This is a genomic window from Maricaulis salignorans (assembly GCF_900103475.1).
In the GTDB taxonomy this organism is placed as follows: Bacteria; Pseudomonadota; Alphaproteobacteria; order Caulobacterales; family Maricaulaceae; genus Maricaulis; species Maricaulis salignorans.
The window spans coordinates 55,538-111,904 of sequence record NZ_FNHG01000009.1 but is presented as its reverse complement, the minus strand read 5'-3'; the positions used below and the strand labels follow the sequence as shown (position 1 = coordinate 111,904).

General features: G+C 63.8%; 49 protein-coding genes, 1 other RNA gene and 1 pseudogene (1 of these 51 running past the window's edge). 40 read left to right on the top strand and 11 right to left on the bottom strand.

Annotated elements, in window-relative coordinates:
- Positions 1-386: 386 nt before the first annotated feature.
- The 5 genes from BLT42_RS08885 to BLT42_RS08865 form a co-directional block, all read right to left on the bottom strand.
- Positions 387-800 (bottom strand): DUF4112 domain-containing protein, encoded by a 414-nt coding sequence (locus tag BLT42_RS08885; protein WP_233342406.1) that lies wholly within the window; start codon positions 798-800, stop codon positions 387-389.
- Positions 801-817: 17 nt separating this feature from the next.
- Complete coding sequence (locus BLT42_RS08880) at positions 818-976, bottom strand: YqaE/Pmp3 family membrane protein (protein WP_091769865.1); 159 nt, start codon at positions 974-976, stop codon at positions 818-820.
- A 64-nt stretch (positions 977-1,040) separates the two neighbouring features.
- Entirely contained in the window at positions 1,041-2,183 is a 1,143-nt protein-coding gene (locus BLT42_RS08875) for a PepSY-associated TM helix domain-containing protein (protein WP_091769863.1), read from the bottom strand.
- Positions 2,184-2,445: 262 nt separating this feature from the next.
- Entirely contained in the window at positions 2,446-2,967 is a 522-nt protein-coding gene (locus tag BLT42_RS08870; protein WP_091769861.1) for a type 1 glutamine amidotransferase family protein, read from the bottom strand.
- A 338-nt stretch (positions 2,968-3,305) separates the two neighbouring features.
- Complete coding sequence (locus tag BLT42_RS08865; RefSeq protein WP_091769859.1) at positions 3,306-4,598, bottom strand: MFS transporter; 1,293 nt, start codon at positions 4,596-4,598, stop codon at positions 3,306-3,308.
- Between the two features lie 217 nt (positions 4,599-4,815).
- Between BLT42_RS08865 and BLT42_RS08860 the strand changes: the two genes are divergently transcribed.
- Entirely contained in the window at positions 4,816-6,642 is a 1,827-nt protein-coding gene (locus BLT42_RS08860; protein ID WP_176780307.1) for an ATP-binding protein, read from the top strand.
- Between the two features lie 17 nt (positions 6,643-6,659).
- Here the strand turns inward: BLT42_RS08860 and BLT42_RS08855 are convergent, their stop codons facing one another.
- Positions 6,660-8,210 carry an acetolactate synthase large subunit gene (locus tag BLT42_RS08855; protein WP_091769855.1) on the bottom strand — a complete coding sequence of 517 codons (1,551 nt, stop codon included), beginning with the start codon at positions 8,208-8,210 and terminating at the stop codon, positions 6,660-6,662.
- Positions 8,211-8,235: 25 nt separating this feature from the next.
- Positions 8,236-9,384 carry an alpha-hydroxy acid oxidase gene (locus BLT42_RS08850; RefSeq protein WP_091769894.1) on the bottom strand — a complete coding sequence of 383 codons (1,149 nt, stop codon included), beginning with the start codon at positions 9,382-9,384 and terminating at the stop codon, positions 8,236-8,238.
- Between the two features lie 219 nt (positions 9,385-9,603).
- On the opposite strand from BLT42_RS08850, the gene BLT42_RS08845 reads away from it, so the two are divergent.
- The 8 genes from BLT42_RS08845 to ettA all read left to right on the top strand — a co-directional run bounded on the left by BLT42_RS08845 (position 9,604) and on the right by ettA (position 16,797).
- Entirely contained in the window at positions 9,604-10,503 is a 900-nt protein-coding gene (locus BLT42_RS08845; protein WP_091769853.1) for a S1/P1 nuclease, read from the top strand.
- Between the two features lie 127 nt (positions 10,504-10,630).
- On the top strand, positions 10,631-11,653 hold the full coding sequence (locus BLT42_RS08840; protein WP_143024094.1) for an SDH family Clp fold serine proteinase: 1,023 nt from the start codon (positions 10,631-10,633) through the stop codon (positions 11,651-11,653).
- A gap of 81 nt (positions 11,654-11,734) precedes the next feature.
- Entirely contained in the window at positions 11,735-12,205 is a 471-nt protein-coding gene (locus BLT42_RS08835) for a GAF domain-containing protein (protein WP_091769892.1), read from the top strand.
- A 265-nt stretch (positions 12,206-12,470) separates the two neighbouring features.
- The gene (locus BLT42_RS08830; protein WP_233342407.1) at positions 12,471-13,109 is read left to right on the top strand and encodes a TetR/AcrR family transcriptional regulator; all 639 of its coding nucleotides are present in this window, start codon (positions 12,471-12,473) and stop codon (positions 13,107-13,109) included.
- Positions 13,106-13,831, top strand: a complete 726-nt coding sequence (locus BLT42_RS08825; protein WP_091769847.1) for a M48 family metallopeptidase — start codon at positions 13,106-13,108, stop codon at positions 13,829-13,831. The genes BLT42_RS08830 and BLT42_RS08825 overlap by 4 nt, the downstream gene beginning before the upstream one ends.
- A gap of 128 nt (positions 13,832-13,959) precedes the next feature.
- Positions 13,960-14,376, top strand: coding sequence for a hypothetical protein (locus BLT42_RS08820; protein ID WP_233342405.1), 417 nt, complete (start codon positions 13,960-13,962; stop codon positions 14,374-14,376).
- A gap of 120 nt (positions 14,377-14,496) precedes the next feature.
- A complete protein-coding gene (gene trxC, locus BLT42_RS08815) occupies positions 14,497-14,937 on the top strand; it encodes a thioredoxin TrxC (RefSeq protein ID WP_091769843.1) in 441 nt (146 codons plus the stop codon).
- Positions 14,938-15,129: 192 nt separating this feature from the next.
- Complete coding sequence (gene ettA / locus BLT42_RS08810; RefSeq protein WP_091769841.1) at positions 15,130-16,797, top strand: energy-dependent translational throttle protein EttA; 1,668 nt, start codon at positions 15,130-15,132, stop codon at positions 16,795-16,797.
- Positions 16,798-16,924: 127 nt separating this feature from the next.
- Here ettA and BLT42_RS08805 read toward each other — a convergent pair whose 3' ends face one another.
- The gene (locus BLT42_RS08805; protein ID WP_091769839.1) at positions 16,925-18,250 is read right to left on the bottom strand and encodes a S41 family peptidase; all 1,326 of its coding nucleotides are present in this window, start codon (positions 18,248-18,250) and stop codon (positions 16,925-16,927) included.
- A 92-nt stretch (positions 18,251-18,342) separates the two neighbouring features.
- Here BLT42_RS08805 and BLT42_RS08800 point away from each other — a divergent pair, with 92 nt between their 5' ends.
- The gene (locus BLT42_RS08800) at positions 18,343-18,840 is read left to right on the top strand and encodes a MarR family winged helix-turn-helix transcriptional regulator (RefSeq protein WP_091769837.1); all 498 of its coding nucleotides are present in this window, start codon (positions 18,343-18,345) and stop codon (positions 18,838-18,840) included.
- On the opposite strand, the gene BLT42_RS08795 is transcribed toward BLT42_RS08800, so the two are convergent.
- A complete protein-coding gene (locus BLT42_RS08795) occupies positions 18,837-20,105 on the bottom strand; it encodes a D-amino acid dehydrogenase (RefSeq protein ID WP_176780306.1) in 1,269 nt (422 codons plus the stop codon). The two genes, BLT42_RS08800 and BLT42_RS08795, sit on opposite strands and share 4 nt — an antisense overlap.
- 95 nt (positions 20,106-20,200) lie before the next feature.
- On the opposite strand from BLT42_RS08795, the gene BLT42_RS08790 reads away from it, so the two are divergent.
- The 3 genes from BLT42_RS08790 (at position 20,201) to rimK (ending at position 23,504) form a co-directional block, all read left to right on the top strand.
- Positions 20,201-21,142, top strand: a complete 942-nt coding sequence (locus BLT42_RS08790; protein WP_091769833.1) for an ArsR/SmtB family transcription factor — start codon at positions 20,201-20,203, stop codon at positions 21,140-21,142.
- A 153-nt stretch (positions 21,143-21,295) separates the two neighbouring features.
- The gene (locus tag BLT42_RS08785; protein WP_091769831.1) at positions 21,296-21,928 is read left to right on the top strand and encodes a transposase; all 633 of its coding nucleotides are present in this window, start codon (positions 21,296-21,298) and stop codon (positions 21,926-21,928) included.
- Between the two features lie 151 nt (positions 21,929-22,079).
- Positions 22,080-23,504, top strand: a complete 1,425-nt coding sequence (gene rimK / locus BLT42_RS08780; RefSeq protein WP_091769829.1) for a 30S ribosomal protein S6--L-glutamate ligase — start codon at positions 22,080-22,082, stop codon at positions 23,502-23,504.
- A 103-nt stretch (positions 23,505-23,607) separates the two neighbouring features.
- Here rimK and BLT42_RS08775 read toward each other — a convergent pair whose 3' ends face one another.
- Together BLT42_RS08775 and BLT42_RS08770 are read right to left on the bottom strand one after the other, a co-directional pair.
- Positions 23,608-24,132 (bottom strand): fasciclin domain-containing protein, encoded by a 525-nt coding sequence (locus tag BLT42_RS08775; RefSeq protein WP_091769827.1) that lies wholly within the window; start codon positions 24,130-24,132, stop codon positions 23,608-23,610.
- Positions 24,133-25,041: 909 nt separating this feature from the next.
- Positions 25,042-28,602, bottom strand: coding sequence for a hydantoinase B/oxoprolinase family protein (locus tag BLT42_RS08770; RefSeq protein WP_091769825.1), 3,561 nt, complete (start codon positions 28,600-28,602; stop codon positions 25,042-25,044).
- A 167-nt stretch (positions 28,603-28,769) separates the two neighbouring features.
- On the opposite strand from BLT42_RS08770, the gene BLT42_RS08765 reads away from it, so the two are divergent.
- The 27 genes and pseudogenes from BLT42_RS08765 to recN all read left to right on the top strand — a co-directional run.
- The gene (locus BLT42_RS08765; protein ID WP_091769823.1) at positions 28,770-29,489 is read left to right on the top strand and encodes a molecular chaperone DjiA; all 720 of its coding nucleotides are present in this window, start codon (positions 28,770-28,772) and stop codon (positions 29,487-29,489) included.
- Positions 29,490-29,544: 55 nt separating this feature from the next.
- Complete coding sequence (locus BLT42_RS08760) at positions 29,545-29,832, top strand: hypothetical protein (protein WP_091769820.1); 288 nt, start codon at positions 29,545-29,547, stop codon at positions 29,830-29,832.
- Between the two features lie 118 nt (positions 29,833-29,950).
- Positions 29,951-30,865 (top strand): DMT family transporter, encoded by a 915-nt coding sequence (locus BLT42_RS08755; RefSeq protein WP_091769818.1) that lies wholly within the window; start codon positions 29,951-29,953, stop codon positions 30,863-30,865.
- Positions 30,865-31,332: pseudogene (locus BLT42_RS08750) on the top strand (N-acetylmuramoyl-L-alanine amidase); the annotation flags it as partial. The gene BLT42_RS08755 and the pseudogene BLT42_RS08750, both read left to right, overlap by 1 nt.
- A 58-nt stretch (positions 31,333-31,390) precedes the next feature.
- A complete protein-coding gene (locus BLT42_RS08745) occupies positions 31,391-32,563 on the top strand; it encodes an iron-containing alcohol dehydrogenase (RefSeq protein ID WP_091769814.1) in 1,173 nt (390 codons plus the stop codon).
- 412 nt (positions 32,564-32,975) lie between these two features.
- Entirely contained in the window at positions 32,976-33,353 is a 378-nt protein-coding gene (locus BLT42_RS08740; protein WP_091769812.1) for a hypothetical protein, read from the top strand.
- Between the two features lie 88 nt (positions 33,354-33,441).
- Positions 33,442-33,835: RNase P RNA component class A (gene rnpB, locus BLT42_RS08735), an RNA gene on the top strand.
- Positions 33,836-34,041: 206 nt separating this feature from the next.
- Positions 34,042-34,503 (top strand): division/cell wall cluster transcriptional repressor MraZ, encoded by a 462-nt coding sequence (locus BLT42_RS08730; RefSeq protein ID WP_091769810.1) that lies wholly within the window; start codon positions 34,042-34,044, stop codon positions 34,501-34,503.
- Positions 34,500-35,504: a 16S rRNA (cytosine(1402)-N(4))-methyltransferase RsmH gene (gene rsmH / locus BLT42_RS08725; protein WP_091769808.1), complete on the top strand. Its 1,005-nt coding sequence runs from the start codon at positions 34,500-34,502 to the stop codon at positions 35,502-35,504. Before BLT42_RS08730 ends, rsmH begins: the two co-directional genes overlap by 4 nt.
- Positions 35,501-35,884 (top strand): cell division protein FtsL, encoded by a 384-nt coding sequence (gene ftsL, locus BLT42_RS08720; RefSeq protein WP_091769806.1) that lies wholly within the window; start codon positions 35,501-35,503, stop codon positions 35,882-35,884. The genes rsmH and ftsL overlap by 4 nt, the downstream gene beginning before the upstream one ends.
- A 62-nt stretch (positions 35,885-35,946) precedes the next feature.
- The gene (locus BLT42_RS08715) at positions 35,947-37,638 is read left to right on the top strand and encodes a peptidoglycan D,D-transpeptidase FtsI family protein (RefSeq protein WP_176780305.1); all 1,692 of its coding nucleotides are present in this window, start codon (positions 35,947-35,949) and stop codon (positions 37,636-37,638) included.
- Complete coding sequence (locus tag BLT42_RS08710; RefSeq protein ID WP_091769802.1) at positions 37,635-39,107, top strand: UDP-N-acetylmuramoyl-L-alanyl-D-glutamate--2,6-diaminopimelate ligase; 1,473 nt, start codon at positions 37,635-37,637, stop codon at positions 39,105-39,107. The genes BLT42_RS08715 and BLT42_RS08710 overlap by 4 nt, the downstream gene beginning before the upstream one ends.
- Positions 39,100-40,512 carry a UDP-N-acetylmuramoyl-tripeptide--D-alanyl-D-alanine ligase gene (locus BLT42_RS08705; protein ID WP_091769800.1) on the top strand — a complete coding sequence of 471 codons (1,413 nt, stop codon included), beginning with the start codon at positions 39,100-39,102 and terminating at the stop codon, positions 40,510-40,512. Before BLT42_RS08710 ends, BLT42_RS08705 begins: the two co-directional genes overlap by 8 nt.
- Before the next feature lie 7 nt (positions 40,513-40,519).
- Positions 40,520-41,623, top strand: a complete 1,104-nt coding sequence (gene mraY, locus BLT42_RS08700; protein ID WP_091769798.1) for a phospho-N-acetylmuramoyl-pentapeptide-transferase — start codon at positions 40,520-40,522, stop codon at positions 41,621-41,623.
- A 3-nt stretch (positions 41,624-41,626) separates the two neighbouring features.
- Positions 41,627-43,051: a UDP-N-acetylmuramoyl-L-alanine--D-glutamate ligase gene (gene murD, locus BLT42_RS08695; RefSeq protein ID WP_091769796.1), complete on the top strand. Its 1,425-nt coding sequence runs from the start codon at positions 41,627-41,629 to the stop codon at positions 43,049-43,051.
- Positions 43,048-44,175 (top strand): putative lipid II flippase FtsW, encoded by a 1,128-nt coding sequence (gene ftsW / locus BLT42_RS08690; protein ID WP_091769890.1) that lies wholly within the window; start codon positions 43,048-43,050, stop codon positions 44,173-44,175. The genes murD and ftsW overlap by 4 nt, the downstream gene beginning before the upstream one ends.
- On the top strand, positions 44,172-45,278 hold the full coding sequence (gene murG / locus BLT42_RS08685; RefSeq protein ID WP_091769795.1) for an undecaprenyldiphospho-muramoylpentapeptide beta-N-acetylglucosaminyltransferase: 1,107 nt from the start codon (positions 44,172-44,174) through the stop codon (positions 45,276-45,278). Before ftsW ends, murG begins: the two co-directional genes overlap by 4 nt.
- Positions 45,275-46,681 (top strand): UDP-N-acetylmuramate--L-alanine ligase, encoded by a 1,407-nt coding sequence (gene murC / locus BLT42_RS08680; protein WP_091769793.1) that lies wholly within the window; start codon positions 45,275-45,277, stop codon positions 46,679-46,681. The genes murG and murC overlap by 4 nt, the downstream gene beginning before the upstream one ends.
- The gene (gene murB / locus BLT42_RS08675) at positions 46,639-47,610 is read left to right on the top strand and encodes a UDP-N-acetylmuramate dehydrogenase (RefSeq protein WP_176780304.1); all 972 of its coding nucleotides are present in this window, start codon (positions 46,639-46,641) and stop codon (positions 47,608-47,610) included. Before murC ends, murB begins: the two co-directional genes overlap by 43 nt.
- On the top strand, positions 47,607-48,521 hold the full coding sequence (locus BLT42_RS08670; RefSeq protein WP_091769789.1) for a D-alanine--D-alanine ligase: 915 nt from the start codon (positions 47,607-47,609) through the stop codon (positions 48,519-48,521). Before murB ends, BLT42_RS08670 begins: the two co-directional genes overlap by 4 nt.
- A gap of 119 nt (positions 48,522-48,640) precedes the next feature.
- Positions 48,641-49,417 carry a cell division protein FtsQ/DivIB gene (locus BLT42_RS08665; RefSeq protein WP_143024093.1) on the top strand — a complete coding sequence of 259 codons (777 nt, stop codon included), beginning with the start codon at positions 48,641-48,643 and terminating at the stop codon, positions 49,415-49,417.
- A complete protein-coding gene (ftsA, locus tag BLT42_RS08660) occupies positions 49,414-50,739 on the top strand; it encodes a cell division protein FtsA (RefSeq protein WP_091769785.1) in 1,326 nt (441 codons plus the stop codon). The genes BLT42_RS08665 and ftsA overlap by 4 nt, the downstream gene beginning before the upstream one ends.
- Positions 50,740-50,841: 102 nt before the next feature.
- Complete coding sequence (locus BLT42_RS08655; protein ID WP_091769783.1) at positions 50,842-51,240, top strand: hypothetical protein; 399 nt, start codon at positions 50,842-50,844, stop codon at positions 51,238-51,240.
- Between the two features lie 147 nt (positions 51,241-51,387).
- Positions 51,388-52,965, top strand: a complete 1,578-nt coding sequence (ftsZ, locus tag BLT42_RS08650) for a cell division protein FtsZ (protein ID WP_091769781.1) — start codon at positions 51,388-51,390, stop codon at positions 52,963-52,965.
- Between the two features lie 142 nt (positions 52,966-53,107).
- Positions 53,108-53,989: a UDP-3-O-acyl-N-acetylglucosamine deacetylase gene (gene lpxC / locus BLT42_RS08645; RefSeq protein WP_233342403.1), complete on the top strand. Its 882-nt coding sequence runs from the start codon at positions 53,108-53,110 to the stop codon at positions 53,987-53,989.
- Between the two features lie 110 nt (positions 53,990-54,099).
- Positions 54,100-54,930 (top strand): outer membrane protein assembly factor BamD, encoded by an 831-nt coding sequence (locus BLT42_RS08640; RefSeq protein ID WP_091769888.1) that lies wholly within the window; start codon positions 54,100-54,102, stop codon positions 54,928-54,930.
- A gap of 27 nt (positions 54,931-54,957) precedes the next feature.
- A protein-coding gene (gene recN / locus BLT42_RS08635) for a DNA repair protein RecN (protein ID WP_091769777.1) crosses the window boundary here: on the top strand, positions 54,958-56,367 show its 5' portion. It continues 288 nt past the right edge of the window; 1,410 of the gene's 1,698 nt are visible here — the first part of the coding sequence; it begins with the start codon at positions 54,958-54,960; its stop codon lies off the right edge, out of view.

Below are 56,367 nucleotides of genomic sequence, written 5' to 3'. Positions count from 1 at the left end.
TCATGGCCTCACCAGAGCGCGGGATGTCACCCCTCTGCCCGGACGAGCTCCACGCTCCCGATCGCCGCGAATGACTGAGCTCACGCCTCCCGTGCAACCGGAACGGCTGAAGTATGCGCGCAGGTTGGTGGGGTGGGGATAAGTTTGATGATTTATCGTCATCCGGACGAAAGCCGGGAGATCGATCGACCGGGCTCCGTGCTTGTCCCGCCTGGGTCCTGACTTGCGTCAGGATGACGTGGGATCATGGTGAGATGTCGGGGATAGGTCGCGAAGCCCGTACCGTCGCGCCCGTCATCCTCACCGGTTTCGACCGCTTCGCGGCCACGTCTGCCAACAAGAAAGAGGTTAGGGGGCTCGCGATTTCGTTCGCGGAACCCGCCCCGCTAGCGCAGCCGCTTGGCTTTCTTGCGGTCCAGAAAGCGCGCCAGCAATGCCGTGTTGCGGCGATTGGCCTTGAAGGCGACGTCGAAAATATCGCCGACGACGGGGATGGCGCCAATCACCAAGTCGAGTGAGGTGTTGATCAGCATGCGGGCGAGGACATGCAGCGGCGCTCCCAGCGCGGCGGCGCGGGCGATGAGATAGAAGGCGGGCGCCAGCATCGCCAGATCCCCGAGGCCGGGAACGAGGCCGACCAGGCCATCAATCCCGAAGCGGATCGAAGTGCCGGGAATGCGAAAACGGGTATCGAGCCAGTCGGCGAGCGATTCCAGACGTGCCAGCTCGCGCGCGCCATCCTCATTGTCACCATCCCGGTCCATGGGCTGGCCTGGACGTTCATTCCGGTCATCAGACATCAGTCAGCGTCCGCGTTCTAGCGTCTGGCAATAATCCATACGGCGTGCACGACGCCGGGAATATAGCCGAGCAGGGTGAGCAGGATATTGATCCAGAATTGCAGACCAATCCCGACCTGCAGGAAGACGCCGAGTGGCGGCAGGAGGATTGAGAGAATGACACGTATGACGTCCATGGAAACTCCGATTGGGTTGGATGGCGCGGACTATGGAACCGAAACGAGGCGAAAATTCGCCCGCTTACTGGCTGCGCCTGCGCCACGCGGGTAAGACCAGCCGCCGCCAGGCCAGGGCAAGCCCGGTCCAGGCCAGGAAGAGCGCGGCGAGGGAACCCAGGCCGGCGAGGGTCTGTCCCCACCAGCCATAGACTTCGCCGGTATGCAGGAAGCGCAGATAGATCCGGGCCCGGCGGGCGGGGGTCTGGGTCTGTGCCGTCATGACATCGGTCAGCAGGCTGCCATCGCGGTGATCGAAGGTGAGCAGGCGTTTGCGGTCATATTGCGCACCATTGCCGGTATCGATGGTCAGCTCGACCAGTGGCGTCTGTGGCGTTGCGGGCAGGGCGATGGCGATGGTCCGCCAATTGGCGTCGACCGCGCGGGCGGCATCCAGCATGCCCTGCAGGTTTGCGACCGTCTCCGGCATTGCCTGACCGGCCGCGTCGGCATCGCCGCTAACGGCCGGGCCAGCCAGCGCCGCCGGACCGTCGCCATAGGCACGTTCAACCAGGCTCGCCGCCCAGGGATAGGAAATCACGACGCCGGAAATCACCACGGCCAGCAGCGGGACCAGGGCCCAGATCCCGAAGACATGGTGCCAGTTGTAATCGCGCGCCTTGGCGCTGGGCAGATTGTCGCGAAAGAACAGATTGAGTTTGACGAAGGACCAGCGCCACGCCCTCGGCCACCACAGATAAAACCCGCTGATCAGGATGAAGAGGAAGGCGAGGTTGGCTGCGCCGGTGATCGCCTTGCCGGTCGCCCGGGACTCGCCACTCATCGCCAGATAACGATGCAGGCTGGTGACGGCGCGGAAGAAGTCGCGCGTCGGACCGGCGGCGCTTTCAATCGTCTCGCCGCTATAGGGATTGATCAGTGTGGTCCGTCCGCGGCCGGCATTGAGCTCGACCGGGCGGGCCGGATCACGGTGATAGACCAGGGACAGCCTCGCCTGACCGGCCATTTCGCCTGCCATCAGGGCCAGCTCGTCCGCCGTCATCTGATCGCCGCTCATCGCGGCGGGGCTCAGCCTGGCTTCGGACATGCCCAGTATTTGCCGCTCATAGGTCAGCAACACGCCGGTGATCGACAGCAGGACGATGATCAGGCCGGCGGTGACGCCGACGCCGAGATGGGACCAGAAAATGATGCGGCGAAAGGACAAGCTCGGCTCCGGGCGATGCGGCTATCGGAGTCTATACGTGCAGCGATCCAGATTCGGTCGCAAGCCTGCCGGGCAGAACTGCATTTGGCCGCGTCGGCCACGGCCAGGCGGCACGTTGTGTTTTGCGGCGCGGCTGGCGCGGCCGGTTTTTGGCATCGGGAGCTCCGGGGGAAATGCGGGGCTGAAACGCCGGAGGCCCGCCCCCATCCTCAGCTATGAGGGGCGGGCGGGCCTCCGGTCGAAACGAAATTGACGGCGTGTGCTAGTAGCGGCCGCCGGCGCGGCGCTTGGTTTCCGGTGCGGCACCGCCATTGGTCGCCAGCAAATGCTTGGCAATGGCTTCGACGATCTTGAGATCGCAATCCTCGTCGCTATTGACGTAGAGATTGCCGCCCAGGATGGCTGCCGCCGATTCCGGCGCGTCGATCGCGGTCGTGGTGTGATCGGACAGCAGGCTGGCGCTGCCGGCCAGGGCAATAACCGGTTTGTCGGCGGCCAGGAAAAGCTTGATCAGCGCATGAGCACTGGCATCGAGCAGCATGGCGCCTTCGAGCAGGACCAGCGCTTCATATTCGCCCGCGTCCAGCTCAGCCGTTGTTTCGGTGATGGCGAAATTCAGTTCGGACGGGCCATTATAGCCACGCAATGCGGCCTGCTGGTCGGAGACAAGGGTCAGGCGCCGATTGTGGCGGCCGAAGGTCTCGGAAGCGTCCTGCAATTGCTGGATATTGACTTTTTCGGCGGCGAAAGCGGCGATGCGGTTGGGGCGTTGGCCATGATTCATAAGTGGAACAATCTCCTCGTGACGGTTGAGTCCGGTGGGCGGAATGAGTGGAAAATCAAGGCGATCAAATAAAGAAATTGCCAGAAAAAGCAAGAGATGCAGGTGCGTTTAAAATAATCTTCGCCGGAAAGTCAGGAAATAATACCGGAGGTTATTCAAATTCGCTTCATGAATTCAGCGGGTGCTCGCCAATCTCGATTTGTCCTGCTTCGGCGTTTTTTAGTCGACCTTGAGGGTATGTTTTCAATTGCTTCGAGCAGGCGGCAGCATAACGTCTCACCGCGCGCAGCCGTATCTCCGCGACTACGGCCGGTTGCGGGGCCCCATTGCGGCGGCGGTCAAGCGTCGCGCGGGAAATCCGGATCGTCATTCTCGTCGATCATCGGGTTGAGATCGGCGGCTGACATACTCGTTGCGGCACTCGGCGCGAAATCACCCTTGTCGATATCGGGCACCTGGCGCGCTTCGGCGCGCCGATAGAGCATGGCCAGCGCGAGGATGAAGAGTCCGGCAGCGGCAAACATGAACAGGCCGCCGACGCCGATGACGCTCATCACGCCGCCCGCCAGTGCAGGCCCGAGCATTGAGCCGGTCGCCCACAGGATCAATATCCCTGACATCATATTGGCGGCCTGGCCCGGTTCCGCCCGGTCGGCCGCATGGGCGACAGCGACGCCATAGAAGGAGAGCGAACCGGCGCCCCAGACGGCGGCCAGTGTGAAGACGACGGGCAGCGGCAATTGCATGCCGAACAGTGCGAGCAGGGCGGCTGCGAGCCCGCTGGCGGCTGCGAGCACGGCGATGACGATGCGCCGGTCCATCTTGTCGGAGACCATACCGGCGGGCCATTGCGACAGGACGGCGCCGCCAATCATTGCGGCGTTGAACATGGCCGCCATTCCGGTCACCGAATCCGGTGCCAGATCGGTGACGAAAATGGCGTAAAGCTGCAATACGGCCCCGTTGACGATGCCGGCGATGAAAGCCGCGATCACGGCCGATGGCGCCGTGTCCCAGAGCCGCATGGGCCCGAAGGGCTCGGCGCTGGGCGGTGCCGGTTCGGCCCGGCGTGTCGCCGAAACCGGGATCAGGCTGGCCGTGAACAGGGCGCTGACGATCAGGAAAGCAGCGGCGCTGCCAGGGGTGGCGAGAGCGGCGAGGAAGGGGCCGGCCATGAAGCCCAGCTTCGAGGTCACCAGATAGAAGCCCAGCACCGCACCGCGGCGCGCGGCTGGCGCAGCGCCGGCAATCCAGCTCTCGCCAGAGGCGAGCAGGCCGGCCGCACTCAAGCCGATCAGAGCCTGCATCAGCATCCACCAGGCCGGGTGGGCACTGATATACAGGCCGGCCGCCGCCAGCGAGCCACCTGCCGCAAAGGCCGCGAAGGCCCGGATATGGCCGATCTGGCGGATCTCCGCCGGTGCCAGCCGGGCGCCGACGACGAAGCCGAGGGCGTAGCTGGAGGCGATGGCGCCGATCGTCCAGGTCGAGGCGCCCTGGGCAATGAGGGTCAGCGGACCGACCACCGAGATGGCACCTGTGGCCGCCTGCAAGAGCGCCAGCGCCGCAACAATCGCTGCGATATTGCGGTATTCGTCGATCAGGTTTCCGTCATCGCCGGGTGCAGTCATCGCATTAGGCTCCTTGCGCGGGTCGCTCGGGGGCACAGGCCTTCGGGGCCGGGCCGGGCAATCAGTCCCGTTTGGCACGATCCGGGGGCAGACCACAATCGCAGGCGTGAGATTGCCTCTCCCGGCGACGGGTCAGCCGGGCTTTGCGCGTATGCCAGTCATGAATAATTCAACTCATCGAAATTTAACGGCTGTTCGGGCTTTATCGACCCACGACATGGGAGAATGCGCCATTCTTTGGAAACGCCTCGACAGGATGATCGGTGTCGATGCCGAAACCGGTTTCGATCGCACGATACGGTATCGCGTCGCCCTGGCGTTTACCGCCATCATGGTCGCCACAGCGCTGATCAATGTTGCCGTTCTCGTTCTCTCGGGCGAGGGCCGTCCCGGCATGGCCGCGCTCGGGCTGACCTCTGGTCTTGTGTTTGCGGCAACAGGCCTGGTCGGCTTGAAGCTGCGCAAGCCCAACCTGACCATCGCACTCGTCCTGGCCGTCACGATCCTGACCCTGCTGGGCGCTGTCTGGGGCAATCGGGGCGGATTTCCACCAGCCATGATCTACCTGCCGGGCATCGCTCTGGGTGTCTATGTGGCCTGGGGGTTTCGGGCAGTGGCGGCGGCGGGCGCAGTTTTTGTCGTGCTGCTGGCCGCGGTCGTGTTCGCCAGCCAGCGCCTGGCCGGCACGCCGCTGGAGGTGCTGCCGCCGGAGCTGGTGGCCGTGCTGGCCATTGTCACGGGATTTGCCACGCTCTGGGTGGTCTTTCTGGGCTCGACTTTCCGTTCGGCCATGCATGCGGCCAATGCCGATCTTGAAACGGCCAATGAGCGCCTGCACAGTGCGCTGCAGGCCGCCGAAGCCGCCAATCACTCAAAGTCCGAATTTCTCGCCATGATGAGCCATGAAATCCGCACGCCGCTCAATGGCGTTCTTGGCATGACCCGGGTCTTGCAGGGCGATGGCGAACTGACAGAGCGACAGGCGCACAGCCTCGCCGTGATCAATGAGTCCGGCGAAAACCTGCTCGAATTGCTCAATGATATTCTCGACCTGTCGAAGATCGAGGCCGACGCGATCGCGATCGAGGAAATCGAACTGGATATCGTGGCGCTGGCCGCGAGTGTCACGCGGCACTGGCAATTGCAGAGCGAAGCCAAGGGGCTCAGCCTGAACTTTGCCGATCACGATATCGCTTATCCCGCTTTACTGGGCGACCCGCTGCGGATCCGGCAGATTCTCAACAACCTGCTCGGCAATGCCGTCAAATTCACCAGTGCCGGGCAGATTACCGTGGAATTGTCGCAGGCGGCGCCCGATGCCGATGGCTGTGTCGAGACCGTCTTGACGGTCATCGATAGCGGCAATGGCATTGCGGCCGACAAGCTCGCGACCATTTTCAACGCATTCAGCCAGGCTGATAGTTCGACCACCCGCAAATTTGGCGGTACCGGGCTGGGTCTGGCGATTTGCCGCAAGCTGGCCGATCGCATGGGCGGGCGGATCAGCGTTGAAAGCGAGACAGGGGTCGGTTCGCGTTTCACCTTCGCGCTGCGCTCACACCCCGGTACGGGCATGCTGCCTGTCGAGGCCGAGGCAATTGTGCCGCCATTGCGGCCGGGCCGGCCGGTCTCGATCCTCGCCGTCGATGATGTGCGCACCAATCAACTCGTCCTGGCGGCGATGCTCGGCCAGTCCGTGCTCGGCGACGCGATCACGATCGATTGCGCCAGCAGCGGCGTCGAGGCGATCGCGGCGGCGAGTGTGACCAGTTATGATGTCATCCTGATGGACATCCAGATGCCCGAAATGGATGGCTATATGGCGATCCGGCGGCTGCGCGAGGCGCCCGCGACCGCGGCGGTGCCGGTCATTGCCGTCACGGCACTGACCTCCGAGCTGGATCGCCGCAAGCTGACCGAAGCCGGATTCTGTGACTATCTCTGCAAGCCGTTCGAGGTTTCTGCGCTGCGCCAGGCCCTGGCCCGCCAGCTGCCATCGGCCCAGCCCGCAGCAGGTCAGCGTCTCGCCAGGGGCGGGCGTTAAGGGCCAGCGCCGATCGATCAGATCTCGGCGACGATGACCTGGGGGCCTCCAGCCTTCACCGCGGCGTGCAGTGCGGCATCGAATTCGCCGGCGGTGCGAGCGCAGCGGGCCGGAACCCCGAAACCTTCAGCGAGTTTGACCCAGTCCATCTTCGGATTGTCGAGCGAGAGCATTTGCTGGGCGGCCGGCCCGGGTTCGCCGGCACCGACGCGGGCCAGCTCGAAATTGAGCACAAGATAGGAGTGATTGGCAAAGACGATATTGATGATGTTCAGGTTTTCCCGGGCCTGGGTCCACAAGGCCTGCAACGTATAGGCCGCCGCCCCGTCGCCGCACAGGGCGAAGACCTGGCGGTCGGGGCAGGCCAGGGCGGCGCCGACGGCTTGCGGCATGCCGGCGCCGATTGCGCCGCCGGTCAGGCAGAGCCAGTCATGTTTGGGGCCCGCCCCGGTCCATGGGAAGACGCCCATGCCCGACGTGGTGGCGTCGTCGCACAGCACTGAATTCTCCGGCATGTGGCGCGACATGGAGATCCCGACATATCCCGGATTGAGCGGCTCGTCGGGGAAGATTTTCGGCATTTGCGAGCGTTCCGGCGCCGGCACCGGTTCGGCGGGTCCGAGACGCTCGGCCAGCGCATTCATCGCGCCAATAATATCGTCGGCCGGGCCGCCCAGGGTGAGGGTTTGCGCGCCGTCGGGCGTGAACTCGCCGCGCTCTCCGGGATAGGCAAAGAAGGCGACCGGCGCCTTGGTCCCGGCGATCAGCAGGAGATCGCAACCGGCCAGTTCCTGGATTGCCTCGCTGCCCAGATAGCTCAGCCGTTTCGGCGAGACGCGGCCATGACCGCGGGCAATGCGCGGCACGAATGTGTCCATGAAAAGCCGGGCGCCGCTGGCGGCGGCGATCCGGGCTGCGGCCTCGAGACCCTCCTCAAGGCAGGCATCATTGCCGAGAAACAGGATGGGCGATTTCGCGGCGCTCAGGGCCTTCACGGCCGCCTCGATGCTGGCATCGCTCACCGGGCGCAGTGGCGGGAGGTCGACAGTTTCGATGACATCGGGCTCCTGGTCTGACCAGGCGCAGTCGGCGGGCAGGATCAGGCTGGCGACGCCGCGCTCGGGGCCATAGGACTGACGCACGGCCTCGACCGCCAGGGTCGAGACCTCCGATGCGGTTCTCACCGTTCCGACCCAGCGCGACATCGGCGCACACACGCCGGCGACATCGCTGGTCAATGGCGCATCGAGCGCCGCATGCGCCACGGCGTGATCGCCGACAATATTGACGACCGGCGCGAAGGCGCGGCGCGCATTATGCAGATTGGCGAGGCCATTGCCGACGCCGGGCCCGAGATGCAACAGGGTGCAGGCCGGCTTGCCGGCCATCCGCGCATAACCATCGGCGGCCCCGGTTGCGACGCCTTCGAACAGACAGAGCACGGACTTCATGCCCTCGACGCGGTCGAGGGCCGCGACCATGTGCATTTCCGAAGTCCCCGGATTGGTGAAGCAGACTTCGACGCCCTGGTTGATCAGGGTGCGGACCAGGCTTTCGGCAGCAAACATGGCGGGATCTTTCGCGTGTGAGGGATCAGAGGGGCGGGCGGCGGACGAAATCGGGGCCCAGCTCGCTCAGGCGCGTCACCCCGGTCAGGGCCAGATCGCGCTCAAGGCTGGTTGTAAGGAATTCCAGGGCGCGGCCAACACCGGCTTCGCCAGCGGCACCGAGGCCGTAGAGATAGGGACGACCGATTGCGACGGCGCGCGCACCGAGCGCCAGCGCCTTGATAATATCGGTGCCGCGCCGGATGCCGCCATCGAGGATTACCTCGGCCTGGCCATCAACCGCGTGGACGATGTCGGGCAGGGCGTCAATCGTCGCGGTCGAACCGTCGAGCTGGCGGCCGCCATGATTGGAGACCCAGACCGCATCGGCGCCGATATCGATACAGCGGCGCGCATCATCGGGGCGAACAATGCCCTTGATCGCAAACGGACCGCCCCAGACCTGTTTCATCCAGCGGGCATCTTCCCAGGTGACGGTGCGATCAAACTGACGATTGATATAGCCCATAATGCCATCGCCCTCCGGATCGGCATCGGCGAAATTGGCCGGTGTGATCTTCGGCGTGGTCAGCATGTCGAATAGATAGCGTGGACTCGCCAGGATTTGCGAGACGGTCTTGGCACTGATTTTTGGCGGTACGGTGAAGGCATTGCGCAGATCGCGTTCGCGATTGCCGGCGACCGGCACATCGACGGTCAGGATCAGGCCGGTAAAGCCGGCGGCCCTGGCGCGTTCGAGCATCGTTTCGACGACGGCGCGATCCTTCCAGACATAGACCTGGAACCATTTCGGCCCGTCGGTTTCCGCCGCAATGGCCTCGATCGAGGTCGAACCCAGGGTCGAAAGGGAATAGATCAGCCCGCTGGCGTCTGCGGCGCGAGCCACGGCCGTCTCGCCGCCGCGCGGATGGAAGAGGCGCTGGGCGGCAGTCGGTGTGACGATGATCGGGGCGGCGCAGGGCGAGCCCATCACCGTGGTCGTCATGTCGATCTTTGAAATATCGACCAGCGCCTTCCAGTTCAGCGCATAGGCGTCATAGCGCGAGCAATTGGCCCGCAGCGTCACCTCGTCATCAGCACCGCCATCAATATAGTCGAACACCATGCGCGGCAGGCGCTTTTTCGCGAGCGCGCGCAGGTCATCGATATTGTGGACGGAGTGGAGACCGGTCATGGATCGAGCCTTGCCTTCACGGCGCGCGCGGTCAAGCGACGCGATGCCGCAGAGCAGCCGTCCGCAGGGATGACGGGGCGCGATACCCAACCCGAATTGAAATCACCGGTTTCAATCACCGGCAACGCCCGCATGGCATAGTGGAGAGGCGCCGCCGACTGACCTAGAGATGAGCGCAACAGGCGGCGGGCGGCCGCGCAATTTCCAGGGCGGTATTTCATGTCATTCCTGCGTGTCTTCGTGGCGGGCGGCCTTGCGGCTGCAGCGCTCAGCGTCTCCCCGGCTGCGGCCTACGGTCCGGATGGCCACCGTATCGTCTGCGATCTGGCCTATCGCTATCTCAGCGATGAGGCTCGCACCGAGGTTGACCGGCTGGTCACGCTCGATCCGGAATTCGGGCATTTCCGCGATATCTGTTCCTGGGCCGACGAGGTGCGCGGCACGACCCATGAATTCACCCGGACCTGGCATTACATCAACCAGGACCGCAATGATCCGCAGGTCGATGCCGAGGATTGCGCCGAGGATGGCTGCATCACCGAAGCGATCAGCCTGCATGCCGGCGTCTTCCTCGACCGCGCCCGCAGTGATGATGAGCGGCTTGAAGCGCTCAAATTCCTCGCCCACTGGCTCGGCGATATCCATCAGCCCATGCATGTCTCGATCGAAGGCGATCGCGGCGGCAATGATATCGATGTGCTCTGGCGCGGCGAACGCCACACCAATCTGCACCGGGTCTGGGATAGCGAAATCATTCTCGACTATATGGGCGAACAATGGGGCTGGGCGCCGGAAGCGACGCGCTGGTCCTATTTTGCCGACGAACTGGCTTCGGAAATCCCGCTCAACGGGGTGGAGGTCATCACCCCGCTCGACCCGATCGCCTGGGCACAGGAAAGCCATGACATCGTCCGCTCGCGCGATTTCGCCTATTACTGGGCTCGCGCCGGCCAGATGATCGCGCCAGGCGATGCCTATTATGAGCGCGGTCTGCGCATCAGCCGGCAGGAATTGAAACAGGGCGGTGTCCGTCTGGCCGGCCTGCTCAACGACCTGGTTGCCGAACGTCAGCTCGCCGCATTGGGCGGTGCACCGGTCGCGGCAGCGCTGGACGACTAGAAGGACCGGGGCTGGCGCAAATTCTGCCGGTGATCGCCGTCTTGTCGCTTGTCGCATCCTGTTCACAATGGTTAACATGCTTCCCGGCGAGCCCCGTTAGCGGGCATTGCAGCCTCCGGGGGGAGATGTGTTGGATTTCGCGGACCAGACCACGGTGATTGGCGCCGGTATGGCGGCACTGATTGTGGTCTTGCTGATCGTGATCGTGAGAATGCTCACATCGCGGCGCCAGCTGGCGTCCGACGAGGATCAACTCGCCAAGCTGCGCCGCAAGCGGGCTGCCGCTTACCAGGAGGCCAAGGAGGATTATCGCCGCTATCGCGCGAAATTCGAAAAGTCCAACACCCTGCTGATCGAACTCATCCATGACCTTGGCGACGGTTTTATCGGTCGCGACAGCGCGCCACAGCAAATCGTATTCGACGAGGCCTTTGAGGCGATCGCCCTGATCCGCCAGGCCAATCCGCGCTCGAAAATCGTAATCGTCCTGCATACGCTGGGCGGTTATGCGCGTCCCGCACACATGATCGCGCTGGCGATCAAGGAGCATTTGCGCAAGGCCAAACACAATTCCAGGCGCGATCCGCACGTCATTGCCTATGTGCCCTATGTCGCCATGTCCGGCGGCGCGATGATCGCGCTGGCGGCGGAAAAGGTGGCGATGGACCCGACGGCCTCGCTCGGGCCAATCGACACAATTTATGGCGGCTTCCCGACCGAGGCCTATCGCGACCTGCTTGAACAAAAAGGGCCGCTGGCGACCCAGGACGTCCTGGTCATGCTGGCCCATGAGGCGGAGAAATATGATCGCTATTCCGATCGTATTGCCCGCGAAATCGTCCATGCCAATCACAAGGCCGAGGACAAGGATCCCGATTTCCTGGCCGATTACCTCTCGTCCGGAAAACTGTCGCATAGCGAGGCGATTTCGCCGGATGCGGCGCGCAAGCTCGGGATGAATGTCGTAACCAAGATCCCGTCCGACATTTACGGGCTGGTCGATGCCCGCATCCGGATGATCCACACACGGCTGGAATATGAAGAGCGCCGCAGCGCCTCGGGCGATAACTCGTCCGGTGAGGGCGAGGAGGCCGACAAGGCGATCGAGCGGGCGATCCGCGAAAGCCTGCGTGGCGGGGTCCGCCTCTGATCCGGGCCGTTGGCTGTTATTGGGACTTGAACCGGCACGCTGCGCACCTGACTTATCCGGTGTCAGCTAGGGATGCCCCAGATGAGTGAAAAGTCCGAAATCTACGCAGATGTCCGCAAGCAGATCGCCTCGGTGATCGCCGGCGAGACCAGCGTGACGGCGCGCTATGCGACCGCAGCCTGTCTGCTGCGCGAGGCCTTCGGGGCGCGGTTTTTCTGGACCGGGTTTTATGTCGTCGACCCGCTCAAGCCGACCGAACTGGTGGTCGGTCCCTATCAAGGCACGCTGGGTTGTCTGCGCATTCCGTTTGGACGGGGCGTGTGCGGCGCGGCCGCCGCGACCGGCGAAACCCAGCTCGTCACCGATGTCCACGCCTTTCCCGGCCACATCGCCTGTGACAGCCGCTCGAATTCGGAAATTGTCGTGCCGGTGTTCGACCGCGCTGGCGCGCTGGTGGCGGTGCTCGATATCGATTCGACGGAGTTCGGTGCCTTTGACCTTGAGGACAAGGCCGGGCTCGAAGCGATTTGCGGCGATCTCCTGACCGCCTAGTTTCATCAATGTCCGCGCGACAGGACGGCAGGCGACCAGGCGAAGCCTGACGGCGCGCTGTGCCGTATCCATTTTCGGAAAATATGGGTGGCGGCCCGATCTGCTTGGGGCAAGGAGGCCGCCACCCGGCCCGCTTTTGGGGAGCGGGATTGTGTTGCGCCGTGCCGGACGGTCCGGATGCGGTGAGAATAAGTTCGTTGAAAATTAATTCAATGAAAATATTTTCAGACGCTGGTTGTGCATGAAGTGAGATCCGGGCTTGGCCGTGACGCGCAAGGAAATGAAGGATGCGACGCGGCAAAGGCTGCTCAGCGCCGGTGCCAAGGTGTTTGCCGCCGATGGTGTGCAGGGGGCACGCATCGCCGACATTGCCCGCGAAGCCGAAGTCGCGATGGGCACGCTCTACACCCATTTTCCTGACAAGGACGCGCTGTTCCGTGAGTTGATTCGCGCCGGCAAGGTGATGGTGATCGAAGGGCTGGTCCTGGCCCGCCAGTCCTCCCCCACACGCGCCGGGCGCGATCGCGCCGCGATGGAGGGCGTGGTTGCTTTCGCCCAGGTCTATGGGCCGTTCTTCCGGCTTCTGCTCTCTCGTGGCGCCGGCGACCCGATGCAGCGCGAAGTGGTTGATGCGATCGCTGACTTGCGTGTGCCTGAACTGGAGGAGGGACAGGCCGAGGGCTGGATCCGCCGTGATCTCGACCCGAGAGCCGCAGCGCGCTGCGAAGTCGGGGCCGTGTTTCACCTGCTCGACTGGTGGATTGATAATCCGGACCTGTACACGGCTGAACAAATTGTCGACCAGCTTTGCATTGTCCGGCGGTTTGGCGTTGAGGGGGCCGGAGCGCTCACTGACGGGGGCAACTTGCCGCCGTCCCCGGCTGCGGGCAGCATGGCATCATGACACAGACCGGCCGTATTCGCCTTGGTGACAAGGATATTCCCTATGCGCTGCGCCGCAGCACACGCCGCACGATCGGCTTCGTCATCAACCGTGATGGCTTGAGTGTGACGGCGCCGCAGCGCGTCAGCGTCCGCGATATCGAGGCGGCACTGCAGGAAAAGTCGCACTGGATCCTGGGCAAGCTCGCCGCTTGGGCCGAGCGGCCGCACCAGCGTGAACTCGCCTATGTGACCGGTGAAACCCTGCCCTGGCTGGGCGGTGAGCTCAAACTCCAGGTCGAGCCGCGCGGCATCCGTACGACTTTGCGCCGCGATGGTGACCGGGTCCTGGTCACCGTCGACCCGGAAGCGAGCGGCGAACTGCGTCGGCGCGCGATCGCCAGCGCCTTGATGCGGCACTACAAGCGCGAAGGTGAGCACTTCATGCGGCCGCGAGTCGAGGCCTTTGCAACCCGACTCGAGCGGCCGGTACGCAAAGTGGTGATCCGCGATCAGAAGCGCCGCTGGGGTTCGTGCGCGCCGGACGGCACCATCCGCCTCAACTGGCGCCTGATGGGCTTTCCCGAGAACCTTGTGGACTATGTCTGCGCCCATGAGGCGGCGCATCTGGTCGAGCACAATCACTCGCCGGCCTTCTGGAAGACCGTTGAACGCATCATGCCGGACTGGCGGATTCACCGTGATGAAATGCGCCGCGCGGCGGATCTGTGGACCTGGGTATAAGGCAGAAGCGGCCTCGCCCTTGCGTTGAAATCGCTGTTCATATTTGTTAACCAACTGGTTAGCTAAGGAAACTACACTGGCTGCAGGGGGATAGGCCAATGTCGGATGATTTCGCATACACACTCAGCATGGTCTCTAATGAGAGGGTGTTATCGATACAGCTTCATGGCGGTTGCCATCTCGAGGCGACGCTGGTCTCGCTGCGTACGCTTGCGGAGACCTTGTCAAATAACCCGATCGAAGGCTTGTTGATGGATTACAACAAGTATGAACTGACCTTCGAGATGGATGATTTCTCGAAAGTTGCCGACGTCTACTGCACGGAATTCCCCGACCGGTTTCCGGTCGCATTCGTCTATAAGGAAAGCCAGGTCGGGCGCGCCATCTACATGACCCGCCGGCTGGAAGAGACGGGCCGTCCCAGCCGCGCTTTCGAAACTTCGGACATGGCCCTGGCCTGGCTTGAAACCCAGCTCGTCCCGCGCGCCTTGCCGCCCGCCGGCGGCGCGGGGCAGCCGAATGACAGTCTGGGATCAGCCGGCTAGCCGCGGGCGTTTCCCCGGGCGGCGATCATGGCATTTGCGCCGCACCACACCCATATCAAACCCAGGATACACCACCCGCGCGGTTCGCGCTCGATACCCGTCTATTCCCGGTGACTTGCCATGACTGACACATTTCACATCATCTGCCCGGCCTGCCAGGCGAAGAACCGCATTCCGACGGTAAGGCGCTCCGCCAGCCCCACCTGCGGCGCGTGCAAGGCACCACTGTTTCCGGATGCACCGTTCGAGCTCGATGAAGCCAGGCTCAACAAACATCTGAAGCATGACGAAGTGCCGCTGCTGGTGGATTTCTGGGCGCCCTGGTGCGGCCCCTGCAGGACGATGGGGCCGATGTTCGCGGATGCTTCGCGGCAGATGTCACCAGCGCTACGCTTTGCCAAGCTCGATACCGAGCAGAACCAGAGTGTTGGCAGCCGCTTCCAGATCCGCGGCATTCCGCTGATGATCCTGTTTAGCAAGGGCAGGGAAGTCGCCCGGCATGCCGGCGCCATTAATGCCGACCAGATCGTCAGCTGGGTGAGGCAGAGCCTGGAGGGCTAGCTGGCAAGCGGGGGGCTATTTGCCTCGCCCCCATGGCAATCGCGGACCATCGGCCCCATCTACACACCAAGATCCAATCTGCCCGATCCTCCCCGATCTGACCTCGTGCGCTGCAGCCGCGTTGCCCAATGCGCGCCGGTCGGTTAAAGGGAGCCCAGCTTTTACCCCCTTTACCGAAGAGACCGTCCGCCCATGTCCGCCTATCAATATGTCTTCCATATGGACAAGCTGTCCAAGACCTATCCCGGTGCCTCCAAGCCGGTGTTCGAAAACATCTCGCTCCATTTCCTGCCCGACGCCAAGATCGGTGTCGTCGGCGTCAATGGTTCGGGCAAATCCACCCTGCTGAAGATCATGGCCGGTATGGATACCGAATTCGGTGGCGAAGCCTGGGCCGAAAAGGGCGTGCGCGTTGGCTATCTGGCGCAGGAGCCGCATCTCGACGACAACAAGACCGTCTGGGAAAACGTCATTGAAGGTTCGGCGGCCAAGAAGCTGATCGATGATTTCAACGCCATCTCCATGAAACTCGCCGAGGATTATTCCGACGAGCTGATGGAAGAAATGAACACGCTGCAGGAAAAGATCGACGCTGCCGATGCCTGGGACATTGATTCCAAGATCGAAATGGCGATGGACGCGCTGCGTTGTGCGCCCGCCGACTGGGGTGTCAAGGATCTCTCCGGTGGTGAACGCCGCCGCGTCGCGCTGTGCCGCCTTCTGCTGTCCGAACCACACATGCTGCTGCTCGATGAGCCGACCAACCACCTCGATGCCGAGTCGGTGGCCTGGCTGCAAAACTATCTCGAGAAATTCGCCGGCGCCGTTCTGGTCGTGACCCACGACCGTTACTTCCTCGACTCGATCACCACCTGGACGCTCGAGCTCGATCGCGGCCGCGGCGTGCCCTATGAGGGCGGCTATTCGTCCTGGCTGGAACAGAAGACCAAGCGCATGGCCCAGGAAGGCCGGGAGAAATCGGCCAAGGAGCGCGCCCTGGCCCGCGAGCTGGACTGGATCCGCTCCTCGCCGAAAGCCCGTCAGGCCAAGTCCAAGGCCCGTATCCGCTCCTATGAGGAGCTGCGCGAAAAGGCCGAACGCGCCGATGTCTCGCACGCCACAATCAATATCCCGCCTGGCCCACGCCTTGGCGGAGTTGTGGTCGAGGTCGAGGGCCTGAAAAAGGGTTATGGCGACAAGCTTCTGATCGATGGGCTGGAATTCAAGCTGCCGCCGGGCGGCGTCGTCGGCGTGATCGGCCCCAATGGTGCCGGTAAATCGACCCTGTTCCGCATGATTATCGGCCAGGAAACCCCGGATGAAGGCTCGATCCGCCTCGGCGAGACCGTCAAGCTGGGCTATGTCGACCAGTCGCGCGACAAGCTCGACCCGAAGAAGACCGTCTGGGAAGAGATTTCCGAGGGCAATGACATGCTCAATCTCGGCAATCGCGAAGTGCCGAGCCGGGCCTATGTCGGGGCTTTCAACTTCAAGGGCGGCGACCAGCAGAAAAAAGTCGGCCTGCTCTCAGGCGGTGAACGCAATCGCGTCCATCTCGCCAAAATGCTCAAAGAGGGCGGCAATCTGCTCCTGCTCGATGAGCCAACCAATGATCTCGACGTCGAAACCCTCTCGGCCCTTGAAGAAGCGCTGGAAATCTATCCCGGCTGCGCCGTGGTCATTTCCCACGACCGCTTCTTCCTCGACCGTATCGCCACCCACATTCTCGCCTTTGAAGGCGATAGCCATGTGGAATGGTTTGAAGGTTCCTTCTCCGATTATCTCGAAGACAAGAAGCGCCGCCTCGGCGCCGATGCGGATATTCCGCACCGGATCAAATTCCAGAAATTTGGTCGCTAGGCTGCGCCGAACCAATCGCAATCAATCGAGGCCCGGCACTAATGCCGGGCCTTTTTTGTATCAGGTCCGGTCCGTCTCAAACGATGCCGGGTCGACCGGCGAGCCTCGAGCCAAACCAGCCGTCGATTCAGTCTTCGCCCAGCATATTGAGGAGGGCGGTCAGCTGCTCCTCGCCGGCATGTGGCAGCAGGATGTCCGGTTGCACAGGGCTGGAGGACGCCTCGCCCGAAGCGCGCCAGAAGATGTAGAGCGGTGATCGTGCTTCGAAACCGGTTTGCGGCAAGGTGAATCGCTGGACCTGACCCGTTTGGTTGGCGGCGCCTTCGGTGGGCAGTCCGGCGATCCGGCCGATTTGAAAGTCCTGTACTATGTTCGCAAAGACAATGCCTTGCGAATAGGTGTCTGGACCGATCAGGACGATGATCTCCCCGGAAAACCGATATTCGAGACCGGCCGGCGGCTCGACCCATTGCGGGAAGGGCAGATGCACCACCTGGCCCAGTTCGGCACCGGGGATGCGGGCGATATTTTCCGGTGCGATCCGCGCTGTAATCGCCGAGGTCGGCGTGTAGCGATCCTCCGTCAGATAGGCGAGCAGCCGGTCCGAGAGCTCCCGGGCACCGCCGCCGTTTTCCCGGATGTCGATGATCAATCGCTCGCTATCCCGGGCAGCGATGCGTGCAAAGGCGTCAGTCAGAAACGTGTTGAATGTTTCAAATCGGGCGAGATCGAATGTCCGTACCGAGAGGATAGCGCTGTGGTTCCGGAACTCGACCGAGAATGCCGCACCATCTTCCCCCGGGCGGTCGGTCTGGGGGGTATAGGAATGGCTAAACCTGTTTCCCGCGATACCCTGAAGCTCGATCTGGTTGAAGCGGGTCCGGCCCGACCAGAAGGCGAGATATTCGGCAAACCGCAATTGGAGTATGCGTTCGCGCAAGCTGTCCGTTTCGCCGCGGATGTGGGGCAGGACGTTCGCGATCATGGCGTCGATATCGATGCCATCGACAGTGACGACCCGTTCGCCGGGCCGGAGCCCGCTCTCCGGTGCGATTGCCGCGCCGATCCAGGCGTGACCGTCCCGGATTTCAACCGGCGGGAAGTCTGCGTCCGGGAAGGACGGAATTGCCAGACCGGTATGGGCATCGGCATAGACCGGATTGAGCCTCGAGAGCGCCATCCACGCCTCCAGCGGACTGTATTGACCGGTCAGGCTATTGCCCAACGCCTCGACTTGCCGGTCGAGCTCGGCGGTATCCGCCGAGTGGGCCAGATCGGGGTGGGTCGACCGAAGCCAGTCCTGCCAGGCAGTCAGATCAATGCGCAATTGATCAGCGGTGAAACTCGGCTCCCGGCCCGGTGCCGGTTGCGCGACGGCACAGCCTGCCAGGCCGATTGCGAACGCCGCGCCCAGGGCGCGAATCAGTATCTGCGATGCGCGGGGTAGATTCATGGGTGCATTCCTTTCACTGGTACGTTACTGGTATCGGTTATAGCGCAATATTATTCACGTTACCAGTAACGTTGTTCTGATCGGGGCCGGCTATGAAAGACTTCCAGGATATCGCCCACGGGAAATATGCACCGGGCTTTTTCGGTTTGCTCGCGCTACGGGTCGTCGGTGACATTGAGGCCGATGGTGGCATTTTGATGCGTCGATTGGGCCTCGCCGTTCCGCCGCGGTCTGTCTCAGCCTTGTTGCTGCTGGCCGATGGCCCGCTGAGCGTGACCGAAATCGCGCAGCAGGTGGGCATGACCCATGCGGCTGTGATCAAGAATGTCAGAAAGCTGCTCGAGCTGGGCTTGGCCGAACGCGGCGAGGACGAACACGATGACCGGCGCAAACCCCTGCATTTGACGGCGGCGGGTGTCGAACGGGCCGCAGCCGTGGCGCGCTTCATGCGCGAGGCGGCAAACGTCTACCAGGCTCTGTTTGACGAGATCGGGATCGATATGTTCGAAGGCATGACTCGCATGGAGCAAGCGCTCAAACGCAAGAGTTTTGCCGCTCGCTTCAATTTGCCGGATGCGGAAACACGCTAGATCCGGCTCGCCGCAAACGGTGCCGGATCGACCGGCGGCTCCTCGCCATCAATCAGGGCGGCCAGCAATCCGGCCGATCCCATCGCCTGCGTCCAGCCCAGATGGCCGTGTCCGGTTGTCAGCCACAGGCCCCTGGCGCGGGTCTCGCCGATAAAGGGGCGGCCATCGGCGCTCATCGGCCGGAAGCCGGCCCAGGCGTTGATCTCGCCGGTCAGCAGGCGATCGGCAAATTGTGGATAGATGGCGCGCACCAGGGATTTGAGGTTTTCCACCCGTTCCGGCCGCAAGCGCCTGTCATTGCCGGCAATCTCAGCCGTGCCTGCAACCCGTAAGCGGTCACCCATCGGCGTGACGATAGCGTGCAATGCCTCGTCGCAGACGGGAATGGCGGGCCGGGTCTGGAGGTCGGACATATCAAGGGTGAGTGAGTAGCCCTTCACCGGCCGTACCGGCAGATGCAGGCCGAGCGGCTTTAGCAGCGACCAGGCCGTGTGACCGGCGGCGATAATGATGGTGTCGGCCTCGATCTCCTCGGTCTCGGTGCGCACGCCCACGACCTGGCCGCCGCGATCCATCAATTCGATGACGCGGGTCCCCCATTCGAAACTCACCCCGGCAGCCTCTGCGGCGGCGGCCAGGCCCTTGGTAAATCGGTGGGCATCCCCGGATTCATCGTCGGGATAGTGGATGGAGCCGGCGATCTCATCGGCGATCGCGGTCAGGCGCGGTTCCAGTGCCAGCGTCCCGGCGCGGTCGAGAACGCGGTAATTCAGACCCAGGGGCACGAGTCGGTCGGCCGCAAGGACCGCGGCATTGATGCCAGCCTGGTTGCGGCAAAGCTTCAGCGTTCCGGATTTGAGATTGTCGAATTCCAGTCCCAGCTCATCGCGGACGGCCTGGGTCTCGGCAAGACTATAGCGGGCGAGGCCGAAATTGGCCTCGCTGGCGGCGATATGGCGCGCACGGGTGGAATTGCGCAGGAAGCGCAGGCCCCAACCAATCAGACCGGGCAGGGGCGCCAGCCGCAATTTCATCGCGGCGTGCGGATCGAACAGCGAGGCGAGCAATTGCCAGGCGACGCCGGGCTGGTTCCACGGCTCCGGCTCCGAGGGCGTCAGTGCGCCGGCATTGGCAAAACTGGTCTCCAGGCCGGGCCCGACCAGGGCATCGAGGACGGTCACCGAATGACCATGCCGGGCAAGTGTCCAGGCGGCGCTGACCCCGGCCAGTCCGGCTCCGACAATGATGATCTCGCGGCGTCTCACATCGCTCTCCAGGGCGCGGGCTACATGCTGCCTTTGAACTTCGGCGCGATGCGGATAAAAGCAAGGGACATTCCGCACTTACGGGCAAGAAATTCATGGATGCACTGGTCACACAGCTCAAGGCAATCGCCGAACCGACGCGTTTGCGTGTGGTTTCGCTGCTGTCGCGCGGTGAATTGACCGTTTCCGAACTTGTGCATGTGCTCGGGCAGAGCCAGCCACGTGTCAGCCGGCATCTCAAGCTTTTGACTGATGCGCGCCTCGCCGAACGCCTGCCCGAAGGCGCCTATGTTTTCTATCGCCTGACCGAGACGGGTGGCGGCCGGCGCCTGGCGGAGATTCTTGGCGAGCTCTTGCCCGAGAGTGATCCGGTCCTGACGCGCGATATTGCCCGGCTTGAATCGATCAAACAGGCCCGCGCGCTCGCTGCCCAGACCTATTTCGAGAGCGTGGCGGATGACTGGGACCAGATCCGGCGTCTGCACCTGGCCGATGCTGAAGTCGAAAAAGCCATGCGCAAGCTGGCCGGGCCCGGCCCCTTCGATCTGATGATCGATGTCGGCGTTGGCACGGGCCGCGTGCTCGAGCTGTTCGCGGATCGGGTCAAACGCGGCATTGGCGTCGACATCAATCACTCCATGCTCAATGTCGCCCGGCTTAATCTGGCCAATGCCGGCCTGAATAATTGCTCGGTCCGCCATGCCGATGTCGGCGCACTACCTTTCGAGAACGCGGCCGCCGACCTCGTCACCGTGCACCAGGTCCTGCACTATCTCGACGATCCCGCCGGCGCCGTCGCCGAATGCGGCCGTCTGCTCAAACCCGGCGGCCATCTCCTGATCGTCGACTTCGCGCCGCACCAGCTGGAAACCCTGCGCGAGGATCATTATCACCGCCGTCTCGGCTTCTCCGACGAGGAAATGCAAACCTGGATCGAAGGCGCCGGCCTGAAGCTGGCGCATCAGACCTCGCTGCACCCCGATGAGCCCAGCGGCCTGCTGACGATGAAGATCTGGGTGGCTGTGCCGAGCGAATAGCGCCGGGACACGGTCCGGCGTCCAGCCGGTGCGTGTCCCGACTGAGTGCGCGCACCACCCAAGTCGGGACATGCACCTGTTTCTTTGAAACAGGACCACGTCCGGGGATTAATCCTCAGGTTGTAATTTTTCACTTTCGCGTTAAAATGCGCTATGCCCCGCAAGGCCCGCCATGTCCTGCCGCATTATCCCCACCACGTGACCCAGCGCGGCAATCGGCGCCAGCCTACCTTTTTCCAAGACTCCGATTACCGGCTCTACCTTGAGCTGATGCAGCAAGCCTGCTCGGCGCGTGGGGTGTTGTGCTGGGCTTATTGCCTGATGCCCAATCACGTCCACCTCGTGCTGGAACCACCCGAGGAGGGGGCATTGGCGGCAACGGTGGGCTGGGCGCATCAGGCCTATTGCCGCGCCATCAATCGCCGCGAAGGCTGGACTGGGTCCCTGTGGCAGGGTCGGTTTTCCTCCTGCGCGATGGATGAGACGCATGCGCTGGTAGCGGTACGCTATGTCGAGCTCAATCCGGTTCGTGCCGGGCTGCGTCGGCGGGCGCAGGAGTGGCAGTGGTCGAGTGCGGCCTCGCGCGTCTTTGGCCTCGAAAATCGCTTGCTGTGCAGGCCGCCAATACTGCGCGGGATTCGGGATTGGCAAGCCTATCTCGACACCGGTTTGACGGCAGCGCAGGAAGCGCAACTGGGCTATTTCACTCAGAGTGGCCAGCCAATGATGGATGCCGCGTCACCGGGACATGCTCCGGCTTCGCCGGTGCGTGTCCCGACTCGGTGACAGGCAATGCACAGCGGGACACGCGATGATTCCCCAAGTCGGGACACGCACCTGCCCTGCGGGACAGGACCATGTCCCGTTCTCCGCTTGGCTCCCCGCATCTTTCTGCTAAGACCGATCCGTGTTTGATCGCGACGCTTGAGAGAGACAAATGGACAAGACATTCCAGCTCGGTTGGGAAGAGTGGGCGGCATTTCCCAAGCTGGGGCTGCCGGCGGTGCGGGCCAAGGTTGATACCGGGGCGCGGACTTCGGCGCTGCATGCGGTCTCGGTCGAGCCTTTCGGGCCGCTCGACAAGCCGCAGGTTCGTTTCATCATGCACCCGGTGCCGGACAAGCCGGAGATCGAGGTTGTCTGTTCGGCGCCTGCGGTCGATCGCCGTGAAGTGACCTCCTCGAATGGCGAGCGTGAATTGCGCTGGGTGATCGAGACGCCGATGAAGATTGGCGAGCGCACCTGGCCGGTCGAGCTGACCCTGACCAATCGCGAATCCATGACCTATCGCATGCTGCTCGGACGCCAGGCGATTGGCGAGGACATGATGGTCAGCCCGGGCCAGTCCTGCGCCCAGGGCGCGCTATCCTACGAACTCTACAAGGATTTCCCGCGTCGCCGGCCGGTCAAGCGGCCGCTGCGTGTCGCCATCCTGACGCGGGAGCCGAATAACTACTCCTCCCAGCGCCTGAAGGACGCCGCCGAGACGCGCGGCCATGTCGTCGAGATGATCAATACGGCGCGCTGCACCCTGGCGCTCGATGCCGCTGATCCGCGGGTATTCTATGACGGCAAGCCGCTGCCGGCCTATGACGCCATCATTCCGCGCATCGGGGCTAGCATGACCGGCTATGGCATGGCGGTGCTGCGGCAATTCACCATGATGGGGGCCTATTGCCTCAATTCGGCCGAGGCGATCGGGGCCTCGCGCGACAAGCTCTATGCCCACCAGGTGCTGGCGCGCGAGGGCATTGCCATGCCGGTGACGGCCTTTGCCCATTCGCCGAAAGACACGAATAATCTCATCGCCCATGTCGGCGGTGCGCCGCTGGTGGTGAAACTGTTGCAGAGCACGCAGGGTCGCGGTGTCGTGCTGGCCGAGACCAAGAAGGCGGCGGAATCGGTGATCGATGCCTTCCGCGGCCTCGAGGCCAATTTCATCGTCCAGGAATTCGTCAAGGAAGCCGGCGGCGCCGATATTCGCTGCTTCATCGTCGGCGGCAAGGTGGTCGCGACCATGATGCGCCAGGGCGAGGCGGGCGAGTTCCGCTCCAATCTGCATCGCGGCGGCTCGGCGACCAAGGTCAAGGTGAGCAAGGACGAACGCCTCTCCGCGCTGCGCGCCGCCAAGGCGCTGGGGCTGTCTGTCGCCGGTGTGGATCTGCTGCGATCCTCGGTGGGGCCGAAAATCCTGGAAGTGAATTCCTCGCCCGGTCTGGAGGGCGTCGAACGCACCTCGGGCAAGGATGTCGCCGGCATGATCGTGGAATATATCGAGGACCATGTGCGCCCGATTGCCCGCAAGACGGTGCGGCGCAAGAAGGCGGTAGCGGCGAAGGCTGCGGCGGACACTGCGTCCTGATCGGCTGATGGCGGACCGGCCGGGGGGAGCGGGCCCGCTATATCAGGGCTGAAATCCGGGCAGGCCCGCCCCTGGGGGAGAGCGGCGGACCTGCCCGTTTTCATCAACCGGCCGGAATAATGACCTGGTCGACGACGTGGATGACACCATTCGAGGTCAAGATATCGGCCTGCACCACATTGGCATTGCCGACCCGGACACCATCTGTTGCATCGATGGCGAGCATCGAGCCTTGCACGGTCTCAACCGAAAGGGTCTGGCCGGCCAGCTGGTCCGAGGTCACGCGGCCGGGGACGACATGATAGGTCAGGAGGCTGGCAAGCTCGGCCTGGTTTTCCGGCAGGAGAAGGCGTTCAACTTCGCCCGCGGGCAGGGCAGCGAAGGCTGAGTCCAGCGGTGCGAAGACCGTGAACGGACCCTCGCCCTTGAGCGTGTCGACAAGACCGGCGGCCTGGACGGCAGCGACCAGCGTGCCGAACTGGCCGGCGGCAACAGCCGTGTCGACGATATCGGTCTGGGTCATGGCGGCATGGCCATGATGGTCCATCTTGGCCGAGGCCGGAGTGCCGGCGAAAGCCGGGGCAGAGAAGGCGGCGGCTGCGACGGCAGCCAGGGCAATGAGACGCATGGTTGCGCTCCCGTTCTTGAGACAAAGGGGACCGCCGGTGGCCACCGGCGGTTTTGATGACTGGGTCTCATGCATGTGACAGACGGGGTTACGCCAGCGCCGCACGAACGGATGAGTTTCTGTCGGATGTTTAATGTTGCGGGCCGGCCGGGCACTCAAGCCGTCCACGACGCCGGCCAGCCCGTCGCCTGTCACTGACTGTCATGCCTGCAGCGCCTGCCAGGACGCGTTCACGCACGGCCAGGGGCGGCGGGCCGGGTGAGGGCGGAAAATTGGGATGGGGCCGACAATGTCACAGAGAGCGCGAAATCCCTGTGATCATAACCCGCCGGGCCCTGGGGGGATAAGCCTGTTCTGAGACAAAGGCGCCAGGCACCATATTTTCGGAGGTGGCCAATTTTCCCCGACAAACCGCCACAAAGCGTCATTCCAGCGCAGGCTGGAACCCAGTTCATGGAGCGCAAAGCTTTGATGGATTGACGCTTATGGGATTCACGATGGCGTGTGAATCTGGGTTCCAGCCTGCGCTGGAATGACGATTATTTGTGCGTTTGGTGATGGATAAGTCGCGGATACACAGTCCAAACCGCACATCACCCTCCCCCGGAGGAGCGAAGCGAATTCCGGGGGAATAGTTCTTGGGTTTTATTCAAGAAATGCCCCGAGCGGCCAGACCCCGCCCTGAAAACCATGCCGGGATCCGGCCAGACTGGCAAGGATTTCAGGGATGGCTCCGCCCGGCGCGGGGCGTGACCCCGTTTTTTTGGGTTGCCCGGGACATGGTCCGGCTTCGCCGGTGCGTGTCCCGACTTGGTGAGAGGCAATGCGGAACGGGTCACGCGATGACTACCCAAGTCGGGACACGCACCTGCTTCCTTGAAGCAGGACCATGTCCCGTTGGGGCTTGGCTTAGCCCTTCCCATACCCGCCACCGCCCGGCGTCCTGACCTCAACACTATCCCCCGGCTCAACATCGATCCGGAACAGACCAGGCAGGGCTTCCGTCTCCCCGCCCGCCCGCGTCACACTCTGCTCGCCGCGCGCGGCATCGCCGCCGCCCGCCAGTCCAAACGGTGCTTCCTTGCGGCGTGAGGAGAGGAGGGCGACTTCCATCGCTTCCAGGAAGGTGAGTTTGCGGTCACTGCCATCGCCGCCGGGGAATTGGCCCGCGCCGCCGGATCCGGGGCGGATCCTGTGATGTTCGAGCCGCACCGGAAAGCGCCGTTCGAGCACTTCCGGGTCGGTCATGCGTGAATTGGTCATGTGGGTGTGGACGGCCGAGAGGCCGGCAAAGCCGTGGCCCTCATTATTGATGCCGGCACCGGCGCCGCCGCAAATGGTCTCGTAATACTGGTGGCGCGCATTGCCGAAGGTGAGGTTGTTCATCGAGCCCTGGCTGGCGGCGAGCCGGCCGGTGGCGCCGAACAGGGCGTCGACGATCAGTTGGCTGGTCTCGACATTGCCGGCGACCACGGCGGCGGGCGGTTTCGGGTTGAGCAGGCTGCCTTCCGGGATGATGAGTTCGAGCGGTTTCAGACAGCCCTCATTGAGCGGAATGGCATCGCCGACCAGACAGCGGAAGACATAGAGCACTGCGGCGCGGGCGACCGATGAAGGCGCGTTGAAATTGCTCGGCCGCTGCGGCGAGGTGCCGGTGAAATCGACTATCGCCGAGCGTTCCGCCCGATTGACGCGGATGGCGACGCGGATCTCGGCCCCGTCATCGAGCTTGACGCTGTGCTCGCCATCGCTCAGCGCATCGATCACCCGGCGCACGGCGCGTTCGGCATTGTCCTGGACATGGCACATATAGGCCTTGACCACATCGAGCCCGTTATCATCGACCAGGCGGCGCAGCTCGTCAGCACCCTTGGTGCAGGCGGCGAGCTGGGCCTTGAGGTCGGCGATATTCTGGTCCGGATTGCGCGCCGGCCAGGGCTTGGAGGCGAGCACGGCGCGGGTCTCGGCCTCGAGGAATTTTCCGCCGGCCATGATCTTGATATTGCGAAATTGCACGCCCTCTTCCTCGATTGAGGTCGAGAAGGGCGGCATGGAGCCCGGCGCGATACCGCCGACATCGGCATGGTGTCCGCGCGAGGCGACGTAGAAGATGCGCTCGCCGGTGGTCTCGTCATGGACGGGCGTGACGAGGGTGATGTCGGGCAGATGGGTGCCGCCATCATAGGGGGCATTCACCGCGACCGCATCACCGGCCGCAAGGTCCGGATGGGCCTCGGCGGCGGCGCGCACGCTGGCCGACATGGAGCCGAGATGCACCGGCATGTGCGGGGCGTTGGCGACGAGGCCGCCTTCCGCGTCGAACACGGCGCAGGAGAAATCCAGCCGCTCCTTGATATTGACCGAATGCGCCGTGCGCTCCAGCGCCAGCCCCATTTGCTCGGCGACGCTCATGAAGCGCTTGTTGAAGAGTTCCAGACGGATCGGGTCGAGCGCGGTGTCCGCAGTCTCGGCGGCGAGGGCTTCGGTGCGGGTGAGTTTCAGCGTGCCCTCAGGCAGGCGGCTCGCCGACCAGCCGGCATCGATCACGATGGTGGAATTGGGATCCATCACCAGGGCCGGTCCGGCGGCCTCCGCGCCAGCACCAAACTGGTCGAGCCGGTAGAGCGGCGTCTCGCGCCATTGGCCGCGATCGAACACCTGCACGGAAGCGATGGCCTGCGGCGCCGACGTCTCTTCACTCATCGCAATCGACCAGCCGCGTGCGCCGGGCGGATCGGCTTCGGCCTCGACCATCACGGATTCAATCATCAGCGCCGCATCGGGCGCAAAGCCGAACAGGCGTTTATGGGCCGCGGCGAAATTGGCCTGCATCGCTGCGGGCTCGTCGACGGGCACCGGCAGGCTGGTGTCGGAGCCCTGCACGCGCAGGCGCCATTCGGTGCGGGTGCGGATCTGATCGCTGGCGAAGCCTTCGGCGGTCAGGCGGGCAGTGACATCTTTGGCCAGATCGGCGGCGAGGGCGCGGGCCGTCTCGATCCCGGTCGCGAAATCCTGCTCGACGGCGGCCAGCTTGGTCTGGCGGATCTCGGCGAGACCGATGCCCAGCGCCGAGAGCAATCCGGCATAGGGGTGGATCAGGACAGAGGTCATGCCCAGCGCATCGGCGACCTTGCAGGCGTGCTGCGCCCCGGCGCCGCCAAAGGCGGCCAGTGCATAGGCGGACGGGTTGACGCCCTGACCGATGGAGATCTGCTTGATCGCCTGGGCCATGCTCTCCACGGCGACGGCGAGGAAGCCCTCGGCGGCCGCTTCCGGGCTGTCGAGCTGCATGGCATCGGCCAGTGTCTGCAGCGCGGCGCGGCTGGCCTCGACATCGAGCGGTGAGGCACCGTCCTCGCCGAAGACGAGCGGGAACCATTCGGCCTGCACCCGGCCGAGCACGATATTGGCATCGGTCACGGCGGCCGGTCCGCCGCGGCCATAGCCGGCGGGGCCGGGCATGGCGCCAGCGCTCTCCGGGCCGACGCGGGCGCGTTCGCCGTCGAAGGTGAGCAGGGAGCCGCCACCGGCGGCGACGGTGTGCACAGCCATCATCGGTGCGCGCAGGCGATGTCCGGCGACCAGGGTTTCCTGGACGCGCTCGAAGGTCTCGCCATCAAAGCGGGAGACATCGGTCGAGGTGCCACCCATGTCGAAACCGATCACCTTGGGATGCCCGGCGGCGAGGGCCGTCTTGGCCATGCCGACGACACCGCCGGCCGGGCCGGACAACACCGCGTCGCGGGCGTGGAAACCGGCCGCCGGCGCGAGCCCGCCCGATGACTGCATGAAGTAGAGCGGCGTGCCCTCCAGCCCGGCATCGACGCGGTCGACATAATCGCGCAGGACCGGGGTGAGATAGGCATCCAGAACGGTGGTCGAGGCGCGCGGCACGATCTTGACCAGCGGGCTGGCAATACTGGAGCGGATCACGGTCTTGAAACCGGCCTCGCGGGCGAGGGCTTCCAGCCGGGTCTCGTGGACGTCATTCCCATAGGCATGCATCAGCGTGATCGCGACGGAGGTGAAGCCATCGCGCCGCGCTAGGGCGAGCGTATCGCGGACCGGTGTCTCATCGAGCGGCGTCAGGACATGGCCGGCGGCATCGATGCGTTCATCGATCTCGATCACCCGGTCGTGCAGTGGTGCCGGGCGCTGGATGTCGAGGGCGAAGATGTCGGGACGGGTCTGGTCGCCGATGATCAGGAGGTCGGCAAAGCCGCGCGTCACCAGGAAGAGGGTTTTCGCGCCCTTGCGTTCGAGCAGGGCATTGGTGGCGACCGTGGTGCCCATCTTGACCGAACCGACCGCAGCGCCGGCGGCGAGACGGCGCACGCCCTCGCTGGCGGCGTCGGGATAGTCAGGGCTCTCCGACAGGAGTTTGAGCGGATGCAGGCGGCCATCAGGGCCGCGTCCGATCACATCGGTGAAGGTGCCGCCGCGATCAATCCAGAACTCCCAGTCAGACATGAAAACTCCCGTCGAAGCGCTGCCGCATATCTCTGCCTGCAGCGAGGTTTATCATGGTCTGCGCCGGCGTGAGCGGGTAAAGCTGACAAAATACGGTCAATCCGATTGCCCATCCCTGACGTATCCCGGATTGAACACCTATATGGCCGTGCAAGGGACATTCACGCATGCGTTTTTGGCACAAATTGGCAGCCCGCCTGCAGGGACGGGACAGCTTCCTCGACTGTGACGGTTGCGATGCGGGCTCTGGCCTGGCCAATGCCGAGCCGGAGCGCCGGGTCGGGGATGCTGAATTTGCCATGGCGCTGATCGGGCTGGGGGCCAAAATGGCCAAGGCTGACGGCTTTGTGACTCGTAGCGAGATCAAGGCCTTCTACGAAGTCTTCCGGCCGCCGCCCGAGGGGCGCGCGGCGCTCGACCGGGCTTTCGAGCTGGCGATGCAGACGACGCTCGGCTTTGACGGTTATGCCCGGCGCCTGGCGCGGCGCTTCCGGGCCAATCCGGCGATCCTGGAAGACGTGCTCGACGGCCTGTTCCACATCGCCAAGGCGGACGGGGCGGTGACCAGTGACGAGCTGGACTATCTCAACCAGGTGGCGGAGATATTCGGTTTTTCGCCGCTCGAATTTCGCCGTATCAGTACGGCGCATCTGGGCGCTTCCGATGATGATCCCTATATCATTCTCGGCATCGAGGCCGACATTTCCGACGCCGATCTCAAGCGCGCCTATCGCCGAATCGCGTCGCAAAACCATCCGGATCGCATGATGGCGCGCGGTGCGCCGCTGGAAACCCAGCGTTTCGCCAATGAAAAAATGGCAGTTATTAATGCTGCTTATGGTCAGATCCTTGCAGAGCGCGGGCTTAATGTCGGTGCTGCCAATTGACCTTGGCGGTTGAAATGCCAACATTGGGATGAGGGGCAGATATGGATCGAGGATTATGACAGAGAAACCTCACACCCAATCGGCATTCTTCGCGACCGGCGCTGGCCGGATTGCACGCGATGTTCTGGCGGCCATGATCGCCCTGGCCTTCATCGGTGCGGTGGTCTTCATGGCCGTCATGCTGACGGCGGTCTTCCTGATCATCGCCGGCGCAGGCCTCGTCACCTTTGGTGTTTACTGGCTGTGGACCAAGGTTCGCGGCCGCCGTGAGCGCAAGGGTCCGGAAATCCTGGTCGCGACCCGCGGCCCCGATGGCTGGACGGTGGACGGGCTCGGTTCCTGAGCCGAGCCACGGCTCTGCATTATCCGCCGCAGATTTCGTAACGTACTGACATCAAGCGTGCATGTCGCCTATACGCGTGGCCGCTTGTGCGACTGGCCGGGCCGGTCCATGAAGCGATATGCGTATTCGTGATCTCCTCGCCCTGATCGCGGTTTGTGCGGTCTGGGGCGTCAATTTTGTTGTTGCGAAATTTTCGATCACGGGCTCACCGGGATGGGTGCCCGGATTCGAGGGCTCGCCGCCGCTCTTCTTCGCCTTCCTGCGCTTTGCGCTCCTCTTCATCATCCTCTCGCCCTGGCTGATGCCGCGGCCGGGCGATATGAAGGCGATGTTTGGCATCGCCCTGACGATGGGCGCGCTGCAATACGCGCTGATGTTTCTGGGCCTGCAATGGGCGACGCCTTCGGGCATGGCGATCACGCTGCAGATGGGGGTGCCGTTTGCGACCCTGCTCTCGGTGGTGATGCTGAAGGAAAGGCTCGGCCTGCCGCGCATCACCGGCATTGTCATCGCTTTTGCCGGCATTATCCTGGTCGTCGCACGGCCCGGCATTGGCGGGCTTTCCTTCGGCCTCCTGCTCGGGATCGGCGCCGCCTTCTCGGGCGCGCTGGGGATGATTCTCGTCAAGCGCATGCCGCTGGATTCAATGCGGATGCAGTCCTGGATCGGGCTGATCTCCTGGCCACCCCTTCTGGTGCTGTCGCTGGTGTTCGAGCGCGACCAGATCAGCTCGGTCATGGCCGGCGGCTGGCCCTTTATGCTGACCGTCATCTTCACCGTCTTGCTGGTCAATGTGTTCGGCCATGGTGTGTTCTACAAAATGTTGCAGCGTTATGATGCGACCATGATTGCGCCGATCACCTTGCTGGCGCCGCTCATCGGCGTCATTTCCGGTATCGTCATCACCGGCGATGAGGCCGGTTGGCGCCTGTTTGTCGGTGGCGGGCTGGCATTGCTGGGTGTCGGTATTATCGCGCTGCGGCCCAATCGGGCCCTGCCGGAAGCGGGGCTGGCGCGGGAGAAGACCCTGTGATGCCCGATCCGATTGCCGCCCCGTCGCCCAATTTCAACGAGCGCAAATTGCCGATCTCCCTGATCGTGCTGCATTATACCGGCATGGAAAATGGTGCGGTGGCGCTGGAGCGGATGCGCGATCCGGCGGCCGAGGTCAGTGCGCATTATATGGTCGAGGAGGATGGCCGCATCTTCCAGCTTGTCGATGAGGACAAGCGCGCCTGGCATGCCGGGGTCAGTTGCTGGCGCGGCGAGACCGACATCAATTCCAGTTCCATCGGGGTCGAGATCGTCAATGGCGGGCATGATTTCGGCCTGCCCGATTTCCCGGCTGTGCAGATCGCTGCAGTGATCGAACTGGTCAAGGATATTATGGGACGTCATGGGATTGGCCCCGAGGGCGTGGTCGGTCATTCCGATATCGCACCGGGCCGCAAACAGGATCCGGGCGAGAAATTCCCCTGGGAGCGTTTGGCGGCGGCGGGCTGCGCGCGGGTTGTGCGTGAGTGATACCTGTCGCTGTTTAGGTTAGGAGTCCGCCGCCATGTCCGCCAATATCTCCATCCCGCCCATATTGCAGATCGGCGCCGGGGCGCTCGGTGAGATCGCGCCGATCCTGGCGCGGCTGGGCTGCAGCAATCCGCTGATCGTCAGCGATACGGTGCTGGGCAAGATCGGCCTGACCGGCCAGCTCACCGCCTTGCTCGATACGGCCGGCCTTGCCCACGCCCTGTTCGACGGCACCGAGCCGGAGCCCTCCGATGCCTGTGTCATGGCGGGCGTGCAGGCCTTGCGCGCCGGCTCGCCGCGCGGGGCCTTCGATGCGGTGATCGCGATGGGCGGCGGCAGTGTGATCGATACGGCCAAGGTGATGGCGGTGCTGGCCGCGAGCGGCAAAACCATTCGCGAGATCGCGGTGCCGGCCGTGGTGGCCCCCGTCGGCCTGCCGGTGATCGCCATCCCGACGACGGCGGGCACGGGCTCGGAAGTGACGCGCGTCGCCGTGATCACCGAGGCGGCCAATGATGAGAAGCTCCTGTGCATGGGACCGGGCCTGGTCTCCGCCGCCGCCATCATCGACTTTGAGCTCACCCTCGGCCTGCCGCCGCGCACCACCGCCGATACCGGGCTGGATGCGCTGACCCATGCCATCGAGGCCCATGTCAGCGCCAGGGCCAATCCCTTCTGCGACCAGCAGGCGCTCGCCGCGATGCGCCTGATCGGCCCCAATCTGGAAACCGTCTACACCGACCCGCAAAACCGCCCGGCCCGCGAAGCCGTGATGCTCGGCGCGACCCTGGCCGGCATCGCCTTCTCCGGCGCCTCCGTCGCCCTGGTGCACGGGATGAGCCGTCCGATCGGCGCGCACTTCCATGTGCCGCACGGGCTGTCGAATGCGATGCTGCTGTCGAAGGTCACGGAGTTCTCGCTGGCGGCGGCGCCGGAGCGCTATGCCGCCTGTAGCCATGCGATTGGCTTTGCCGATGCCGGTGATGATGTGGGGGCTGCGCATGCCAAGCTGATGGCCGGGCTCAACCGGATCGTTGCGGCGCTGGAAGTGCCAACGCTGGCCGGTTTCGGGATCGATCGGGGGCGCTATTTCGAGATGATCCCGGTGATGGTGGAGCAGGCGTTGGCGTCTGGGTCGCCGGGGAATAATCCACGCGTGCCGACGGCGGCGGAGCTGGCGGGACTGTATGAGGCGGTCTGGGGGTGAGGGGGCATTCCTCCAATACCAATCACACCATCTTCCCCCGGAGGAGCGCAGCGAATTCCGGGGCCTGCCCCTCGGTGGCGGTGTTAGCTAAACCCCACTCCGGCAGGCCCCGGAACAAGTCCGGGGAAAAATGCGTTCTGATTTATTGGAAGACATGGCCCTCGGCGGGCCACACCCCTCCCTGAAACCCATGCCGGGATCCGGCCAGACTGGAATTGTCTAGTCAAGGGCGCGCAGCGCCGCTTCGCGGTCAGGACCCTTGACTAGACAATTCCAGTCTGGCGCCCTGCTTGGCAAGGATTTCAAGGATGGCTCTGCTCGGCGGGGCTGGGCAAGTTTTGAGCAGAGGCCGGGGGCTCGATAGAGTAGCGCCGCAGGAGCGGAGCGTGTCCGCTAGCTCTTCGGGGAGATCATGGAATATTTGGGCGATCAAATTTGTGACGAAGGGACTGCAAAACACTCGACTCTGGTTCGATTGAACGCGTTGCGCGAACGCGGCTTCCTCATGAAGTTTCCGGAGATACGATTTGCCGACATCTGCGATCTGTATCATCCGAAGTTTGGGCACGCTTCGGTGTCTGCGATGGGGCCTGTGGTCATCCGGCGGCGCGGCGACTGCGAATTGGTTTTTGAAGCCACAGATGAGGGTCAGGCTGCTTTCGAGCGATGGCTCGCCGGAGTTTCGATGCATTGGTTCACGAAGGTCCGTCGCGAGTACGGGATTGTGCTCCTGCCGATCGCGGGCGTGATGGTGTGGATAGTCTGGAGTCTGATTCAGAGATTTGACTGACCGGGAAGACGCGGCAGAGCTGATCATAACGCCCCCACCACCCCCGCCGCTTGACCGTCCCTCCCACTTCAACCACATACATCCCCGATCAGGTGGCTGGGCGGCCGCGGTGTCAGGCTTGAAAAGGCGGCACCGAGGAAAGTCCGGGCTCCACGGAGACAAGGTGCCGGGTAATTCCCGGCGGGGGTGACCCCAGGGAAAGCGCAGCAGAGAAAGACCGCCGGACGTGCGCGTCCGGTAAGGGTGAAACGGTGCGGTAAGAGCGCACCGCCCCGACCGCAAGGAAGGGGGCTAGGCAAGCCCCACCTGGAGCAAGACCGAATAGGGATGGGCCGTGGCTTTTGCCACACATGCGTCTCCGCATGCCATCCGGGTAGGTCGCACCAGGCATGTCGCAAGGCATGTCGCAGATGAATGGTCGTCGCGCTTGTTCCGTTCCGGAACAAGCGACACAGAACCCGGCTTATAGGCCACCTGATCCCTATTTCCTCCATTCATCCATCCGCGGCCCTGTGGATATTAACTTAATGTTCCCTTGTTGTTCTCAATTTAGCCATATTTGATTACTTCAAAAGGCGCTTCAATCCATAGAATTCGATGCTTTCGGCGTTGTTTCCCATCTGATCCCATGTTATCCCATAGTTAACCATACGGGGACTGATCGGTATGGCCGGGGAGCAAATCGAACGTGTTTTTATCGACCACCATTAATGGCGTTGACGCCAAGGGACGGGTATCGGTGCCAGCCGATTTCCGTTCCGTGGTGCGCGGTGGTCCGTTCGACGGTATTATCGTCTGGCCCTCTTTTGACGGCCCCTATCTGGAAGGTGGCGGCCAGGCCCTGCTCGACAGCTATCAGCGCCTGATCGAGGATATGGACCCGTATGATGATGCGCGGATCGCTTTCGAGCGCGCCATTTTCGGTGCCGCCCGGCCGCTGGCCTTCGATGCGACCGGCCGCGTCACCCTGCCCAGGGAATTGATCGATCACGCCGGGCTTGACGGCAAGGCGACCTTTGTCGGTCTCGGTTCACGTTTCGAGCTCTGGTCTCCGGATGCCTATGCCGAGCACCAGGCCTCGGCCCGCGCCTTTGCCCGCGAGAACAAGCGTTCCCTGCGTCTGGTTCCGCGCAATGGGGGTGCGTCATGAGCCATCTCCCGGTCATGCTTGATGAGGTCGTGCGCGCCCTCGACCCCCAGGATGGCGGTCTCTATATCGACGGCACATTCGGCGCCGGCGGTTATTCGCGCGCCATATTGTCCGCCGCCGATTGCCGCCTGATCGGGATTGATCGCGACCCAAGCGTCGTCCTGGCTGCCGAGCAATTGGGCAAGGCGTCGGGTGGACGTTTTGTCTTCGTCCAGGCGCCTTTCTCGAAAATGGCCGAAGTCATCACCGCCAATGGCGGCGAGACGGTAGACGGTATCGTGCTCGATATCGGCGTCTCCTCGATGCAGATCGACCAGGCCGAGCGCGGTTTTTCCTTCATGCGCGCCGGTCCGCTCGACATGCGCATGGCGCGTTCCGGCGCCAGCGCTGCCGATGCGGTCAATCTGCTCGGCGAGGAAGAGCTGGCAGACATATTTTATGTTTATGGCGATGAGCGCCGCTCGCGCCGCATCGCCAAACAGATTGTCGAGGCTCGTGCCGAGGCACCGATCGAGACAACGGATCGGCTTGCCGCCATTGTCACGCGCGCAACTGGCGGGAAACATTCAAAAATCCACCCCGCCACCAAAGTTTTCCAGGCGCTGCGGATTTATGTGAACGACGAACTGGGCGAACTGGCCCGTGCGCTCGAGGCCGCCGAGGCGATTCTGGCGCCGCGCGGACGCCTCGTCGTGGTTACCTTCCATTCACTGGAAGACCGCATGGTGAAGGACTTCTTGCGGGCCCGGTCCGGGCAGGCAGGAGGGGGTGGCTCGCGCCATGCGCCCGCAGTGGAAACCGGTCCTGTCACCAGTCCGAGTTTTTCCTTGCTGCATCGCAAGGCGAGCGCTGCCAGTGAGGCCGAGATCGCCGCCAATCCGCGGTCACGTTCCGCCAAAATGCGTGTTGCTATTCGTACCGAGGCCCCGGCCTGGGCTGAGGATCTGTCGGAGTCCGGCAGGAATGTTGTGTCGCTTGAGCGTCTGGAGGCCGTGTTATGATCCGTACGTTTAACGCGATTGCCCTTGTCGTTGCAGTCGCCCTGGCCGGCGCCCTCTATGTCGCCAAGACCGAAGCCAAGAACTCCCAGGAACGTCTCGAGGATATCCAGTCGCAGCTGGTCGAGGAGCGGCGCCAGATCAATGTTCTCAATGTCGAGATCGCGCATCTCGAAGATCCCGAGCGCCTGCGCGCGCTGGCGCGCCGCTATCTCGGCTTTGAGCCGCTCGATCCGAGCCGTGAAGTCGCGCTGGGCGATCTGCCCCTGTTGGCTGAACCCGCTCCCGGGGTTGAGCAGCCGCGCCGCGAGGGCTTGTTGGTCAACCAGTCCGACCAGGCGCTGGCACTGGCCGAGCCGCATGAGGTTGGGGGGCCAAACTGATGCGCTGGTGGCCTTTTCGCCGTCAAGTCTCAGCCGAATCCCGCAGCGTCGGCCCGCCACCCATGGCCGAGGCCGCGCCGGCCGACATGTCACGCCTGCTGCGGATCGAAAGTACGGAAATCAAGGCGCTCGATGCTGCGCGCGGGCGGCTGAAGATTGTCGGGCTGAGCCTGGCACTCTGTTTCGGCGTGCTCGGCCTGCGCGCCATCGAACTGGCCGTGACCAGTCCGGCCCATGCCGCTGCGACCCGCCCGGTGCTGGCCGAGACGACGCGCGGCGATCTGTTTGACCGCACCGGCCAGGTGCTGGCGACGACCCTGCAGACCCATTCCCTGTTTGCCGATCCGAGCCTGGTCTGGGATGCCGCCGAAACCGCCGAGGCCCTCGCCGGCGTCCTGCCCGATCTCGATGTCGAGGCGGTCACGCGTGACCTGTCCTCGCACCGCCGTTTCGTCTGGGTGCGCAGAAACCTCACCCCGCGCCAACGCCAGGCGGTCTTCTCGCTTGGACTGCCGGGGCTGGATTTTCGGCTCGAGCCGCGCCGGGTCTATCCGCGCGGCCGGCTGGCGGCGCATATCGTCGGCTATACGGATCGCGATCTGCACGGGCTGGCCGGTGCCGAGCGCTCCTTCGATGCAGCCCTGTCCTCGAGCGATGGACGTCCGGTGGCGCTGTCGATCGATATGGGCGTGCAATTCCATCTTGATGAAGTCCTGCGCACGACGATGGACGAGTTCAGTGCGCTCGCGGCCTCGGGTATTGTGATGAATGTGCGCACCGGCGAGATCGTCGGCATGGTGTCGCTGCCCGATTATGATCCCAACCGGCCCAATGATGCCTCCAATGATGAACGTCTCAATCGCAGCGCCCAGTCCGTCTATGAAATGGGTTCGACCTTTAAGGCCTTCACCGTCGCGATGGCGCTGGAATCCGGTGCGGCAACGCTGGAAAGCGGGTTTGACGCGACCGAGCCGCTGCAGATCGGCGGTCACACCATCCATGATTTTCATGGCGAGAACCGCTGGCTGACCCTGTCGGAAATCTTCATCCATTCCTCCAATATCGGCTCCTCGCGCATTGCGCTGGAAGTCGGATCCGAGGGGCAGAGAGAATTTCTCGGCCGGATGCGCCTGCTTGAGCGCGCGCCGATCGAGCTGGCCGAAAGCGCTGATCCGCTGCTGCCGCGCAATTGGGGCCCGACGGAAACGGCGACAATTTCCTATGGTCACGGTCTCGCCGTCAGCCCGATCGCCACAATCGCCGCCTTTGCCGCCATCGCCAATGACGGTATTTATGTCGCCCCGACCCTGCAACCTGTCGCTGCCGACGAAACGATTGTCGGCGAGCGGGTGATGGAAGCGAGCGCGGCGCGCGACGTGATGGCGCTGATGCGCGAGAATGTCACCGATGGTACGGGCGGGCGCGCCGAGGCACCCGGCTATCTCGTCGCGGGCAAGACCGGGACGGCGGAAAAACCCTCGCGCGGCGGCTATGACCGCAACCGGCTGATCTCCTCCTTCTCGGCGGTGTTTCCCTATGATGACCCGCAATATGCCATCCTGGTCCTGCTCGACGAGCCGCATGGCAATGAATCGACCCATGGCTATTCCACCGGTGGCTGGACCGCAGCACCTGCCGTGGGCCAGATCGTGTCCCGCATCGCGCCCATTCTCGGCGTCGACCGCTCCGATGCCGATCATAATGAGCGCGCGGCGCTGGTGCGGGCGGCCCTGATGCCGGAGGCCATCCCTTGACCCTGTCCGAGCTGCTCACACCAGGACACGCGACGCCTGCGATCGACCAGATCGAGATCGCCGGCCTGACGCTGGACAGCCGGGCCGTGAAGCCCGGCTTTCTGTTTGCTGCCCTGCCGGGGGTGAAGCTGCATGGCAGTGCCTTCGCGCCGCAGGCCGTGGCGCAGGGCGCCGTCGCGATCCTGTCCGACCAGGCGATTGCCGGGCTCGATGTGCCTGTGATCATTGTCGATGACGCGGCGGCCGAACTGGCCGCGATGGCGGCGCGCTTCTATCCGCGCCAGCCTGAACATATCGTCGCCATCACCGGTACCAATGGCAAAAGCTCGACGGTTGAATTCCTGCGCCAGATCTGGGCGGCAGCCGGGATTGATGGCGCCAGCCTGGGAACGCTCGGCGTTGCGCGCGGTGCCTCGCTCGAAACCACCGGTTACACGACGCCTGACGCGGTCGCCCTGCACCATGCGCTCGATGCGCTCGCCGCCGATGGTGTCACCCATCTGGCGATGGAGGCCTCCAGCCATGGTCTGAAGCAGAGACGGATGGACGGGGCGCGCCTGACGATCGGTGCCTTCACGAATCTGACCCAGGATCATCTCGATTATCACCCCGATTTCGACGACTATTTCGCATCCAAGGCTTTGCTCTTCACCGAGCGCCTGCCAGACGGCGCCCTGGCGGTTATCAATGTCGATTCCGAGTGGGGGGAGCGCATGGCCGGGCTCGCCCGCGCGCGCGGATTGAAACTGACGACGATTGGCTGGCGCGGCAGCGATCTCCAGATCCGCGAGATTACTCCGCGTCCAGCGAGCCAGGATGTTGTCTTCGCCTGGCGCGGTGTCGAGCATCAGGTTGAAGTGCCGCTGGTCGGCGAATTCCAGATTCTCAATGCGCTCGGCGCCGCCGCCATCGCCCTGGTCGAGGGTGTCGCCCTCAATATCGTGCTCAAAACGCTGGGCCAGCTGGGCGGCGTGCCCGGACGGCTGGAGAAGGTCGGCGAGACCGAGGCGGCGGCCCCGGTACTGGTCGATTATGCGCATACGCCTGACGGACTGGACAAATTACTGCGCTCGGCGCGTCCCCATACGCGTGGCCGCATCATTCTGGTGTTCGGCTGCGGCGGCGATCGCGATGCGACCAAACGGGTCAAGATGGGCGAGATCGCCGCCCGCCAGGCCGATCATGTCATCGTCACCGACGACAATCCGCGCTCCGAGGATGCGGCGCTGATCCGCGCGGCGATCCTGGACGGGTGTCCGGACGCAGAAGAGATAGCCGACCGCGCCGCCGCCATCGCGCGCGGCGTTGCCCTGTTGCAGCCGGGCGACTGCCTTCTGCTGGCAGGCAAGGGCCATGAGACCGGTCAGACCATCGCCGGCATTGTGCATCCATTCGACGACCGCGAGGAGGGCCGCAAGGCGCTGCTCGGCCGCAAGGCGTATCTGAGACAGGAGGGTGAAGATGCTTAAACCCCTGTGGACCGCCAGGCAGGCGATGGCCGCAACCGGCGGCATGCTCACCGGCGATCTCGACTGGACCTGTTCGGGCCTGTCGATTGATACGCGATCCATCATGCCGGGCGATCTTTTCGTGGCGCTCAAGGATGTGCGCGACGGGCATGAATTCATCACTGACGCGATGGCGCGCGGTGCCGCCGCCTGCCTCGTCACCGACACGTCCAACTGCCCGGGCCCGGCATTGCAGGTGAAGGACACGCTGCGCGCCCTGCGCGCGCTCGGTGCGGCGGCGCGTGACCGCAGCAGTGCGGTGCGTATCGCGGTGACCGGCAGTGTCGGCAAGACCAGCGTCAAGGAAGCCCTGGCCGCTGTCCTGCGCGCAGCCGGACCGGCGCACTGGAGCGTCAAATCCTACAATAATCACTGGGGCGTGCCCCTGACCCTCGCGCGCATGCCGGCCGAGACGCAGCGCGCCGTCTTCGAGCTGGGCATGAACCATGCCGGCGAAATCCACGATCTCGCCAATCTGGTGCGCCCGCATATCGCCCTGATCACCCGCATCGCGCCGGCGCATCTGGAGCATCTCGGCACGATCGAGGCGATCGCCGATGCCAAGGCCGAAATCTATGAAGGTCTCGAGCCGGACGGTGTGGCCATCTATCCCGCCGATGATCCCCTGGCCGAGCGGCTGGCCAGCCATGCCAAACGTTCGAGTGCCGCCTTCATGCTCGATTTCGGACGCAGTGCCAAAGCCGCGATCCGGATGGAATCCTTTGAGACCGGGCTGGGTGGCAGCGATGGCGTCGTCAATGTGATGGGCGTGCGTGTCCCTTTCCATCTCGCTGCCACCGGCGAGCACTGGGCCTGGAATGCCGGCGCGGTGTTTGCCGCCGCTGCCGCTTCAGGGCTCGATCCGCGCCAGGTCGCCGAGACCTTGCGCACCGTCGATGCCGAGGCAGGCCGTGGCCGCGCCATTGAGGTCGCTCTGCCAAAAGGCGGGCATTTCACCCTGCTCGACGACGCCTATAACGCCAATCCCGTCTCGATGGCCGCCGCGATTGCCTCGCTGGGTAGTGCCACACCGGGCGCAGGCGGGCGCCGCATCGCCGTGCTTGGCGACATGCTGGAACTCGGCCCGCAGTCCCCGCAACTGCATCGCGGCCTGGCGCCGGCCCTGGTCGAGGCGAATGTCGACGCTGTGTTTAGCTGTGGAGCACTGATGCGCGAGCTGCACGATCACTTGCCTGATCGCTTGCGCGCCGGTTATGCGGCCAATGCCGGCGAGGGCCGGGAGATGGTGGCTTCGGCCATTCGTGCCGGTGATGTCGTTCTGATCAAGGGGTCGAATGGCTCCGGTCTTCATAAAATCGCCGCTGTCCTGGCCGACGGCTCGGCTTTCAACCTGACGGAGGCCTGATCCGCCCATGCTGTATTTGCTGTTTGCGCCGATGGCGGACGACTTCCAGATCGCCAACCTGTTTCGCTATATCACCTTCCGCTCAGGCGGCGCCCTGATGACGGCGATGCTGATCGCTTTCGTCTTCGGTCAGCCGATGATTGGCTGGTTGCGCCGCAAGCAGGGCCGGGGTCAGCCGATCCGCGCCGAAGGTATCGAGCGTCATGTGATCGAAAAGGCGGGCACGCCGACCATGGGCGGTTTCCTGATCCTGCTCGGGGTGATGGTCGGGACGCTGTTATGGGCTGATCTGAGCAATGCCTATGTCTGGATTGTGATTTTCGTCACCGCCGGCTTCGGCCTGATCGGTTTCATCGACGACTATCAGAAAGTCACCAAACAGACGACGGACGGGCTGGGCGGCAAGCTCAAACTCGCTGGCGAATTCACCATCGCGCTGATCGCGGTCTGGTGGGCCACGGCGACAGCGACGGCCAATGGCATGGACCCGGCGGTGACGACCTCGATCACCTTCCCCTTCTTCAAGGATTTCCTGTTCAATCTCGGCCCGCTCTTCCTGGTGTTTGGCTGCCTGGTGATTGTCGGATCGGGCAATGCGGTCAATATGACGGACGGGCTCGACGGGCTTGCCATCGTGCCGGTGATGATCGCTGCCGCGACCTTCGGCGTCATCGCCTATGTCGTGGGCCGGGTCGATTTCGCCGAGTATCTGCAGGTCCTCTACACGCCGGGGACGGGGGAAATCCTCGTCTTCTGCGGCGCCTTGCTGGGCGCCGGTCTCGGGTTCTTGTGGTGGAATGCGCCGCCGGCCATGATCTTCATGGGCGATACCGGTTCGCTCTCGCTGGGCGGTGCGCTTGGCGTGATCGCGGTCGCGGTCAAGCATGAGATCGTGCTGGCGATTGTCGGCGGGCTGTTCGTGCTGGAAATGGTTTCGGTCATGGTCCAGGTCGCCAGTTTCAAACTGACCGGCAAGCGCGTCTTCCGCATGGCCCCCATCCATCACCATTACGAGAAAAAGGGCTGGGCCGAAGCGACCATCGTGATCCGCTTCTGGATCATCGCCGTGGTGCTCGCGCTGGTCGGCCTTGCCACGCTCAAGCTGAGATAGGCGATGATACCGGTCCATGCCTTCAAGGGGCGCCGCGTCGCCGTTTTTGGACTGGGACGTACCGGTCTGGCGACGGTCCGCGCCTTGCTGGCAGGCGGGGCCGAGGTCTCGGCCTGGGATGATTCCGACGCCTCGCGGGCCGCTGCCGAGGCCGAGGGCCTTGTGCTCGACGATCTCAACCGGCGTGACTGGGGCGATATCGCCGCGCTGGTGTTGTCGCCGGGTGTGCCGCTGACCCACCCCAAGCCGCATCGTATGGTCGAACTGGCGCATGCCGTCGGGGCGCCGGTGATCGGCGATATCGAACTTTTCGCGCTGGAAGTCCTGGCGATGCCGGCCAAGCGGCGCCCGAAAATCATCGGCATTACCGGTACGAACGGCAAATCCACCACCACGGCCCTGATCGGCCATATCCTGCGCGAGGCGGGCCGTAATGTGACCGTGGCGGGCAATATCGGCGATGCCGTTCTGGCCCAGGAACCGCCGCGTCCGGGCTCCTATTTCGTGCTGGAGCTCTCCTCCTACCAGATTGATCTGACCCGGAGCCTGGAATGCGATGTCGCCATCCTGCTCAACATGACGCCGGATCACATCGACCGCCATGGCGATTTCGCCGGCTATTTTAGCGCCAAGCAACGCCTGTTCGCGATGCAGGGGGAGGCGGGCATTGCGGTGATCGGCGTCGATGATGATCCGACCCGCGATTATTATTCGCGCCTGCGGATGAAACGCCCCGATGCGCAGGTCCTGCCGATTTCGGCCGGGCGCGTGGTGTCGCGCGGTGTCTATGCGCTGGGTGACCAGGTCTATGAGGCGCTCGATATCGCGCCGCGCCCCGTGCTGCAGCTCAGCCGCGCCCGGGCGCTGCCGGGCCGGCACAACGCCCAGAATATTGCCGCGGCCCTGGCCGCCGTGCGTGTGCTCGGCATCGGCTCGCGCGTCGCTGCCGAGGCCATTGAGAGCTTTGGTGGCCTGGCGCATCGCCAGGAAGAGGTCGGCCAGCTGGGCGGTGTGCGCTTCATCAATGACAGCAAGGCGACCAATGCCGAGGCCGCCATGCAGGCGCTGGCCTGTTATGACCCGATCTACTGGATCGCCGGCGGCCGCCCGAAATCGGGTGGGCTGGCAGCCCTGGCGCATCTCTATCCGCGCATCGCCAAGGCCTATCTGATCGGCGAGGCCGAGGCCCGCTTTGCCAAGGATCTCGACGGAAAGCTGGCCTATGAGCGTTGCGGTGATCTGGCGACCGCGACGGCGGCGGCCTGTCGCGATGCGATCGCCGATGGCCGGCCCGGCGCTGTGGTGCTGCTGTCGCCGGCGGCCGCATCCTTCGACCAGTTCGCCCATTTCGAAGCGCGCGGCGATGCCTTCCGCGCGCTGGTCGCGGCGCTTGAATGGCCGGCATCTCCCGCGGGGCCAGACCAATGATCCAGACGCTGCCCCGGGCCGTCGCTTCCTGGTGGCGCGGCATTGATCGCACCCTGCTTTTCGTCATCCTGGCCCTGATCACGACCGGGATTGTGCTGTCGATGGCGTCAAGCCCGGCTGCCGCGGCCCGGCTTGGTCTCGATGACCCCTTCCATTTTCTCTACCGGCAGGGCGTGTTCGCTGTGCTGGGCATTATCGGCATGCTGGCCATTTCCAGCCTCAGCCCGAAAGGTGCGCGCCGGCTGGCAGCGCTGGTTCTGGTCGGGTCGTTCGTGCTGATGGTCGCGATCCTGTTCATCGGCCATGAGGTCAAGGGCGCGACCCGCTGGCTGCGCCTTGGCTCCTTCTCGCTGCAGCCTTCGGAATTTCTCAAACCGGCCCTGCTGGTCACCGTCGCCTGGCTGTTTGCCGAAGAGAAACGCGGCGCACCGATCCCGGGACGGCTGATTGCCTTCATCCTGTTTGTTGCCGCGATCGGCCTGCTGATGGTGCAGCCGGACTTCGGCCAGTCGGTGCTGCTGACCCTGTGCTTTGGCGGTGTCTTCTTCGCGTCCGGCTTGTCCTGGCTGTGGGTTTCCGTTCTCGGTGGGCTGGCGGTGACCGGCTCGGGCCTGGCCTATATGACGCTGCCGCACGTGGCGGCGCGGGTGCAGAGCTTCATCAATCCGGAAGGCAATGAAACCTATCAGATCGATCGCGCGATCGAGGCGATCTCGCGCGGCGGCCTGACCGGGGTGGGGCCGGGCGAGGGCGAGGTGAAACACCTCCTGCCGGACGCCAATACCGACTTCATCTTTTCCGTCGCGACCGAGGAATTCGGGCTTCTGGCCTCGCTCTCCATTATCGGCCTGTTCGCCATTCTGGTGACCCGCGCCTGGAACCAGGCGATGCGGCTGAATGATCATTTTGCACAGCTGGCAGTGGCCGGTCTGGCGCTGCAATTCGGGCTGCAGGCGCTGATCAACATCTCTGTGAACTTGAACCTGATCCCGCCGAAGGGCATGACATTGCCATTCGTTTCCAATGGAGGGTCGTCCATGCTCGCCCTGACGTTTGCGGCTGGCCTGATGCTGGCATTCACGCGCCGCCGTCCCGGTGCCTATTCGATGCAGTACGGCGGATGACGCCGCGTCGCTGCCTGATTGCTGCCGGTGGAACCGGCGGGCATATGTTTCCCGCTCGCGCTGCCGCCGAGGCGCTGATTGCGCGCGGCTGGCAGATCCGCCTGGTCACCGATGCGCGTGGTCTCAAGCACACGGCCGGTTTTCCCGCCGTGGCGATTGACGAGATCCATGCCGCCAGCCCGTCGACGAAGAACCCGATCAAACTGGCCCGGGCCGGCGTCGAGCTCGCCAAGGGGCTGAGCGAGACGCGCGCGATCATCAAGCGCTGGAAACCCGATGTCGTCGCCGGCTTTGGCGGCTATCCGGCCTTTCCGGCCCTGGCTGCCGCGCAGACCATGGGCATTGCCTATGCCATCCACGAACAGAATGCCGTACTCGGCCGGGTCAATCGTGTCTTCGCGAGCCGGGCCGGTTTTATTGCCTCGGGTTTCGAGCGGCTTGACAAGCTGTCCGTCACGGGCCGCAAACACCATTTGCTGACCGGCAATCCGCTACGTCAGCCGATCCTGGATGCGCGCGCCGCCGGCTATCCACCGCTGACAGCGGATGGCTGGATCAATCTGCTCATCCTCGGTGGCAGTCTGGGCGCGCGGCTCTTGTCGGAAACCATTCCAGTCGCCGTCGCCCAACTCCCGGAATCGCTTCGTTCTCGCCTTGATATCGTCCAACAAACCCGCGAAGAATCTCTGGTGATGGCGCGTGAAACCTACCAGTCGGCCGGCGTGAATGCCCGCTGCGAGCCTTTCTTCGAGGATGTGGGTGCGCTCTATGCCGCCGCGCACCTGGTGATCGGGCGCGCCGGTGCCTCGACCGTGTCCGAAGTGGCGGGCGTCGGGCGTCCGGCGATCTTCTGCCCGCTGGCCATCGCCGCCGATGATCATCAAAGCGCCAATGTCGAGGGGCTGGTCGCCGCTCTCGCCGCTGATGTCATTCCGGAAGCCGATTTCACGGCCGAGCGTCTGGCCGGCCTTTTGCAAACCCGTTTATCCAATCCAGCCGATCTGGCCGAGCGCGCCGCCGCGGCGCGTTCGCTGGGTCGCCCCGATGCTGCCGAGGCCCTGGCCAAGGCGGTCGACGGTCTGGTTCGAGGAGCACTCACATGAAGTTTGCCGCTTTGCCTTTCCCGGTCGGCCCGGTCCATTTCGTCGGCATAGGCGGCATTGGCATGAGCGGTATCGCCGAGGTGATGCTCAATCTGGGCTATGCGGTGCAGGGCTCCGACATCAAGGCCAATCCCAATGTCGAGCGTCTGCGCACGCTAGGCGCCAAGGTGGCGATTGGTCATGCGGGCGAGAATGTCACCGGTGCCGGCGCCATCGTCGTCTCCTCGGCGATCCGGCCGAATAATCCCGAACTCCTCGCTGCCCGCGCGGCCAAGATCCCGGTCGTGCGCCGCGCTGAAATGCTGGCCGAGCTGATGCGGCTGAAATTCGCCGTCGCCGTTGGCGGCACGCATGGCAAGACGACGACGACCTCGCTGGTCTCGGTGCTGATGGATGCGGCCGGTGTCGATCCAACCGTGATCAATGGCGGCATCATCTCCGCCTATGGTTCCAACGCCAAGGTCGGCCTGGGCGACTGGATGGCGGTCGAGGCGGATGAGTCCGATGGCTCATTCCTGAAGCTGCGCGGCACGGTCGCCATTGTCACCAATATCGATCCGGAACATCTCGAGCATTACGGCGATTTCGACACGCTGCGCGAAGCCTTCTTCCAGTTCGTCGAGAACCTGCCCTTTTACGGTTTCGCCGTGCTGTGCACCGATCATCCCGAGGTCCAGAGCCTGGCCAGCCGCATCCAGGATCGCCGCGTGATCACCTATGGCTTCAACCCCCAGGCCGATGTGCGGATTGAAAATCTGCGCTCCGATGCCAGGGGTGGTGTTTTCGACGTCTGCTTCCGCATTCGCGGCCAGGAGCCGGAGCGCTGGAGCGATGTCTTCCTGCCGATGATGGGCGAGCATAATGTGCTCAACACGCTGGCCGCCCTGGCGACCGCGCGCGAGCTGGGTCTCACCGAAGCGGCCGGCAAGAAGGCGCTGGCCGAGTTTGGCGGCGTCAAGCGGCGCTTCACCAAGACCGGAGAGTGGAAGGGCGCCAGCATTATCGATGATTACGGCCATCATCCCGTCGAGATCACCGCTGTGCTGAAGGCAGCCCGACAGGCGTCCACCGGCAAGGTTATCGCCGTGATGCAGCCGCACCGCTTCAGCCGCCTGCACGATTTGTTCGACGATTTCTCGACCTGTTTCAATGATGCCGACAGCGTGCTCGTCGCCGATGTCTATACTGCCGGCGAAGACCCGATCGAGGGCATTGATCGCGATCATCTCGTTGAGAGCCTGCGCGCCCACGGCCATCGTGACGCCAATCCGGTCGAGCGCTCCAGCGTCGCCGCCGAAGTCGCCAGCCGTGCGGCCGCCGGCGATGTCGTGGTCTGTCTCGGCGCCGGCGATATCACGCAATGGGCCTATGCCCTGCCGGGAGAGCTGGAGGCGCTGGGTTGAGCCTGGTCAATCGCCTTCCTCTCGTCCGCGGAAAATATATCGAGGCTGCACCGCTTGCCGATGTGACCTGGCTGCGTGTGGGTGGTCCGGCCGAGGTGCTTTACCTGCCAGCCGACGAAACCGATCTGGCGCGCTTTCTCGGCGAAACGCCGGACGACATTCCCGTACATGTGCTCGGCGCCGGCTCCAATACGCTGGTGCGCGATGGCGGTGTCCCCGGCGTGGTAATCCGGCTGACGGGGGCTTTCGCCAGGACCGAAGCGCTTGGCGAGAACCGGCTGCGCGCCGGGGCCGGGGCGCTCGACAAAATGGTCGCCAAGGCTGCCGCGAAAGCGGGCATTGCCGGCATGGAATATCTCGTCGGCGTGCCGGGCACGATCGGCGGCGCGCTGCGGATGAATGCCGGCTGTTATGAGCAGGAAACCCGTGATGTGGTGGTCGAAGTGGTGGCGCTGGATCGTGCCGGACGGCGTATCATCGCCAAGCCGGACGAGCTCGCCTATGGCTATCGCCATAGCGGTGCTCCCGCGGACTGGATCTTTGTCGAGGCGGTGCTGCAGGGCACGGCCGATGAACCATCGGCCATTACCGAGCGCATGGACGCGATCACCGCGCGGCGCGAGACGACCCAGCCGATCCGCGAGAAGACCTCCGGCTCGACCTTTGCCAATCCCGATGCACCCGGCACGCCGAATGCGCGCAAGACCTGGCAATTGATCGACCAGGCCGGCGGCCGCGGCCTGCGCGTCGGCGGCGCGCATTTTTCCGAGCAGCACTGCAATTTCCTGATCAATGACGGCACGGCGACGGCGGCCGATCTGGAGGATCTCGGGGAAGAAGTTCGCGCGCGCGTGAAACACAAGTCCGGCGTTGATTTACGCTGGGAAGTCAAACGCATCGGGGTGCGGGGCAAAGGGGAATCCAAATGACCAAACGTATTGCTGTCCTGCTCGGCGGGCTCTCGCCGGAGCGTGATGTCTCGCTGGTCTCTGGCCGGGCCTGCGCCAAGGCTTTGCGCGAGAAGGGCTATGACGTTGTCGAGGTCGATGCCAGCCGCGATCTGGCACAGCAGCTCAAGGACGCCAATCCCGATATCGTCTTCAACGCCCTGCATGGCGAATGGGGCGAGGACGGCATGGTGCAGGGCGTGCTGGAGCATTTCGGCAAGCCCTACACCCATTCCGGCGTGCTTGCCTCGGCACTGGCGATGGACAAGCAAAAAGCCAAGGCCGTGCTGCGCGCCTCGGGCATTCCCTGTCCGGAAGGCCTGATCGTCAGTCGTTTCGAGGCTGCCAAGGCCCACGCGATGAAGCCGCCCTATGTCGCCAAACCCAACGCACAAGGCTCATCGGTCGGGGTGCATATCGTGCTGGAAGGCGCCAACCGGCCGCCGGCCGAGCTCGGCTCGAACGCCTGGGCGCTGGGCGAGGAGGTGTTGATCGAACGCTATATCCCCGGACGCGAACTGACCGTCGCGGTCATGGAGGATCGGGCGCTTGCCGTGACCGAGATTATCCCCAACACGACGTTCTATGATTATGAGGCGAAATACGCCGCGGGCGGTTCGACTCATATTTTACCCGCTGATGTTCCTGAGGAGATTGCGGAACTTGCACGCGAATTGGCCTTGCAGGCACACGCGGTGCTGGGTTGCCGTGGCTTGACACGCACCGATTTCCGCTACGACGAATCAGCAAATCCACCGCTATGGTTACTCGAAATTAACACCCAACCGGGCATGACTCCTACCTCATTGGCGCCAGAACAGGCGCTCTTCTGCGGGATCGCGTTTAATGATCTCGTTGAGTGGATGGCGGAGAATGCGTCGTGTCGAAGGTAGCACGTGGCGGGTCGCGAAAAGCACCCCGTCGCAAGTCTAACCACCGGTCCGCCGCGGTGTCTGCACCGCGGCGTTTGCGTAACTGGGCGGAAGCCCAATTTAGAAGTGCGCGTTACCGAGTGGCAAATGCAGCCCGTATGGGCGCGATGGCGGCTGCCGCACTCTTGCTGGCGACGGTCGCCGGCCTGGCTCTGTTCGGGCAGCTCGATGACGTGTTGCGTCTGGGCGGCGAGAAGATCACGGTCCGCCTGGCCGATATGGGCTTTGCGGTCCGCTCGGTCGATGTCACCGGTGCCGGCGACGAAATTGCCCACTCCATCGTGCTCGCGACCGAAGTCTATGACGGCCAGTCGCTTTTCTCTGTCGACCCCGGCGCTGTGCGTGCGCGGGTCGAAGCGCTGCCCATGGTGCGTTCGGCGACGGTCGCGCGATTGTGGCCGGACCGGATTTCCATCGTGGTTGAAACCCGCGAGGCCTTCGCCCTGTGGCAGGTTGAGGGTGTGCTCAATATTATCGACCGCGACGGTGTCGTTCTGGCCGAAGCGGATGTCATGAACCCGCCCGCCTTGCCGCTGGTGGTTGCCGATGGCGCCAATGACAGCGTCGTCGAGATTGTCGAGGCACTCGCCCGCCACCCCGCCATACGTGCCCATGTCGTCGGCGCGGTTCGCGTCGGTGAACGACGCTGGAATCTGCGCCTTGATACCGGCGCCGATGTGAAATTGCCGGCCGGCGATGTGCAGGCGTCGATTGCCATCCTGGCGCGCTTGCAGGCCGAGCGCGGCGTCTTGCGGCTGGCGGCCGAGAGTTTCGACCTGCGCGGGCAGGGTGATTTGATTGTCAGAGCGCTGCCCGACCGGGCAGCCGCGGCGGGCATGCGGGAGCATGAAGCATGAGTGTGTTCGAGTTTTTACGTCCCCAGACGGCCCGCAATGGTTCAAATGGAAAGACCCCCGGTGTGTGCGCAGCGCTCGATGTTGGCTCGTCCAAGATCGCCTGTTTCATCGCCAAGACCGACCAGACGATCGCCGGGCCACGTCCGCGCGTGGTCGGTGTCGGGCATCAGTCGAGCCGCGGTGTCCGCGCCGGCGCCATCGTCGATATGGATGAGGCCGCCGAAGCTATTCGTGCCGCGGTCGAGCAGGCCGAGCGCATGGCCGGGCAGGCGGTCAATTCAGTCACGCTGACCCTGTCGGCCGGTCAGCCGACCAGTACGCGTATCGGTGCCGAAATCGATCTGCCACAGCGCGAAGTGACCGAGCGCGATCTGCGCCGTCTGCTCGACGGGGCCCTGTCCGAATTCGCCGTCGCTGACCGCGTCGTGCTGCACGCCATTCCGCTCGCCTGGTCGGTCGATGATCATCGCGGCATCCGCGACCCGCGCGGCATGTTCGGGCGCACGCTGGGCGTCGAGGTGCATGTCATTACGGCCGCGATCGGGCCATTGCGCAATCTGATGACCTGTGTCGAACGCTGCCATTTCGACCTCAAGGGCGTCGTTGCGACACCCTATGCCTCTGGTCTTTCAGCCCTGGGTGATGATGAAGTTCAACTCGGCGCTACCCTGATCGATATGGGGGCGGGTGCCACCACGGCCGCCGTTTTCGCGGAAGGCGCCCTGCTGCACATCGACACCGTGCCTGTCGGCGGTTCGCATGTGACCTCCGATGTCGCGCGCGGCCTGTCGACGCCGCTGGCTGCCGCCGAGCGCCTGAAGACGCTGTACGGCTCCGCGCTCGACAGTCCGGACGATGACCAGCAAATGATTGAAGTGCCATCCGTGACCGGTGACCGGATTTACGGATCGGCGCCGCGCTCCCTGCTCAATTCCATTATCCGGCCCCGGCTGGAAGAGACATTCGAACTGATCCGCGACCGGCTTGATGCTGCCGGCGTCAGCAAGACCTCCGGTCGCCGGCTGGTCCTGACGGGCGGGGCGTCACAGCTTCCCGGGACCGGTGAACTGGCCGCACGCGTGTTTGGCAAACAGGTCCGCATTGCAGAACCAAGCGGCATTACCGGTCTGGGTGATGCGGTGTCCGGTCCGGCCTTCAGCGCGGTTGCCGGCGTCGTCCGCCGCGAGACCCGCGGTGCGGCGGAAGCCATTGCCGGACCGCCACGGCTTGGCGTGATGTCAGGCGCGAGGATCCGGCGTGACCCGACCCGTGAAACCGAGCGCGGGGGTGCCGTCTGGCGCTGGTTCGCCGAGAGCTTCTGACCCGCTGCACAGGGCTGCCCAGCTCATAATCAATGAGCCTGGCGGTAAGACTATCCGGCATCAGACGCGTTATACCGCCTGTGAAACACACAGGTCGCGTTCATGTCATTCAGTCGCATTATTCCACACCGCGCAGCGGGCTATATCGAGGTCGTCTTCGACGGCCACGAGGACTGGCTGTCGGCGGTCGACACGATCGAGTTGATCGTCGCTGCCGTCGAGCAGCTTGACGTGCAGCGTGTGCTGCTCGATTTCAGGCTGGTCGATATGCGCATTGCCGTCTCCGAAGCGCCCCACGTGGCGGAATTCTTTCACAAATTTGCCTACCAGAAGATGAGTATCGGCATAATCCAGGCTGGTGATCTGCGTGCCTGTGCGACGATCAATGCCTTCGCCAACAACATGCTCGCCCAGGGTCATGAAGTCGTGTGCCTTGAGGCTGCGGCTGATGTGGTGGCCTGGATAGGCACGCCTGCAACCGGGCTCCGCCGCGCCAGTTGAGTCCGGCCAGACGGCCGGCATTTCTCACACGACCAGCAGCACCCGCTTGAAAAATTCCACGACGTTTAACGCTCGCTTAAGCGTCGCAGGCGGAAACTTCATGGTGAATCGATTATTACCCGAACCCATTCGGCCACGAGGTCTCGCATGACGTTGAATCTTTCCCTTCCCGAAACGACTGAATTGCGCCCTCGCATTGTGGTGTTTGGTGTCGGTGGTGCTGGCGGCAATGCCGTCAACAACATGATCGAGTCCAAGCTCGAAGGGGTCGACTTCGTTGTCGCCAATACCGATGCCCAGGCCCTGACCCGTTCACAGGCGGAAAAGCGCATCCAGATGGGGGCGGCGATCACCGAAGGGCTCGGCGCAGGCGCCCGTCCGGAAGTGGGCGAGCAATCGGCCGAGGATTCGATCGACGAAATTCGCGAGCACCTCGGTGGTGCACACATGGTCTTCATCACTGCCGGCATGGGTGGCGGTACCGGGACTGGCGCAGCGCCTGTCGTGGCGCGCGCGGCTCGGGAAATGGGTATCCTGACCGTGGGTGTGATCACCAAGCCGTTCCATTTCGAGGGCACGCGCCGCATGAAACTGGCGGAGGCCGGCATCGGCCAGCTGCAGGATCATGTCGATACGCTGATCGTGATCCCCAACCAGAATCTGTTCCGGATCGCGACCGAGAAAACCACGTTCTCCGAAGCCTTCTCCATGGCTGACCAGGTCCTGCATTCCGGCGTTCGCGGCATTACCGATCTGATGGTGATGCCCGGCCTGATCAATCTCGATTTTGCCGATGTCCGCTCTGTTATGAACGAGATGGGCAAGGCGATGATGGGAACCGGAGAAGCCTCCGGCGAGAAGCGCGCGATCGAAGCCGCCCAGGCCGCCATTTCCAACCCGCTGCTCGACGATGTCTCGATGCGCGGCGCGACCGGCGTGCTGATCAATATCACCGGCGGCTATGACATGACGCTGTATGAAGTCGACGAAGCGGCCAATGAGATCCGCTCCGAAGTCGATCCTGAGGCCAATATCATTGTCGGCTCGACCTTTGACGAGACGATGGAAGGCTCCATGCGCGTCTCCGTGGTCGCTACCGGTATCGATGCTGAAGTTGCCGTCGTCGACCCCCGCTCGCGTCTGCGCGGTACAGCGGCCCCGGAACGCGCACCCAATGATGCCATCCTGCCGTGGAAGCGGACCAATTCTGACCGTCCCGGCCGTGTCGCCGCTGAACAGAGGGCCGAAACCGGCGAGCGTCACGAGACGCCCCGTGAGGCCCAGGCCGAAGCCCTGCCGATGGCCGTTGGTGCCGAAGAGTTGAGCGATGCCGTCGCCCAGGCGCCTGAAGACAATTCACGCGATCCCTATGTCGCCGAAGCCGACGACTCCCATCATGTCAGCGCCCAGACACCGCAGGTTCGCGTTGATCAGGCGCGCCTGGCCGAAGAGGCCGCGACGCTGAATGCCCGTTACGAGCAACGCCGTGCCGGCGAAGCGCCAGGCCATTCCGCCCAACCGGCTGCAGACGAGCCGAAGCGTGGCGGGTTCTCCCTGTTCGGACGCCGTCGCAAGCCGGCCGAGCCTGCGCCGAAGGCGGCGCCGACCACACGCAACACCCCTGTGCAATCAACCACTCGCATGGCGAGCGGCGATTTGTTCGGTGAGAGCGTGGACGAAGGCGATCTCGAAATCCCGGCCTTCCTGCGTCGTCAGGCGAACTAGTCGGGCGGGCGCGTAACAAATCGCAACAAAGCTTTAGTTGAATGATGACCCGGCATGTCGTTCTGTGCAGGCGAGGGGCGACGCAAGTCGCTGATTATTGACCCAGAACAGACGGCGTTGTGTTGTGATTTACCGGCAAACATTGGCGGCACCTGTAGTGTGCGCAGGCATTGGTCTCCACACCGGCGAGCGTGTCCGCCTGGTCCTGAAACCGGCCTCTACCGGCGCCGGTATCAGCTTTGTACGTTCCGACATCACCGATCGTGACAACCGGATCGCGGCGCTGGCCGATAATGTCACCACAGTCCGCCTGGGCACAACCATCGCCAATGAGGCAGGGGCCTCGGTTGCGACGGTTGAGCATTTGATGGCAGCCCTGGCCGGGCTCGGTGTCGATGACGCCGTTGTCGAGATCGATGGTCCCGAATTGCCGGTGATGGATGGCTCCTCGGCGCCTTTCGTCGATCTGGTCAATCGCGTCGGTCTGAAACAACTCGCCGCGCCGCGCCGGGCGATCCAGGTTCTCAAGCCGGTCGTCGTCGAATCGGAAGGCCGCCGGGCCAGTTTTCTGCCGGCCCTGAGCTCGATGATCGAAGTCGAAATCAATTTTGAGCACAGCGCGGTCGGCAATCAGACCTGCGTGTTCGAAGTCACTCCGGAAATCTTCTCCGCCGATATTGCCGCAGCCCGTACCTTCGGTTTCCGCAAGGATCTCGATGCGCTGCTGGCCGCCGGTCTGGCGCGGGGCGGGTCGATGGAAAATGCTGTCGTGCTCGATGATGACGGTGTCGCAAACCCTGAAGGGCTGCGCTTCGACGATGAGTTTGCACGGCACAAGGCGCTTGATGCGCTGGGCGATCTCTACCTGGCCGGTGCGCCGATTATCGGCCGCTACCACGCCCAGCGTCCCGGTCATGCGATCAATAATCTGGCACTGCGTGCATTGCTGGCCGACAAGTCCGCCTGGAAAATGGTTACAGTGCGTGACGCTTGCCAGCACGACGTGGCGATGGCCAACTCCTGATATTGCGGCGGTTGACCTGACGCGGCACTTTTGTCGCGGCGCATGATCCGCTACAAGCTTTTCTGGACCGGCGGTCATTCGACCGCCCTAGCTGCTGAGCCGTGTTCAATATGACCTTCTTGCCGCGTTTGTTGCCGACACTTTTCCTGTCCGTTCTTGTCGCGGCCTGCGCAAATGGACCGGATACTTCGGTAGCTTATGTCGAGCGGCCGGCTGAGCTGATCTATGCCGACGCCTTTGCGACGATGGAGCGTGGCCAGTATCAGCTTGCCGCCGCCCAGTTCGACGAAGTCGAGCGTCAGCATCCCTATTCCGAGTGGGCCCGGCGCTCGATGCTGATGGCGGCCTTCGCCAATTACCAGGCCAACAAATATGACGAGGCCGTCTCCGACGCCCGCCGCTTCATCTCGCTACATCCCGGCAATCGCAGCGCGCCCTATGCCTATTATCTCATCGCGATCAGCTATTTCGAGCAGATCGTCGATGTGGGCCGCGACCAGCAGATCACGCAACAGGCGCTCGATGCGCTGCAGCAGGTGGTCCGCCGCTATCCCGAAAGCCGTTACGCGACGGATGCGCGCCTGAAAATCGACATGACGCGCGATCACCTCGCCGGCAAGGAAATGGATATCGGCCGCTGGTATCTGCGCCGCAATTATCATCTCGCTGCGGTCAATCGCTTCCAGAATGTCGTGCGCGACTACGGCACAACATCACATGTTCCCGAGGCGCTGCACCGCCTGGTCGAGGCTTATGTGGCCCTTGGCCTCGATAGCGAGGCGACCCAGGTCGCGTCGGTTCTGGGGTATAACTTCCCGGGCAGCGACTGGTATCAAAACAGCTATAACCTGCTGACGCGCGAAGGCATTGCGATCGAAGATGCTGTCAATCAGCGTGATCCATCCTTCATTGAACGCGCCATGCAGCGCATCTTCGGCTAGGTCGGGCAGGAGGTGCGATCGCCCTGAATGCTGCAATCGCTCTCGATCCGGAATGTTGTGCTCATCGACAGCCTCGATGCCGGCTTTGACCGGGGTCTGTGTGCGCTGACGGGCGAAACCGGTGCCGGTAAGTCCATTCTTCTGGGCGCCCTCGGCCTGGCCGCAGGCGAACGCGCCGAGCGTGGCCTGGTTCGCGCCGGCACGGATGAAGCCTCGGCCACCGCTGAATTTGATCTCGCCCCGGGGCATGCCGCCTGGGCTGTGCTCGAAGAGGCCGGCCTGGTGGTCGAGCCTGGTGAAGCCTTGATCCTGCGCCGCCGCCTCGCCGAGGATGGCCGCAGCCGCGCCCATATCAATGACCAGCCCGCCAGTATTGGCCTGCTGCGCTCCCTCGGCGATGTCCTCGTTGAAGTGCACGGCCAGCATGATGGCCGCGGTCTGCTCGACCCGAAAACCCATCGCGGTCAACTCGATATCTATGCCGGCAATGCACAGCTGCGCGACGCCTGTCGCAAGGCCTGGGCGACAGTGTCGACCGCACGCAACAGCCTCGATGAACTGGTGCGGGCACATTCCGCCTCGACCGAGGAGCAGGATTTCCTGCGCCATGCGCTCGCCGAGATCGACAAGATGCAGCCGCGTCCCGGCGAGGAAGAAGCGCTGGCCGAGGAGCGCCAGTTTCTGATGGCGGCCGAGCGGGCGCTCGGCGATCTGCAGGAAGCCCAGGACGCGCTGGCCGGAGATGGTGGCGGGCTTGAGGGCCGGCTCAACACCGCTGTGCGCGGCCTGGAACGCGTGCGTGACCAGATCGGCAGCGCGGGCGGTGATGCCGGTTCGGCCCTCGACCGGGCGTCGGCGGCGATCGAGCGGGCGCTGATCGAGTTTTCCGAAGCCGGCGATGCGCTCTCCGACGCGGCGCGTGCCTTCGAGGTTGAGCCGGGCCGGCTGGAAAGCGTCGAGGAGCGATTATTCGCCCTGCGCGCCCTGGCCCGCAAGCATGAAGTCGCGATTGAGGAATTGCCCGCCCTGCAGACCCGTTTCGCCGAACAGCTCGATGCGATCGAGAATGCCGGTGAGCGTATCGCCGAGGCCGAAAAGAGCGTGCAGGCGGCCGAGGCTCTCTATCGCGATGCCGCCGGTGCCCTGACACGCTCACGCGATGGCGCGGCGCAAAAGCTTGCTGCGGCTGTGGCGTCCGAATTGCCGCCGTTGAAAATGGACAAGGCCCAGTTTCGCGTCGCTTTGGTCACCGACGCCGAGCATGGCGGGCCGGAAGGTTGCGACAGCGTCCGCTTCGAGGTCTCGACCAATCCGGGTGCGCCCTTCGGGGCCCTCGACAAGATCGCCTCTGGCGGTGAGCTGTCGCGCTTTGGCCTGGCGCTGAAAGTGGCGCTCGCCGGCGATGATGATGGCCGTGTCCTGGTGTTCGACGAGGTT

Bases quoted from the DNA above. Each gene is read 5' to 3' on its own strand.
- BLT42_RS08885 (WP_233342406.1), bottom strand. From the start codon at position 800: ATGTCTGATGACCGGAATGAACGTCCAGGCCAGCCCATGGACCGGGAT.
- BLT42_RS08880 (WP_091769865.1), bottom strand. From the start codon at position 976: ATGGACGTCATACGTGTCATTCTCTCAATCCTCCTGCCGCCACTCGGC.
- BLT42_RS08870 (WP_091769861.1), bottom strand. From the start codon at position 2,967: ATGAATCATGGCCAACGCCCCAACCGCATCGCCGCTTTCGCCGCCGAA.
- BLT42_RS08865 (WP_091769859.1), bottom strand. From the start codon at position 4,598: ATGACTGCACCCGGCGATGACGGAAACCTGATCGACGAATACCGCAAT.
- BLT42_RS08860 (WP_176780307.1), top strand. From the start codon at position 4,816: ATGGGAGAATGCGCCATTCTTTGGAAACGCCTCGACAGGATGATCGGT.
- BLT42_RS08855 (WP_091769855.1), bottom strand. From the start codon at position 8,210: ATGTTTGCTGCCGAAAGCCTGGTCCGCACCCTGATCAACCAGGGCGTC.
- BLT42_RS08850 (WP_091769894.1), bottom strand. From the start codon at position 9,384: ATGACCGGTCTCCACTCCGTCCACAATATCGATGACCTGCGCGCGCTC.
- BLT42_RS08845 (WP_091769853.1), top strand. From the start codon at position 9,604: ATGTCATTCCTGCGTGTCTTCGTGGCGGGCGGCCTTGCGGCTGCAGCG.
- BLT42_RS08835 (WP_091769892.1), top strand. From the start codon at position 11,735: ATGAGTGAAAAGTCCGAAATCTACGCAGATGTCCGCAAGCAGATCGCC.
- BLT42_RS08825 (WP_091769847.1), top strand. From the start codon at position 13,106: ATGACACAGACCGGCCGTATTCGCCTTGGTGACAAGGATATTCCCTAT.
- BLT42_RS08820 (WP_233342405.1), top strand. From the start codon at position 13,960: ATGGTCTCTAATGAGAGGGTGTTATCGATACAGCTTCATGGCGGTTGC.
- trxC (WP_091769843.1), top strand. From the start codon at position 14,497: ATGACTGACACATTTCACATCATCTGCCCGGCCTGCCAGGCGAAGAAC.
- ettA (WP_091769841.1), top strand. From the start codon at position 15,130: ATGTCCGCCTATCAATATGTCTTCCATATGGACAAGCTGTCCAAGACC.
- BLT42_RS08805 (WP_091769839.1), bottom strand. From the start codon at position 18,250: ATGAATCTACCCCGCGCATCGCAGATACTGATTCGCGCCCTGGGCGCG.
- BLT42_RS08800 (WP_091769837.1), top strand. From the start codon at position 18,343: ATGAAAGACTTCCAGGATATCGCCCACGGGAAATATGCACCGGGCTTT.
- BLT42_RS08790 (WP_091769833.1), top strand. From the start codon at position 20,201: ATGGATGCACTGGTCACACAGCTCAAGGCAATCGCCGAACCGACGCGT.
- BLT42_RS08785 (WP_091769831.1), top strand. From the start codon at position 21,296: ATGCCCCGCAAGGCCCGCCATGTCCTGCCGCATTATCCCCACCACGTG.
- rimK (WP_091769829.1), top strand. From the start codon at position 22,080: ATGGACAAGACATTCCAGCTCGGTTGGGAAGAGTGGGCGGCATTTCCC.
- BLT42_RS08775 (WP_091769827.1), bottom strand. From the start codon at position 24,132: ATGCGTCTCATTGCCCTGGCTGCCGTCGCAGCCGCCGCCTTCTCTGCC.
- BLT42_RS08770 (WP_091769825.1), bottom strand. From the start codon at position 28,602: ATGTCTGACTGGGAGTTCTGGATTGATCGCGGCGGCACCTTCACCGAT.
- BLT42_RS08765 (WP_091769823.1), top strand. From the start codon at position 28,770: ATGCGTTTTTGGCACAAATTGGCAGCCCGCCTGCAGGGACGGGACAGC.
- BLT42_RS08760 (WP_091769820.1), top strand. From the start codon at position 29,545: ATGACAGAGAAACCTCACACCCAATCGGCATTCTTCGCGACCGGCGCT.
- BLT42_RS08755 (WP_091769818.1), top strand. From the start codon at position 29,951: ATGCGTATTCGTGATCTCCTCGCCCTGATCGCGGTTTGTGCGGTCTGG.
- BLT42_RS08745 (WP_091769814.1), top strand. From the start codon at position 31,391: ATGTCCGCCAATATCTCCATCCCGCCCATATTGCAGATCGGCGCCGGG.
- BLT42_RS08740 (WP_091769812.1), top strand. From the start codon at position 32,976: ATGGAATATTTGGGCGATCAAATTTGTGACGAAGGGACTGCAAAACAC.
- rsmH (WP_091769808.1), top strand. From the start codon at position 34,500: ATGAGCCATCTCCCGGTCATGCTTGATGAGGTCGTGCGCGCCCTCGAC.
- ftsL (WP_091769806.1), top strand. From the start codon at position 35,501: ATGATCCGTACGTTTAACGCGATTGCCCTTGTCGTTGCAGTCGCCCTG.
- BLT42_RS08715 (WP_176780305.1), top strand. From the start codon at position 35,947: ATGGCCGAGGCCGCGCCGGCCGACATGTCACGCCTGCTGCGGATCGAA.
- BLT42_RS08705 (WP_091769800.1), top strand. From the start codon at position 39,100: ATGCTTAAACCCCTGTGGACCGCCAGGCAGGCGATGGCCGCAACCGGC.
- mraY (WP_091769798.1), top strand. From the start codon at position 40,520: ATGCTGTATTTGCTGTTTGCGCCGATGGCGGACGACTTCCAGATCGCC.
- murD (WP_091769796.1), top strand. From the start codon at position 41,627: ATGATACCGGTCCATGCCTTCAAGGGGCGCCGCGTCGCCGTTTTTGGA.
- ftsW (WP_091769890.1), top strand. From the start codon at position 43,048: ATGATCCAGACGCTGCCCCGGGCCGTCGCTTCCTGGTGGCGCGGCATT.
- murG (WP_091769795.1), top strand. From the start codon at position 44,172: ATGACGCCGCGTCGCTGCCTGATTGCTGCCGGTGGAACCGGCGGGCAT.
- murC (WP_091769793.1), top strand. From the start codon at position 45,275: ATGAAGTTTGCCGCTTTGCCTTTCCCGGTCGGCCCGGTCCATTTCGTC.
- murB (WP_176780304.1), top strand. From the start codon at position 46,639: ATGGGCCTATGCCCTGCCGGGAGAGCTGGAGGCGCTGGGTTGAGCCTG.
- BLT42_RS08670 (WP_091769789.1), top strand. From the start codon at position 47,607: ATGACCAAACGTATTGCTGTCCTGCTCGGCGGGCTCTCGCCGGAGCGT.
- ftsA (WP_091769785.1), top strand. From the start codon at position 49,414: ATGAGTGTGTTCGAGTTTTTACGTCCCCAGACGGCCCGCAATGGTTCA.
- BLT42_RS08655 (WP_091769783.1), top strand. From the start codon at position 50,842: ATGTCATTCAGTCGCATTATTCCACACCGCGCAGCGGGCTATATCGAG.
- ftsZ (WP_091769781.1), top strand. From the start codon at position 51,388: ATGACGTTGAATCTTTCCCTTCCCGAAACGACTGAATTGCGCCCTCGC.
- BLT42_RS08640 (WP_091769888.1), top strand. From the start codon at position 54,100: ATGACCTTCTTGCCGCGTTTGTTGCCGACACTTTTCCTGTCCGTTCTT.